Here is a 51,436-nt window from a genome sequence, read left to right as displayed (position 1 = left end):
GCCTGCTGACGTGGAAAACCTTAGCACCCGTCCGGCCACCGGCAAAAATCGCTTTCGGCGGCGGCTGCGGGCACCGCCGGACGGCTTGTTCTCGCCCCTCAGGCCACCGTGACCCCGTCCTCCTGCCCCCGGCCCGCGAGCCCTCCGGGGCGGGCGGTGCGGACGCAGGCCCACAGCAGGGCCTCCGGGCCCGGCAGCCACGGCGTCCGGACCTCGGGCGCGACCAGCCACCGCGAGGCGAGCGGCGTGGCCGGCCCCCGGTACTCCTCGTCGGCCGGCTCCGGGTACAGGGCCGGCAGGGTCACCGCGTCCCCCCGGCCGTGGCACAGCACCGGCGGCGGACCGGCGGCGGTGCGGGCCGAACCGGTGACCGGGGCCGTCAGCCACCGCAGCAGGGCGGGGAGGCGCGAGGCGGTGCCCGGGGCGGTGAACACCAGCACCCGGCCGCGGTGCACCGCGACCGGGCCCGAGCCGGGACCGTCCGACCAGAGCCGGTCCACCAGCGCGGACCCGAACACCAGGGGCGCGCTGACCACGTCGAACTCCCGTCCGCAGGGCAGGACGGCCGGCACGGTGGGCCGGTCCAGCCACGCCTGGCGGACCGCCCCCGGCCGGTCACTCGCGGACGCCAGCCACTCCGCCCCCGCCAGCGTCACGTACGCACACGCCTGGGATGCGGGCGCCACGGCGCGCGGCCGGTGAGGGTGGCCGTGCCCGGCGGCGCGCCCCGCGAGCTGGAGCCGGGAGCCGGGACGGGCGGAGGGGATATGCCGTTCGGTCATGCCCTCAGGTCTACCGAGACGACGGATGCGGTACCGGCGGATCACCGGAAACCAGGACAGGAGGTGTCAGGAGGCGCTATCTTCCCTCCTGCGCATATGCCAAGGGGATCACCCCGTGGCCTCACCGACGCACCGCGGAGGCCGCGCCGCCCGTACGGCGAGCGGGGAACCGGTGCCCGGAGCGCCGTAAAGCCCGGGCGGCGGTGGCCGGCCGGACGCCCGTCCCGTTGGACGGACGGCGGAGGGAAGGCGGGCGGCCCCGGTCAGGCGGGGGCGTCCGGCGACTGCCCGCCGTCGGCGCCCGACCGCATCAGGTCGCGCCCGAACTCCACCATCTTCCTGGCGTAGTCCTCCGTCCAGTCGGCCCGCTCGGCCAGCGCCCCCGGCGTCAGCCGGTCGAACCGCCGCGGATCGGCGAGCTGGGCCGCCGCCATCGCCTGGTACTCCATGGCCCGGTCGGCCGCCGCCCGGAACGCCAGGGTCAGCTCCGTCGCACGGGCCAGCAGCTCCCCGGGGTCCTCCATCGACTCCAGGTCGAAGAAGTGCTCCGGGTCGGAGGCGGCCTCCGGCGGCTCGAACATCAACGGCACCGGCCGCATGCGCCGCGGTGCGGACGAGGGGCCACGCGGGTCGGGAGCCGGATGCGGCTCGGACATGTACTACCTCCAGATCGGGTGCCGCGTCCCATTGTCCCGCGGGACGCAAGAGGGCACTCCCGCCGGTGCGCGCCGACCCGGCCGCCCGGCACGCCCCGGGCGGCCGGGCCCGGTGGTCCCGGCCGTCAGCCCCAGCCCACCCGGTGCTCCGCCAGACGGGCCAGCACCGCGTGGTGCGCCTCCCAGCCGTCCGGGAACCGCACCGCCACGCCCAGCTGCACCGGCTCCACGGAGGGGTGGGCGTCCAGCAGCTCGGCGATCCCGGCCCGCGCCACCACCACACAGGCGTGCCGGTGGCGGGAGACCAGCACGCACAGCCGCCCCGTCTCCAGGTGGAACGCGGTGGCGTCGGGCCGCCCGGAGAGGGGGTGCCACACCACCGTCAGATCGAACTCCCGGCCCTGCAGCCGGTTGGCGGTGTCCACCGTCACACCCTCGACCCCGGCCGCGGCCAACGCCGCCCGCACCGCCGCCGCCTGGTCGCGGTGGGCCGTCCCGACGGCGACCCGGTCGGCGGTCAGCGGCGAGCTGCGCGGCCCGCCCTCGCCGAAGGTGCGGCCCTCCCGCTCCAGCGTCCGCCGCACCAGCTCGGCCAGGACCGCCACCACCTCGGGGTCGGTCCGCGGGGTGCGGCGCGCCGGCAGCTCCAGCAGGCCCCAGCCCGAGCGGGCCGCCTCGTCCAGCGCGCCGTCCACCGGGGTGGCCCGGGCGGGCGCCGTGAAGGTGAGGGTGCGCTCGCCCGGGCCCGTGCCGCTGCGGAACGGGGTGAAGGGGTAGAAGGCGCGGGAGACCAGGGGCGCGGCGGACGCCGGCAGCCGCCAGGACACCGGCAACCGGTGCTGCGGCAGGTCCGGGTTGTGCGCCAGCAGCGTGGCGACCGCGCTGGCCGACGGGTCGTGCGAGAGCCCCGCCCACTGGTCGCCCTCCACCACGCTGAACGGGTCGAGCTGCCCCGGGTCGCCGACGAACAGAGCCCGCTCGAAGAGCCCCGCGACGGCCAGCAGCGCGTCCGAGCGCATCTGGTAGGCCTCGTCGACGATGGCGTGCCGCCAGCCCTCGTCCACCTTGGTCCAGGCCCACTTCGCCGCGGTGGAGACCACCACGTCCAGACCGGCGAGGTCGGCGACCCGGGCGGAGGTGCGCACCGAGGGCAGGGCGTCCAGCGCCTCGTCGTAGGCACCGGGGTCACTGCTGTGCAGCCGCCCCACCGGCAGGTCGGGGTCCTTGGCGGCCAGGCGCTGCACCAGGTCGTCGACCTGCGCGTTGGTCTGCGCCACGATCATCAGGGGACGCCCGGCCGCCGCCAGCTCCCGGGCGGCGCGCACCACGAGGGTGGACTTGCCGGCGCCCGGCGGGGAGTCGACCACCACGCCGCGCCGCTCGTCGTGCAGCGTGTCGTGGAGGATCGCCTCGGTCGCCGCGGTGGCCGCGGCCCCCGGGTCGGCGGCGGCGAGCCGGTCCGCTTCGGTGGCCGCGGTACCGGCCGCGGTGGGGACGGGGTGACTCACAGGAAGTCCTCCGCGGTGACGGGGTCGGGCTCCTCCAGGGGGAGGGTGACCGCGGGCGGGCGGGCCGGCCCCGCCTCCCCGGCGGCCCCTCCCGCCGCCGGCCCACCGTGCCCGGCGGGGCCGGCGGCTGCGGCCGGAGCGGCGGGTCCGGGCAGGTCGCCGGGTGGTCCGCCGTGCGTCCAGGGCGTGTCCTCGGGGGCGGGCAGCCCGGGGCCGCCGCGGGGCGCGTGCTCGAAGGCCGTCCAGCACACCCGGTCGCCCTCGCTCGGTACCGAGCCCTCCTCCGGGGTCTTCCCACGCCCCATGCCGCCCGTCAGCCGCACCACCAGCACGCCCTCGTCCCCCGGCGCCGCCGGCTCGTTCTCCCAGGCCACCACCTCGGCCGGCTGGCTGCGCCCGTCGGGCAGGGCGCGGTGCAGGCGGGTCCCCGCGGGCCAGCGCGCCTCGTCGCGGGAGCGGACCGAGACCAGTGGGCGCGGCATGGCGCGGCGCCCCTCGGAGAACGCCATCTCCACGGCCGTCACCTCACCCGCCAGCGCCTCGCCCGCCATCCGCCGCCCCGCCATCACCAGCGGGTCGTCCAGCGCCTCCTGGGCGTCGAGCTGGGCGTGCGCACTCTCCCGGGTGGCGAGCTTCTGCGCGGCGGTGACCGCGTCGTCCCGCCGCGGCTGGGGCGGCTCACCGGCGCGCACCCGGTCCCGGTGGGCGGTGTAGGACCAGCGGTCGCGCTGCCAGCGGTCCGCCACGTGGGCGCCCTCGGGCAGCTCGCCCAGCAGGTCCAGCGCGTGCCAGACGGCGTCCCAGGTCGGCCGGAGCTGCCCCTCCAGCAGGGCCCGCAGCGCCTCGCCGGCACCGGGCAGCCCCGCGTCCCAGCGGGCCACCGCCGGCGCCAGCACCACGCTGTCGAAGGTGGGGTCGGTGGCGGGGCCGGCCGGCGGGCAGCGCAGCAGGCCGCGCTCGTCCCGGCTGCGCTCGGCCTCCTCGGCGGCCCGCGCGCCGGACAGGCCGGCCGGCGGGTCGATCCAGGCCAGCAACGAGGCGAGGTGCTGGTCCTCCAGGACGCTCTGGCCGGTGGCCCAGTGCCGGGTGAGCAGGCCGGTGGCGGCCACCAGCAGGCAGGAGCCGGGCACCCGGGCCCGCTCGCCGAAGTGCGTCAGCCAGCGGCCCAGCAGCGGCACCCGCGGCGGTGCGGGGTAGGCGGCCTCCGGGTCGGTCTCGGCCGTCCGGCGGAAGCGCATCGAGCGACCGAGCAGCCGGACGAACTCCACGCCCGCGGCGCTCGGCACGACGAGCTGCGGTGCGTCCCGGCACAGCTCGGCCGCCACCGTCACGCGCTCGCCCGTCGCCGGGTCGGTCTCCCTGCGCTCCAGGTGCTCGACGTCCTCGGCGAAGGCGTCGACGTAGGGCAGGACCACGTCGGCGAGTTCGGCGAGGAAGGCGGAGCGCAGGTCCCGGTCGCGGGGCTGGTTCACGGTGAGCAGCGTCGGCTTGTCGCGGTCGGTGCCGACCAGGGCCCCGAGCGGCGCCCCGCTCTCACCGGCAGTGGTCAGCGGCACGAGGACGAGCGGGTTCGGCGAGAGGTGTCGGTGGCGGACCGTGGTCAGCGGCCGGGCCCGGCCCGCGGCGACCGCCTCCATCCGCGCCAGCGCGTCGATGAGCGCCATCACGCCTCCCCGGCGGTGTCGGTGGTCTCGGTCTCGGTGGGCTGCGTGGTGCCGGCGGCCTCGGCCAGCGCCTCGGCGCGCAGGGCGGCCGCCCGGCGCAGCGCCACCGCGGCCGGGTCCTGCTCCCCGCTGTCCGTCTGCGCACTCCCCGGGGAGGCGGAGCGGGCAGCGGCCAGGACCTGGTCGACGGTGTGCAGGCCGCCCAGCTCGCCGCGGACCGAGCGGCCCAGGGTCGCCACCGACCCGGCGGCGCGGGCCTGCGCCCGGCAGTGGAAGGCCAGTTCGCAGGTGGCCAGGCACTCGGGGGCGTAGGCCGCGGCCACCGCGTCGACCGCCGAGGTCAGCTCGGCCACCGGCCGGGTGGGGGTGCCCTCCTCGCCCTCCGGACGCAGGTCGAAGGTGGTGCCGGGGGGCAGCTGTGCGGCGAGGTCCTCGACGTGGGCCATGCGCGCCAACTGACGCCTGGTGGTGGCGATCTGCTTGCGGATGTCGACGGAGCGGGCGGTGGGGAGGTTGGAGAAGTCCTTGGGGCAGACGAGCAGGAAGTCCGTCTCCACCTCCGGGGTACGCCCGCCGGCCCCGGTCGTGTGCCGGGCCACGCCGGCCAGCCCCAGCGCGTACACGGCGGCCTGCCGGGCGGCGGCGCCCACCTTCTCGGCGTCCGCGGAACCGTCCAGTACCGGGAAGGACTTGATCTCCACGACCGTCCAGCGGCCGTCGGGGCTCACCACGACCGCGTCCGGCTCCAGGTAGGCCGGTGCCCCGGCGACGTGCAGCACCAGCATCGGGTGGTCGAGGAAGGACCAGCCGCCGCGTGCGGTCGCCTCCCGCAGCGCCAGCGCGGTCCGTGCCGCCCGGCCCTGCGGACCGGCCGCCGAGACGTCCGGGACGTGGATCTCGCCGGCCTCCGGCGGCTCCAGGGCGGCGGCCTCGCCGCGCAGGGAGCCGTGCAGGAGGCGCACCGTCTCGGCGCCGGAGTCGGCCTTCACCCGCGCCTCGAAGGTGTTGCCGCGGGCGAAGGCGAACGGTGACTGGCCGTAGTCCGCCGGCGAGCCCAACGCCCGGGCCAGCCGCGCCTTGTCGACGCCGGCGCCGTCGAGGAGGGCGCGGCGGTGGCAGCCCGGGTTGGCGGCGAGGGCCGCGATGGCACGCGCGTCGAGGGGACGCGGCGCGACGCCTGGCCCCCGCAGCTCGGCGAGGCGCCCGGTGCCGCGCTGGTCGGGGACGCCGCCCGCCGGTCCGCCGGCACCGGCTGCCCGGTCCGCCGGCACCGGTCCGTCGGACGGCCCCGGGGGCGGGCCGGCCGCGGCGGCGCTGTCGCGGGATACGTTCATCCGCCGAAGTCTTTCACCCCCCGCCGACAATCGGCGAAAGGGCCGGGCCCCGCCGTCCCCACCACCGCCTTCCCCACGCGGCGGGCGCGGCGGGGGGTGGGTGATGATGGAGAGGAGAGAGGCGTCCGCCCCGAGCGGCGCACAGCGTTCCGAGATGGCCGCCGAGAGCGGCGAGAGGTCTACCCCCATGGCACCGCGCATCCTGCTGGCCCGGCACGGGCAGACGGAATGGTCCCTGTCCGGCAAGCACACCGGACGGACGGACATCCCCCTCCTGGAGGAGGGCCGACGCGGCGCCAAGCTGCTGGGGGAGCGGCTCCACCGGGCGCCCTGGCACGGCCTGCCGGACGCCGAGATCCGCACCAGTCCGCTGGTGCGCGCCAGTGAGACCTGCGAGCTGGCCGGCTTCGGCGACCGGGCCCGGCACTGGGACGCCCTCATGGAGTTCGACTACGGCGCCTACGAGGGCATGACGCCGGCCGAGATCAAGGCCGGCCGCCCCGACTGGCTCATCTGGCGGGACGGCGTCCCGGAGGGGGAGACGCTGGCCGAGGTGACCGAACGCGTCGACGGTGTCATCGAGTGGGCCCGGTCCGCCGACCGGGACGTGCTCCTCTTCGCCCACGGCCACGTCCTGCGCGCCCTGGGCGCCCGCTGGCTCGGGCTGGACATCGCCTTCGGCGCCCGCATCCGGCTGGCCCCCACCTCCCTCTCCGTCCTGGGCTGGGCGTACGGGGAGCCGGCGCTGGAGCGCTGGAACGACACCGGCCACCTGGGGGACGCGGAGTAGGCGGGACCGCGCGACAACGCTAGGCCTCCTCCCGGCCGCCGCGTAGCCTCCGTCCGTGACGGAAACCACCGCAAGAGCAGACCTTCGCCCGCCCGGCCTGGCCGCCGACGAACGCACCACGCTGCTGACCTTCCTGGACTACCTGCGGGAGGCGGTCGCCGCCAAGGTGCGCGACGTCCCCGAAGCCGGGGCCCGCGCCGCCGGGGTGCCTTCCGGCACCAGCCTCCTCGGCCTGGTGCGGCACCTCACCGCCGTCGAGGACAACTGGTTCCAGTGGGCCTACGCGGGTGCCGACGTGCCGCTGCTGGACGACGAGGTGCCGCCCGGCGCGGAGACCGTGTCCGAGGCGCTGGCCGCCTACCGGGAGGCGGCAGCCCGCAGCAACCGGGTCGTCGAGGCCTGCCGGGACCTCGAGGAGCCCGGCGCCAGGTCGTTGCGGGAGACGGCGCCGCCCACGATGCGCTGGCTGCTGGTGCACATGATCGAGGAGACCGGCCGGCACGCGGGGCACGCCGACATCCTGCGGGAGCAGCTCGACGGTTCCGTCGGACGGTGACGCCGCGGCCGGCCTCCTCCCGGCGCCGCCTCCCGCCCCGGCCCCACCGCGTCCGCCGCCGCCCGCCGGGCGCAGGGGCCGGGAGGCAGGGGTGGTGCCGGGCGGCCCGGGAGCGGTCAGGCGGTCCGGGTCAGGGCCGCGTGCCGCTCCAGGAACCAGGCGACCTCGGGGGAGTCCCGGCGGTGGGGGCGGAGGGCCTGGGCGGTGCCCGCCACCATCGAGCGGATGCGGGCGGACTGGACGCGGTCCAGCAGCGACAGGACCCGGGAGCCGGCCACCGCGGCCTCCACGGGGGAGCCGCTGCCCGCGAGGTCGCCGGCGAGTTCGGCGGTGAACAGCGCGATATTGCGCGTGAAGTGGGGGTTCTGCAGCTCCACCGCGCGCCGCGCGTGCCGGGCCGCCCGCTCGTAGCGGCCCAGCGCGGCCCAGCACTGGGCCTGCAATCCCTCCAGCTCCGCCTCGCCGAAGAAGGACATCCACTCCGGGTCCGCCTCCGAGGGCCCCTGGGCGAAGAACCGGCAGGACCTGGCCAGGGACTGCTCACATCCGCCGCGGTCGGCCAGCCCGGCCCAGCCCCCCGCCTCGCGCAGGGACAACAGGGACATCAGCCGGGCCGAGCCCAGGCGCCGGGCCGCGCGCTGTGCCGCCTGCGAGGCTCGCACCGCCTCACGCGGGCGGCCCGCGTCGCGCGCCAGGAAGGCGGTGTTGCAGAAGGCGTGCGCCTCCAGGGCGTCGTCGCCGCTCATCCGGGCGGTGGCCAGGGCTTCGCCGTAGTGCGAGCGGGCGGCGTCGAAGCGGCCCGAGTCGTGCGCCAACCATCCCACGGAGATGGCGAGTTCACCGGCGCCGTTGTGCAGCCGGTCGTTGACCGCCTGCCGTTGCGCGCCGGCGTCCAGCAGTTCGTAGGCGGCGCGCAGTCTCCCGGTGGCCTGTTCGTAGAGTCTCTCCGCCCCGTGCCGGTCGTCCAGGAGCCGGATGTTGCGCACCGCCTCCTCCACGGCCGCGGCCTCGCGCCTGCCGGCCCGGTGGGGGCCGGACTCCCGGCGTGGTCCGGGCAGATGGGCCGGGCCGGGCAGGCCGCCGGCCCCCAGGGCGGCCGCCGGGCCGCCGGTGATGAACGCGCGACGCAGCACGTCGCTCTCCTCGTGGATGTGGTGACGGGTGACGCCGGGGTGGGGCGTGGGCCACCGGGGCGGGGCGGTGAGGGGCGGGGCCCCGTCACCGGTCCGCAGCCCGGAGGGCGGTCGACGGAGCGGGCTCTCCGGCACGGAGCCGGGGTCCCCGCCGGGCGGGACCGGGGCGGTGGCCGCCCCGGGGTGTGCCGCCCGACCGCGTACCCGCTCCCGGGGGAGGAAGCCCATGTCCTGGAGGGAGAGGCCCGGGAACATGTGCCGAAACACGCGTTCGTAGGCGTAGTTGGGGCATCTGATCTCCCCGGACTCCACTCGTCCCACGTAACGGGCGTCGCACGAGACCTGTTCGCCGATCTCGCGCGCGGCGCGGCGCACCGCCGCGGCGAACTCGCCCGGCGAGCGCGCCCCGCGCAGTTCCCGGAACGCGGTGTTGGGACGGGTGGGCGCCCGGTGGGCGCCGGACGGAGACGCTGACGGCGTGGATGGCGACGCCATGGCGGTTCCTCCCTGCCCTCTGTGCCGACGGTCGCCGTACCCGGGTGGCACGGCGGGACGACCGTACCCTCTGTGACGGTGCTGCAACTCAGAGTTTGGCTACAAACGGCATATCCCATCCGTGATCCGCCATGAAGTGCCATCCTTTGCGGCGGTGTCACGCCGTAGCCGTTGACGCCTCCCGGCGTTGAACCCCTTGTAACGCAGTGGTGCGTCAGAGGAGGGGTTTCCGTGTGGGAGACCGGCGTGAGCGAGGGTGCCGTCGGCGCCGCGACCGCAGTCACGGGGACGGGTGAGGGACCCGGCACGGACCTCACCGACCTGCCGGACGGAGCGGTGGCCGGCCCCCAGGGCCCGATTACTTTCGGTCACCGCGGGGCGGCCGACGCCCAGACCGCACCGGCTGACGGCCCAGCCGCCGTGCACCCGCCGGGCCAGGCCTACGGCCCGCTCGACGCCGGCCGCGACGAGGAGCCCTGCGACCTGGTGACCGTCCCCGCCCGCCAGGGGCTGGAGGCGGTGGACATCCTGCGGCTGCGCGACGTGGTCGGGGCGGTGCTGCACGACGGCTCCTGCGACACCCTCGGTTTCCTCGTCCCGGCCGGTACCGCCGAGGGCTGGGACCTGCCGGGCAGCGCCTGCACCCAGACCCACGGTCGCGGACTCTCCCTGGGCGAGGCGGTGGCGGCCGCCGCCGGCCCGCCCGAGCCGCCGGTGGCGGGCACCGGATGGCTCGTGCCGCCGGACGGCGCCCGCGACCAGGCGACGGACCCGGCGGTGCTGCGGGAGGCGCTGGGCAGGGCGGCCCGCACCATCGAGGCGCTCGACGCGATGTGAGCGCTGCGCCCCACCGCACGGGGCCGCCGGTGCCGGTGGGGTCGGCGGGGCGGTGGGGGAGACTGGGGGGATGGGCAGGAGCAGGCGGCGCACCGCCGACGAGGACGTGGTCGTCGCGACCGTGGACGGAGGGACGGCCGAACTGCGGCCGGACCCGGACCGGCGCCGGGGCTTCACGCTGCGGATCGACGGGGCGCCGCAGTCGTACGTGGACCTCGACGACCCGTCCCACCTCGACTTCGCCTACCAGCGCCGGCTCGGACACCTCGTCGACCTCCTCGCGCCGCCGGGGCAGCCGGTGCGCGTCGTGCACCTCGGCGGGGGCGCCCTCACCATGGCGCGGTACGTCGCAGCCACCCGGCCGCGCTCCACGCAGCAGGTCATGGAGATCGACGCGCCGCTGGTACGCCTGGTGCGCGAACACCTGCCCCTGGACCCCGGCTGGCGTGTCCGGGTACGGGGCGGGGACGCCCGCGAGGGTTTGGCGAAGGTCCCGGACGGATGGGCCGACCTCGTCATCGCCGACGTCTTCCGGGGAGCCCGCACCCCCGCGCACCTGACGAGCGCCGAGTTCGTCGCGGAGGCGGCGCGGGCGCTGCGACCGGGGGGCTGGTACGCGGCCAACCTCGCCGACGGGCCGCCGCTGTCGTTCCTGCGGGGCCAGATCGCGACCGTCCACACCGTCTTCGAGCGGTTGGCGCTGACCGCGGAGCCGGCGGTGCTGCGGGGCAAGCGGTTCGGCAACGCCGTACTGCTCGCCGCGGACGGGGCGCTGCCGGTCGCCGAGCTCACCCGGCGGGCGGCCACCGACCCGCAGTCCGCGCGGGTGGAGCAGGGGCAGGTGCTGCTGGACCTCACCGGCGGCGCCGCGCCGGTCACGGATGCAACGGCCGCCGACTCGCCGGCACCGCCCCCCGCGGTCTTCCGCGACCGCTGACGCCGCCGCCCGCCGCCCGCCGTGTCACGCGCCGTAGGGGCAGGCCGCCGCCTGGCGGGGGCAGGCGACCAACGCCCGGGAGACGAACCGGCCGTGGGACCAGTAGCCCCACACCACGTCGGTGCCGCGCCGCAGGCAGTCCTCGGCGTGGGCGAGCTGCACCTGGGCCGGCAGGTCGCCCGCGCCGCGCGGGTGTTCCTCCAACTCGGCGCGCAGCCACCGCCCGGCGGCGGCCCGCCCCTCCTCGCTGCTCCGGTAGGTGTGCACCACCCGGGAGGCGTCCTTCCGCAACCAGTCGGCGACCAGCCGGGGCGGGACGGGCTGCGAGGGGTCGAGGCGCTCCGGGTCCGCGGGAACCCCGGTGCCGATCCAGGCGTACGCGTGCCAGTGGGCCATGCCGAAGCCCTACCTCGGCATGCGCACCCACGCCCCCCACGCCGCCCGGTTCACGCGAACACCTCGCCGCCGCCACCCGGCCGCGTCAGCCATGGCCGCCCGTCCCCGGCGTCGCCGAACGTCGCTGTCATGCCGCCCCGACGCCGTGCAGCGGGGTGTCGACGACCGTGTCGGCGGCCTGGGCGGGGGAGAGGTCCGGCGAGCGGCCGCCCTGCCGACTGCCCCTCGGCCGGTGTCGGTTGGCTTTCGGCAGCGGCCGGAGCGGCTGCCTTCAGTGGCCTGAGGATTCGGCCCCCTCCAGCAGCACCGACCGGCAAGCCGTCTCGAAGCGTGAAAGCGCCTGCCCCATCCCGGTCTCCGCCTGCCCGAGTTCCGCGTCGTAGGAGGACGTCTCCTCTTCCATGCCCCTCGTGGCGCAGATCCTGTATGCCTTCCTGCACGCTTTTCTGAGGTCGGTTGCCGCACCGGACACCTGGTCAGGACCGATGAGGGCGATCTCCGCGATGCCGGCCGCCAGGTTGTGGTACTTCTCGAAAAGCGTTTCCCCCGCTTCCCGGCGCTCCCTTGCACGGTCCTCGCGTGAGAACGGGGCCACGGAGAGCACGAAGTCGGCGTATCCGCGGTAAACGGCCGAGTACGCCGCATGGCGCTGCTGCCGGATCCAGTGCGCCTGCTCGCTGAGCGCCTGTTCCTTGACCTGGTCGACGACGGCCTGCGCTGCTGCGGCAGCGCTGTGGCGACTCGTACGGTGCGTCACGATCGCCCCCAGTACGGCCGTGATGACGGCGCCGATGAGCGCTCCGATGCCGCTGTAGAAGGTGGCCAGTCCCTCGTCCACGTTCCCCCCTGTGCCCGGTGGCCGTGAGGGTACCGAGGCTGGTGGCGGGGACGCGAGGCGCGGAGGACGGCATGCCGGGAGTGGTGGGACGCCGGCCGGCGCCGCGGCTGGTCCTCGCGTGGCCCTTCCACGACCTGCGCCGTGTGCCGGAGGCCGGGCCGGCCCAGGACGCCCGGGCGGTGACGTGCACCCGCGGTGTGCCACCGGGTCGAGGCATGATTGAGGCCCCACCTGTTTCCACAGGTGGGGCCTCAATCATCAGGGTGAGTAACGGGACTCGAACCCGCGACATCCTGGACCACAACCAGGTGCTCTACCAGCTGAGCTATACCCACCACGACCGCTTCGGGATCTTTCCCTGTCGGCCGAGAAAAAGTGTACAGGGTCGGCGGGGGTGCTCGCTCCCGGCTTTCCGTGGGCCGGGAGCGAGCCGGGTCACACGGTGGTCGGCGGGGTGGAGCCGTCCGTGCCGTCCGAGGGCCGGTGGGCGGTCTCCTCGGCGGGCAGGACGTGGCGGGCCGCGATCGCCTTGGCCGTGTCGGAGTCCGGCCCCGGCTGGGGGACGAACACCGCCTCGCGGTAGTACCGCAGCTCGGCGATGGACTCGCGGATGTCCGCCAGCGCCCGGTGGTTGCCGTTCTTCGGCGGGCTGTTGAAGTAGGCCCGCGGGTACCAGCGCCGGGCCAGCTCCTTGACGGAGGAGACGTCGACGATGCGGTAGTGCAGGTACTTCTCCAGGTCCGGCATGTCGCGCAGCAGGAAGCCGCGGTCGGTGCCGACGGAGTTGCCGCACAGCGGCGCCTTGCCGGGCTCCGGCACGTGACTGCGCACGTACTCCAGGACCTGCTGTTGCGCGTCGGCCAGCGTCGTACCGCCGTCCAGCTCGGCCAGCAGCCCGGAGGTGGTGTGCATCTCCCGCACGACCTCGGGCATGGTGGTCAGCGCCTCGGCGGGGGGACGGATGACGATGTCCACCCCCTCGCCGAGGATGTTCAGCTCCGAGTCCGTGACCAGTGCGGCCACCTCGATGAGCGCGTCGGTCGACAGCGAGAGGCCGGTCATCTCGCAGTCGATCCACACCATGCGATCGTTCATGTGTCTCACCCTAAGGGGCGCTCCCTGCGTACGGGGAGGACCGGGGGCGCACCGGTGAGGCCGGCGGGGGCCTCCGCCAACCATGCGGCGTACGGCGCCTCCCCCGCCTCGGGCGGATGCGGCGGGACGGCGGCCGGGTAGGGACGCGGGTTTCCCGCGGCGCCCGAGGGCCCCGGGCCGGGTCGGTCCGCGGGCACACCGCCGGTCCCCGGTGCCCCCTGGGCCCCGACGAACGCCGAGGCGCCGGCGCGCCTGGTCCGTTCCCACTCCGGCCGCTCCACCCGCTCGGGGCGTTCCGGCCGCTCCCGCCTGCCCGCCCAGCCGGCCCCTTCGCGCTGGGCCCGTTCCAGGCGGTCCGCGCGCTCGGCCCGGCCTTCACCCGGGGGGCGGTCGGCGTGGTCGTGGCGGGTGGCCGCCTCGGCGCGCACCCGGCCGCCCTCGGCCCGGGGGGCCGCGAACGCCTCGCCGGCCCGGGCATGCGTCTCCCTGCCCAGGCCCTCGTGGCGGGCCGGGCCTTCCCCGCGCTGCTCCGGGAGGCCGGGACGGTCGCGGTCCGGCTGGCGGTCGGCAGCCGCGGCGTCCCCCCACTCCCCGTGGCCGGGGCCCTCCGGGCGCGCACCGCCGAGACCCCCCGGCTCGGCGGGTGCCTGCGGCCGACGGGCCCGGTAGGCGGCCCGGTAGGCGGCGGGCGAGGCGCCGAGCTGCCGGCGGAAGTGCCCGCGCAGCGCCACCGGCGAGCGGAACCCGCACCGCCCGGCGACCTCGTCCACCGAGTAGTCGGAGGTCTCCAGCAGGCGCTGCGCCTGGAGCACGCGCTGGGTGATCAGCCACTGCAGCGGCGCACTGCCGGTCAGCGTCCGGAAGCGGCGGTCGAAGGTGCGGCGGCTCATGTAGGCGCGCGCGGCGAGCGTCTCCACGTCGAACTGCTCGTGGAGGTGCTCCAGGGCCCAGGCCACGACCTCGGCCAGCGGGTCGGCGCCGATCTCCTCCGGTAAAGACCTGTCCAGGTACCGGGCCTGGTGCAGTTCCGGGGCGCTGCGGCGCGGCGGCACGACCAGGCGGCGGGCCAGGGCGTTGGCCGCCTCGGCGCCGTGGTCGGTGCGCACGATGTGCAGGCACAGGTCGATGCCGGCGGCGGTGCCCGCGGAGGTCAGGATGTCGCCGTCGTCGACGTACAGCTCACGCGGGTCGACGTGGACGGAGGGGTAGCGCTTGGCGAGGGTCGGGGCGTACATCCAGTGCGTGGTGGCGGGACGGCCGTCCAGCAGACCGGCCGCGGCCAGGACGAAGGCACCGGTGCACAGCCCGACCACCCGGGCGCCCTCCTCGTGCGCGCGCCGCAGGGCGTCCAGGGCCGCGGGCGGCGGGGCCTGGGTGATCGACCGCCAGGCGGGGACCACGACTGTGCCGGCGCGCGCAATGGCTTCCAGCCCGTAGGGGGCGGAAAGTTCGAGCCCCCCGGTGGTGCGCAAAGGCGCCTCTTCGCCCGCGCACACGAGCAGGCGGTAGCGCGGAACGCCGGCGTCCTGTCGGTCCACTCCGAACACGGACAGCGGAATGGAACTCTCGAATATGGGGCCGCCGCTGAAGAGGAGCACCGCGACGATTTCACGGCGCCGCCGGGCGGCGAGTTTTCGCGTGGCGTCTAGTACGGCAGCGGAGTCCTGGCTCATGGCACTAAGCCCCCCTCGGTCGGCTCGCCCTCTCGGTCCTGCACTGTTCCCCCGCCGTCACTACCAAGATCGAATCTACTGTGTCCCATGGACGTCGACCGCCAGTCCACCACCTACAGGTAAGTCGACATGGCTACGTGGCGCGAAGCAGTCGATCACGAAGGGTTCCACGCGTCGGGTCCGCTGGGAAGTGCACCTTCGCGCTCTGCCCGTTCACGGTGGGCGCCAACCGCCTTGCGCGATCCTTTCGTGACCGGGCGGACGAAGACCTCAGGTCGCGTTTGCCAAGGGGTATTCGGCGCCCTGAAGTTGGCTGAAAAGAGCCCATCGTGTCCAGAGGATGCCCCCAGCGAGCCGACGAGGGCGAGGAACGGCAGCGGATGCGCCGTCACCGCGGTGAGCGGAGCGGGCGCGGTGACGAGGTCGGTGACGCGGTCAGTGACGCGGTCCGCGACCTGCGGGGTGGCGTCCGCCGCGGTGCGCGCCGGTGCCGGTACGGCTGTGCCGGCCGCGGTGCGGGGCCAGGTGCTCGGCGAGCAGCCGGGCCGCCGCGCGTTCGGACTGGCGCAGCAGCGCCCGGCAGGCGAGGGTCAGCATCCCCAGCGCGACGGCGGTGAGGGCGGCGGCCTGCCATGGCGTACCGCAGATCAGGAGGGTCAGCGGAACCAGCAGGCAACTGAAGGCCGCCCACCGCACGACCTCGCCCACCGGGTCGCCCTGTCTCCTCGACACACCGGGCACGGCGTGCTCCCTCCAGCGCCCACGGGTTGACGGCGGCCCGCGCCGGCGGGGCGGCGTGCGGACACTCCTACAACGGCGGCGGGTGCGAGGTGGTCACCGTCCGTGGTGCGTATGGAGCAAGCCGGGGCATTGCCATACCGGCTTCCCTCCGGCATGCTCCACGGAACGTTCGAGGGCCGGCCGGCTCTGCGTCGGCGTTCGTCATACCTTGACGGAGTCTGGGCAGTGCGGGAGTGGCGCCGTACTCTTGGGGTAAGGGACCCGGTAAGGAGAATCCCGGCCGGATCGCCCTTCGAGAGCCGCCGCCGAGGCCCCTCCGAGCGGTTCAGCTCGTCAACTGTCGGAACAAGTCACACGCCGTTGTCCGTCGTTCCCTCACCCCGAGGGCCTCACCCGCCGAGACTCACATGGCCGGTCACGAGATTCCCGAACCCGCGGACCGCAGGCAGGTCGCCGACCCCCTGGCGGACCTCAAGGCGGCGGAGCGCCGACGTCACTCCTGCGATCCCGCTTTCCTGCACGGCGTGGTCGTCGGCTTCGACGGCTCGACGTCGAGCGAACGTGCGCTGTCGTACGCCATCGGCCTGGCCCGGCGAGGCGGCTCCGGCCTGGTCGTCGTGCACGTCGCCAACCGGCTGCCCACCACCGTGTGGGCGGGCTGCGAGCCCCCGGTCTTCGCGGACGTGCCGGACCACCGCACCGAGGTCCTCGGCCTGGAACTGGCCTGTGCCGACCACCTCTCCGACGTGCCCTGGGTGCTGGTGGAGCGGGGCGGCGACATCTGCCACGAGCTGGAGGAGGTGGGGGAGGAGTACGCCGCGGACGCCATCGTGGTCGGCTCCACCCACGGCCTCGTGGGGCGGATCTTCGGCTCGGTCGCCGGCCGGCTGGCCCGCCGGGCCCAACGCCCCGTCATCGTCATCCCCTGACGTCGTCGCCGTCACCTGGTGCCGGCGCTCTCGCCTGGTCTCGTCGCCGTGCCCTGACGGCTCGTCGCCCTGACGGCCCGTACCCCGGCGCGCCCGGGCCCTCCGGGTGCTCCGCGCCGGACCGTTGCCCAGCCCGGCGGTACATGGCGCTCCGTCAGATGCGGTCCTTGCGCGGACGGTTCTGCCGCGGACGGCTCTGCCGCGGCCGTCACGTCAACCGGCGTACGTCCTCTGACGTCCCCTCCGCGGGCGAAGCGCTCGCAGAGCCGGTGAGTGCCGTCCTCGGCGCGCCCTCGCGTCCCCCGCCTGTGTAAGGGGTCCTTGCCATATGCCCGCCCGGGCCGCGTGGTCTGGCACTGCACCTCGCGGCGTTGCCGAAAAGCCCTGGTAGCTCCGCTACGAGGACTCTCCGGCGCCTTGCGATGCACGGCACCGGACCACGCGACCTCATCGGACGCTCATCTTGCAAGGACCCCTAAGGCGCCCCGCTGCGGGCCTGTGCGCCCCTCGTCGCCGGGTGCTGCGCGGGCGCCCGCAGGCGGCGCGGAGCCCGGACCCCGGGGTGGGGCCGGGCTGCGCGCGGGCCGGTGATCTCCGTGGCACGAGCGGGGTGCTGAGAACGCCTGGACGCAGAACCGTTTCAGCCGTCCCGTTTCGTTCCCGTTCGCAAAACCGGGGCGGTGCCGGGAGGCCGTGGGGCGGGTGGCCGGCGCGGTCCCGCCGGCCCACGGCCGCGGGTGGCTGCTACTCCACCGTCACCGACTTGGCCAGGTTCCGCGGCTTGTCGATGTCACGGCCCAGGGCGGTGGCCGTGTGGTACGCGAGGAGCTGCAGCGGGATGCCCATGAGGATCGGGTCCAGCTCGACCTCGTTCTTCGGCACCACGATGGTGTGGTCGGCCTTCTCCTGCTCCTGGTGGGCGACCGCCAGGATCCGGCCGCTGCGGGCCTTGATCTCCTCCAGGGTCGCCCGGTTCTTCTCCAGCAGGTCGTCGTCGGGGATGATCGCCACCGAGGGGACGTCGGGCTCGATCAGCGCCAGCGGTCCGTGCTTGAGCTCGGAGGCCGGGTAGGCCTCGGCGTGGATGTAGGAGACCTCCTTGAGCTTGAGGGAGGCCTCCAGCGCCACCGGGTAGCCGCGGACCCGGCCGACGAACATCATCGAGCGGGCGGTGGCGTAGTGGGCGGCCAGCGCCCGGATGTCCTCCTCCTGCTTGAGCACCTCGGTGATCTGCTCGGGCAGCCGGCGCAGACCCGCGATGATGCGCTTGCCGTCGGAGACCGACAGGTCGCGGATGCGGCCGAGGTGGAGCGCCAGCAGGGCGAAGGCGACCGCGGTGTTGGTGAAGCACTTGGTCGACACCACGCAGACCTCGGGCCCGGCGTGCACGTACAGCCCGCCGTCGGTCTCCCGCGCGATGGCGCTGCCCACCACGTTGACCACGCCCAGCACCCGGGCGCCCTTGCGCTTGAGCTCCTGGACGGCGGCGAGGGTGTCGTAGGTCTCGCCGGACTGGCTGACGGCGATGTAGAGGGTGTCGGGGTCGACCACCGCGTTGCGGTAGCGGAACTCGCTGGCGGGCTCCGCGTCGGCCGGGATGCGGGCCAGCTCCTCGATGAGCTGCGCCCCGATGAGGCCGGTGTGGTACGCCGAGCCGCAGCCGAGGATCTTCACCCGGCGCACCCCGCGTGCCTCGCGGGCGTCGAGGTTGAGGCCGCCGAGGTGGACGGTGGAGAACCGGTCGTCGATCCGGCCGCGCAGCACCCGGTCCACCGCGTCGGCCTGCTCCGCGATCTCCTTGTGCATGTACGTCTCGTGGCCGCCCATGTCGTAGGACTCGGCCTCCCACTCCACGGTGGTGGGCGCGGCGGAGGTGGTGGAGCCCTCGGTGGTGTAGGTGCGGTAGTCGTCGGCCTTGAGGGTGGCCATCTCGCCGTCGTCGAGGGTGACGACCTGCCGGGTGTGGGAGACCAGCGCGGCGACGTCGGAGGAGACGAACATTTCCTTCTCGCCGATGCCCAGGACCACCGGCGAGCCGTTGCGGGCCACCACGATGCGGTCGGGGAAGTCGGCGTGGAGCACCGCGATGCCGTAGGTGCCCTCGATGTGGCGCAGCGCCTCGCGGACCTTCTCCTCCAGCGTGGGCGCGTCGGACCGGGCGATCAGGTGGGCCAGGACCTCGGTGTCGGTCTCGGAGACCAGCTCGATGCCCTCGCCGCCGAGGCGGGCGCGCAGGTCGGAGGCGTTGTCGATGATGCCGTTGTGGACGACGGCGACCCGGCCGGAGGCGTCGGTGTGCGGGTGGGCGTTGGTGTCGCCGGGCGCGCCGTGGGTGGCCCACCGGGTGTGGGCGATGCCGGTCGTACCGGGGAAGCGCTTGGGCAGTCGCGCCTCCAGGTCGCGCACCCGGCCCTTGGCCTTGGCCACCCGCAGCTCACCGGGACCGGCGGCTGCGGCCTTGGCGCCCCGGCCGCTCCTGGCGGAGCCGGACTGCACGGCGATGCCCGCGGAGTCGTAACCGCGGTACTCCAGCCGCTGGAGGCCCTCCAGCAGCAGGGGCGCGGCCTCGCGCCTGCCGATGTAACCGACGATTCCGCACATGGTGCCTCCTGGAGGTTTCGGGGTTGGACGTTCCCGTTCCGGCTCGGCGGCCCGCCCGCACGCGGGGCCACGGGAGCCGGACGGCGGTCGGGTCAGCCGTAGACCAGACGCCGGAGCTGCCGGTGGGACAGCTCCGGGGGCGCCACCGCGCGGTGCGGCAGCTCCTCGGCGATGCGCTCGAAGATCGCCTCGTTGCGCAGGCCGCGGGCCTGGAGCTCGCGGTGCCTGCGCCGTACGAAGTCGGCGGCGGTCTCGTCGAAGTAGGCGAGCACGTCCCACACCACCCGGGTGGCCTCGCCGCGGTCCAGCGGCGTGGTGCGGGTCAGATGGTCGACAAGGTCATCATGGGGCGAGCGGCGATCGAGCACTCGTTGATACTGCGTTTCTCCGACCAGGTTTGCAACATTTCTGCCCGATATCGGGCAGGAGTGGGGCTGGAAGAGGGGCGAGCGGCGCGCCAGGTGTCGCGCCGGGGTGCCGGGTGGCCCTGCGGTGAAGGGCCCGTGCAGGTCCCGTCCTCCCTCTCCCGTCGTGACGCTTGACCACCCCCGGGCCAGACGGTACGCATGGTGATCGCCCGATCACCGCGGCCTCCCGCCGCTCCCGCAGCCCGGCCCCGGCCTCACCGCCGCTCCCGCCGGGCCCGGCCCGACAGCGGGGACGCGGTGCGCGGCGCCGCTCCACCGCACGCCCTGGGAACGCAACGCACCACCGGGCGGCGCACAGCCCGTGCGCCGTCCGCACGCCTGCCGAAGGGACGTCCATGCACCGCAGCAGAGTGCTGGCCGCACTGCTCCTGACCGCGGCGGCCGGCCTGTCCGGAGCCACCGTCGAACCCGCCTCGGGTGCCACGGCGACGCACGGCCACCCCACCACCCCGTCGGCCGCCGAAGCCGCCCCCACCCCGCTGACCGGCATCATCCCCGCCCCCGCCCACGCGAGCCCCGGCGGGACGCCCTACACGCTGACCACCCGTACCCGGGTCCACGTTGCGGCCCCCGGCGGCCAGGCGCGGGCGGCCTCCGCCGTCGCCGACGACCTCGCCCGGCTGCTGCGTCCCGCCACCGGGTACCGGCTGCCGGTGTCGGCGAGGGGCGGCACGGTCCGCGGCGACCGGGGCATCGAGCTGCGCCTGGGCGGCCGGGCCACCGACGGCCTGGGCGCCGAGGGCTACCGCCTGACCTCGGGTGCCCACGGCGTGGAGATCGCCGCGGCGAAGCCCGCCGGCCTTTTCCACGGCGTGCAGACACTGCGCCAGCTGCTGCCCGCCGCCGTCGAGCGGCACAGCGCGCAGCGCGTGCGCTGGACCGTGGCCGGCGGGACCGTCACCGACACCCCGCGCTACGCGTACCGGTCCGCGATGCTCGACGTCTCGCGCCACTTCCTGACCGTGGCCCAGGTCGAGCGCTACCTCGACCACCTCGCCCTGTACAAGGTCAACACCCTGCACCTGCACCTCTCCGACGACCAGGGCTGGCGGATCGCCGTCGACTCCTGGCCGAAGCTGGCCACCTACGGCGGCTCGACCGAGGTGGGCGGCGGTGCGGGGGGCCACTACACCAAGGCCCAGTACCGGGAGATCGTGCGGTACGCGGCGGACCGCTTCGTCACCGTGGTGCCGGAGATCGACATGCCGAGCCACACCAACGCCGCCCTCGCCTCCTACCCCGAGCTCAACTGCGACGGCGTCGCCCCGCCGCTGTACACCGGCACCGAGGTCGGCTTCAGCTCGCTGTGCGTGCCCAAGGCCGTCACCTACGACTTCGTGGACGACGTGATCCGGGAGATCGCCGCGCTGACCCCCGGGCCCTACCTGCACATCGGCGGGGACGAGGCGCACTCCACCAGCCACGAGGACTACGTCACCTTCATGGACAAGGTGCAGCCGGTCGTCGCGAAGTACGGCAAGACGGTGGTCGGCTGGCACCAGCTCACCGAGGCCCACCCCGTTCAGGGGGCCGTCGCCCAGTACTGGGGATACGACGCGACGAGCGCCGCGGAGCGCAAGCAGGTCACCGACGCGGCGAAGAACGGCACGCGGCTGGTCATCTCGCCCGCCGACCGCTCCTACCTCGACATGAAGTACGACAAGGACACCCCGCTCGGCCTGAGCTGGGCGGGCCTGGTCAGCACCGAGCGCTCCTACGACTGGGACCCGGGCACCTACCTGCCGGACGCCCCCGCCTCGTCCGTGCTCGGCGTCGAGGCGCCGCTGTGGACGGAGACCCTCTCCACCGACGCCCAGCTCGACTACATGGCCTTCCCCCGGCTGCCGGGCATCGCCGAGCTGGGCTGGTCACCGGCCGCCACCCACGACTGGGACGCCTACCGGGTCCGCCTGGCCGCGCAGGCGCCGCGCTGGGACGCGCTGGGCATCGGCTATTACCGGGCCCCGGACGTGCCGTGGGGGCAGCGGTGAGGGGCTGACGCAGGGGCGGCGGGCCGGAGCGGAGGTGCCCGGCTGCGGCCTGCCGCCCCGCCACGTGGAAGGCGCCCGCCCCTGGTGCCGGGCCGGCGGGCGGGACCGCTCAACCTGACTGTCCCGCGGGCAGGTTGAGCGCGCCAGACCCGGATGGCCGCACAGGTGCTCACCGCGGCGGCGTCCGGGACCTGGCGTCCGGGCGACCTGGGCGTCCACCCGATCGGCTTCGGCGCGATGCGGCTGCCGCAGACCGGCGAGGCGCTCGTGGCCGAGGCCGTGCCCCGCGACCGGGACCAGGCGATCGGTGTGCTGCGCCGCACGGTCGGACTCGGCGTCCACCAGGGGACGGCTTCCAGCGCGGCGGGAGGTGACGGGCCGGGTCGGGCGGTCGGCGAGGAGCGGGAGACGGCGGTGGTCGACCGCGTGGCCGGGAGGCCGGCCGGTGCCCGGGTCCGCCCGCCCGGCCGTCCCACCCGGCCCCCTCACAGGCCTTCGCGGTCCAGCACGGCGGCCACCTCGCGTGCCAGCACGTCGTACCCCTCGTCGTTCGGGTGGAGGCCGTCGCCGCTGTCGTACCGGGGTGCGAGACGGTCGGGGTCCGAGGGGTCGGCGAAGGTGTGGTGCAGGTCGACGACCGCGTCGAAGGCGCCCGAGGTCCGGATCCAGTGGTTGACCTCGGCACTCACCCGCCGGGCGTGGGGCCCCCAGTGGTCCGAGGTGCCGAACGGCAGGAGGGTGGCGCCGACCACCTTGACGCCGGCCGCGTGCGCCCGCTCGATCAGGTGGCGGTAGCCGGCCTCCAGGGACGCGGCCGACACCGGGGTGTCGGGCTTGTACGTCGGCTGGTCCGCGGTCTCGCTGAAGCCGATGTCGTTGACGCCCTCCAGGACCACGGCGGTGCCCGTGCCGGGCTGTTGCAGCACGTCGCGGGCGAACCGGCCGGTGCCCCGGGGGCCGTACCAGGCCGAGTCGTTCAGGAGCAGGTTGCCGCCGATGCCCGCGTTGACCACCGGGCGGTGGGTGCGGGCGGCGAGCCGGTCGGAGTAGCGGTGGTCCGTGTTCGGTGTGGAGGCGAAACCGTCGGTGATCGAGTCGCCGAACACCGCCACGCCGCGCCGGTCCGTGCTGCCGCCGGTGACGTCGACCCCGCTGAGGTAGTACCAGGACTGCGTGGTCTGCCCGAAGGCCTCGCCCCGCATGTCGCCGCGGTGGTCGCCCTCGGCCCGGTAGGTGTCGGCGAGCGCCTGGGCGTGGAAGGTGGCGGGCCCGGTGGTCCCGGCCAGGTAGAGCGTCACCGTCACCGAGCGGGGTGCGGTGAGGTCGAGGGGGGCGGGGTCGCTGGCGGCGGTGCGGCCGGCGGGGAGGACGGTGCCGGCGGCGCCGTGGAAGGTGAGGTGGCGGACGGTGCCGGGGACGACGGCGGCCCCGCCGGCGGAGAGGGCAAGGGTGGCGCCGGTGAGGTGCAGGGCGCTGAGGCCGTAGACGTTGGAGAGTCTGATGCGCGCACGGTCGCCGGTGGCGGTGACGTGGACGACCTGGCGCAGCGTCTGGCGGGAGAACCCCTCCTGGGACCAGTTGGGGGTGAAGCCGGTACTGGGTGGCTGGGGCGAGGCCGCCCATCCGGCGACCCAGGTCCGTGGTCCCGTCTCGGCGGGTGCGGCCGAGGCGGGGGAGGCGCCGGTGGCGAGCAGGGCAGCTGCCGCCGTGCCCGCCGCGAGGCGCCGGAGCGGGGCGGTGGGGGCGGTGCGCTGGGAGGCGGGAGCGGAATCGGAGCGGGACATGGCAGACAACCCCTCGGTGTTAACGGGTTTGAGGTTCCGTTAGCTCGGACCATACGTCACCGAGAGGCGTAAAGGGAACTTGAATCCCTTTAGTGGGTGGGGCGAGGTGCCGGCGTCGGGTGCGGGTGCGTGCGGACGTGCGGTTCCGCGACGCCGGTCACGTCCGGAAAAGGGGTCGGTGCTCCGGCGCGGCGCCCGGGAGGGGGCCGGGTGCGGGTGGCCGTCAGCCGTCCTGCCGTGGCACCCGCCCGCAGGCCACCAGTGCCACGTGCGGCAGTACCAGACCGCCGTCGGCGTCGGCGAACTCCGCACTCAGCGCCTCGTAGTGGCGCCGGACCTCGGCGGCCTTCTGCGGCGGCTGGCGCACCAGGAGCTGCCCGGTCGAGGCCACCCCGGCCGCGGTGCCGCTCCACCACTCCTCCAGGGTCGTGCGGTGGGCGATGGCGACCGGTTCGCAGTGGACGTCCGCGAGGCCGGCCGCGGTCAGCAGGTGGGCGAAGCCCTCGGCGGTGCGGGGGAAGTCCTCCGCCGGCTCGACGCGCACCGGGCCGCCCGGGGGCCGGACGCCGGCCTCCCGCAGCGCGCGGGGCAGCAGGTCCCGCCCGGTGCCGCCCGGACTCTCCCAGATGCTCAGGGCGACGCGGCCGCCGGGGCGGACCACTCTGGCCAGTTCGGCGAGGCCGGCCCGGGGCCGCCCCACGTGGTTGAGGACGAAGTTGCCCGTCACCGCGTCGAAGGCGGCGTCGGTGAAGGGCAGGTCGGGCACGCAGGCCAGCCGGACGTCCGCCTGCGGTGCCCGGCGGGAGGCCGCGGCCACCATGCTGGGTTCCGCGTCGACGGCGCTGACCACGGCACCCCGGGCGCAGGCCGTCGCCGCCACCGTGCCCGTGCCGGTCCCCACGTCCAGGAGCCTGACGCCCGGCCCCACGCCGGCGGCGTCCAGGAGGTGGTGCACGGTGTGGGCGCAGAGTTTCGCGAAACTCCCGGCGTACGCGTCGGCCTTGCCGGCCCACTGTCGCCGCTCGATGGTGTCGAAATCCGTCATCCTCGTGATCCTGCCAGGGGGCCCGGCCCGCACCGGAAGGTTTCGGACCGCCTGTCGCGGTGCGAACGGGTGGTGGTCGGTGAGGAGTCGGCCACGCCGTGGGCGCCCCGGCCGGGCCGCGGGGGCCGGCCGGGGCGCGGGGAGGGTCAGGCGGAGAGCCCCAACTCCCGTGCGATGAGCATGCGCTGCACCTCGCTGGTGCCCTCGCCGATCTCCAGGATCTTCGCGTCCCGCCACATCCGGGCCACCGGGTACTCGTTCATGAACCCGTAGCCGCCGTGCACCTGGGTGGCCTCGCGGGCGTTGGTGACGGCCACCTCCGAGGAGTACAGCTTCGCCACCGCCGCCTGCCGCTTGAAGGGTTCGCCGTGCACCAGCCGGGACGCCGCGTCCCGCCAGGCCAGCCGGGCCGTGTGGGCGCGCATCTCCATGTCCGCGATCTTGAACTGGATCGCCTGGTGGGATCCGATCGGCCGGCCGAACGCCTGCCGGGTGCGGGCGTAGGACACCGACTCGTCCACGCAGCCCTGCGCGAGACCGGTGGCGAGCGCGGCGATGGCGATCCGCCCCTCGTCCAGGATGCGCAGGAACTGGGCGTAGCCGCGCCCCTCCTCGCCCAGCAGGTTGGCGGCCGGTACCCGCACGTCGGAGAAGGAGAGTTCACGCGTGTCGGAGGCGTTCCAGCCGACCTTGGAGTACGGGGCGGCGACCGTGAAGCCGGGGGTGCCGGAGGGCACGATGATCGAGGAGATCAGCGGCCGGCCCCCGTCGGTGTGCCCGGTGACGGCGGTGACCGTGACCAGGCCGGTGATGTCGGTACCGGAATTGGTGATGAAGCACTTGGTGCCGTTGATGACCCACTGGTCGCCGTCGCGGACGGCGGTGGTGCGGGTGGCGGAGGCGTCCGAGCCGCCGTCCGGCTCGGTCAGCCCGAAGGCGCCCAGCACCTCGCCGGCGCACAGCTTCGGGAGCCACTCCCGCTTCTGCTCCTCGGTGCCGAAGTGGTACAGCGGCATCGCGCCCAGCGAGACGCCGGCCTCCAGGGTGATGGCCACGGAGGAGTCGACGCGGGCCAGTTCCTCCAGCGCCACGCCGAGTGCCAGGTAGTCACCGCCCATGCCGCCGTACTCCTCGGCGAACGGCAGCCCGAACAGGCCCATACGGCCCATCTCGCGGACGATGTCGTAAGGGAAGGCGTGGTTCTCGTAGTACTCGCCGATGCGGGGCGCGACCACGTCGTGGGCGAACGCCTCGACGGTGCGCCGCAGTTCCTCGAGTTCCTCGGGGAGGCGGTGGTCCAGGGACATGGTTCTCACTCCTCGTCTCGCACCTTCCGGCGCCGTGGGTCACAGCACCCGGGGTGTGGCGTTCGCCCGCGGGCCCCGCCGGTGGGTCTCACTCGGCGGGGGTCAGGGCGCGTACGGTCCGCGACGGGCTCGGCCGGCCCAGCCGGGCCGCCATCCAGACGCTGGTGGCGACCAGCGCGTCGAGGTCGACGCCGCTCTCGATGCCGAGGCCGTCGAGCATCCACACCAGGTCCTCGGTGGCGAGGTTGCCGGTGGCGCTCTTGGCGTAGGGGCAGCCGCCGAGACCGCCGGCGGAGGCGTCGACGGTGGTGACGCCGCTCTGCAGGGCGGCCAGCGTGTTGGCGAGCGCCTGCCCGTAGGTGTCGTGGAAGTGGACGGCGAGGCGCTCGGTGGGCACGCCCGCCTCGTTCAGCGCGGCCAGCACCGCGGTGACCTGGCCGGGAGTGGCCACCCCGATGGTGTCGCCGAGGCTCAGCTCGTGGCACCCGAGGTCGAGCAGGGCGCGGCAGACCCGGACGACCTGGGCGGCGGGCACGCGGCCCTCCCACGGGTCGCCGAAGCACATCGAGAGGTAACCGCGCACCCGCAGGCCGGCCTCCCGGGCGCGCTGCACCACGGGCGCGAACATGGCGAGCGCGGTGTCCACGGTGCGGTTGAGGTTGGCGCGGGCGAAGGACTCGGTGGCGCTGGCGAACACCGCGACGTGCCGGGCACCCAGCTCCAGGGCCCGGTCCAGGCCCCGCTCGTTGGGGACGAGGACCGGCAGGTCCACGGGTGCGGCGGGGGAGAGGGGGTGGGCCAGGTCGGCGACGGCGGTGAAGAGGTCCGCGGCGTCGGCGAGCTGCGGCACCCACTTGGGGTGGACGAAGCTGGTCGCCTCCACGGTGCTCAGCCCGGCCCCGGCGAGACGGCGGACGAACTCGGCCTTCACCTCGGTGGGTACCACCGTCGACTCGTTCTGCAGGCCGTCGCGCGGCCCGACCTCGTGGATGCGCACCCGCGGGGGCAGGCCGGCGGCGGGCACCGGCTCGGGCAGTCCGGGAGCGGTCATGAGGGTTGTCCCTCCGGTGAGGCGGCGGAGACGGGCGGTGCGGGCAGCCGCACCGGGTCGGGGGTGCCGGCGGCGTCCGGCTGCCCGGCGCTGTCGTCGGGGGTGACCTCGGCGAGCACCTGGTCCATGGCGACCGCAGTGCCGGGGGAGACCTCCAGCGCGGTGACGGTCCCGTCGTGCGGCGCGGTGACGAGGTGCTCCATCTTCATCGCCTCCACCACCAGCAGCCCCTCGCCGGCGGTGACGCGGTCGCCGACGGCCGCCTTGACGACGGTCACGGTGCCCGGCATCGGGGCGGTGAGGGCGTCCACGCCCTCCGGCCGGGCCGCGGCGCGCAGCGTCTCGGCCACCGGGTCGTGGTCGGCGACGTGCCAGGTGTCGCCGTCCCGGCCGAGCCAGTCCCCGGCGTGGCGGAAGGTGTGGGTGACGCCGTCGAGGGTGACGGTGACCCGGTCGCCGTCGACGAGGCCCTCGCCGCTGGCCTGCACCGGCTCGTGGCCGGGCACCCGCACCCAGAACGCCGGGGGAAGCGACGGCCCGCCCAGCCGCCAGCCGTCGGCGGAGTCGAAGGGGTCGCGCCAGCCCCCGGCGACCGGCTCCGGCGCCAGACGGGCCCGGCGCACGGCCGCCGCCGCGGCGTAGACCTCCGGAGGAACCTCGGCGTCCACCAGCGTCGCGGCGTCCCGCTCCACCAGCCCGGTGTCGAGGTCGCCGGCGGCCACCGCGGGGTGGGCCAGCAGGCGGCGCAGGAAACCGGCGTTGGTGGCCACGCCCAGGGTGAGGGTCGCGCCGAGTGCCGAGCGCAGCGCCGCCAGGGCGCTCGCCCGGTCCGGGCCGTGCGCGATGACCTTGGCGAGCATCGGGTCGTAGAGGCTGCCGACCTCCGTGCCCACCGCCAGGCCGGAGTCGGTGCGTACCCCCGGGCCGTCCGGCTCGTGCAGCGCCAGGACGGTGCCGCCGGACGGCAGGAAGGCGGGGCGGCCGTCGCCCGCGGGGGGCGGGGTGCCCGGGGCGACGGTCTCCGCGCAGATCCGCGCCTCGATCGCGTGGCCGGTCAGGGTGACGTCGTCCTGGGCGAAGGGCAGCCGGCCGCCGGCGGCGACGCGCAGCTGCCACTCGACCAGGTCGAGGCCGGTGACCAGCTCGGTGACGGGGTGCTCGACCTGGAGGCGGGTGTTCATCTCCATGAAGAAGTGCGTGCCGGGGTCGTCGCCGGGGACGATGAACTCCACGGTGCCGGCGCCCCGGTAGCCGCAGGAGCGGGCGGCCGCGACCGCCGCCTCGCCCATCGCCGCGCGCGTCGCCTCGTCCAGCAGGACCGAGGGGGCCTCCTCGATGAGCTTCTGGTGGCGGCGCTGCAGGGAGCACTCGCGCTCGCCCAGGTGCAGGACGGTGCCGTGGCCGTCGGCGAGCACCTGGATCTCGATGTGGCGCGGCCGGTCCACCCAGCGCTCCACCAGCAGCGTGTCGTCGCCGAAGGAGCCGCGCGCCTCGCGGCGGGCCGCGGCGATCTCCTCACCGAGCCGGGCCTCCTCCCGCACCAGACGCATGCCCTTGCCGCCGCCGCCCGCCGACGGCTTCAGCAGCACCGGCATGCCGATCTCCCGCGCGGCCTCGGCGAGTTGCGCGTCGCTCAGGCCGCTGCCGGAGGAGCCGGGAACGACCGGGACACCGGCGGCGGCGACCGTCTCCTTGGCGCGGATCTTGTCGCCCATCAGCGCGATCGCCTCGGCGGACGGCCCGACGAAGACCAGTCCGGCCGCCTCGCAGGCGCGGGCGAACGCGGCGTTCTCGGCGAGGAAGCCGTAGCCGGGGTGGACGGCCTGGGCGCCGGTGCGGCGCGCCGCGTCCAGGACGCGGTCGATGTCGAGGTAGCTCTGCGCCGCCGGGGCCGGGCCCAGCCGCACGGCGGTGTCGGCCTCGCGGACGTGGCGGGCCTGCGCGTCGGCGTCGCTGAAGACGGCGACGGACCGGATGCCCAGGGCGCGCAGCGTGCGGATGACGCGGACCGCGATCTCCCCGCGGTTGGCGACCAGCACGGTCTCGAAGAGGGGTACGTCCAGGGGGTGTCGGGTGGTGCCGGGCATGGTGGACATCCCTCTCACATCCGGAAGACGCCGAAGCCCTGCGCGGCCGAGTCCCGGGCCGGCAGGGGCGCGTTGGCGCAGGCGGTCAGGGCGAGGCCGAGGACCCGGCGGGTCTCCAGCGGGTCGATGACGCCGTCGTCCCACAGGCGGGCGGTGGCGTAGTAGGCGCTGCCCTGCTCCTCGTACTGGGCGCGCACGGGGGCCTTGAAGGCCTCCTCGTCCTGGGTGGACCACTCCTCGCCGCGGGCCTCGAACTGGTCGCGGCGGACGGTGGCCAGGACGGAGGCGGCCTGTTCGCCGCCCATCACGGAGATCTTGGCGTTCGGCCACATCCACAGGAAGCGCGGCCCGTACGCCCGGCCGCACATCGAGTAGTTGCCGGCGCCGTAGGAACCACCGATCACCACGGTGAGCTTGGGGACGCGGGTGCAGGCCACCGCCGTCACCATCTTCGCGCCGTGCTTGGCGATGCCGCCGGCCTCGTAGGCGCGGCCCACCATGAAGCCCGAGATGTTCTGGAGGAAGAGCAGCGGGATGCCGCGCTGGTCGCACAGCTCGACGAAGTGCGCGCCCTTCTGCGCCGACTCGCCGAAGAGGATGCCGTTGTTGGCGACGATCCCCACCGGGTGGCCGTGGACGTGGGCGAAGCCGGTGACCAGCGTCGTGCCGTACTCGGCCTTGAACTCGGCGAACCGGGAGCCGTCCACCACCCGCGCGATGACCTCGCGCACGTCGTAGGGGGTGCGGGAGTCGACCGGCACCACGCCGTACAGGCCCGCCGGGTCCACCTTCGGCTCCACGGGCGTCGCCACCCGCCAGGGCAGCGGGGGCCGCTCGCCGAGGGTCGCCACGATGTTCCGGACGATAGCCAGGGCGTGGGCGTCGTCCTCGGCGAGGTGGTCGGTGACGCCGGAGGTGCGGGAGTGGACCTCGCCGCCGCCCAGGTCCTCGGCCGAGACGACCTCGCCGGTGGCGGCCTTCACCAGCGGCGGGCCGCCCAGGAAGATGGTCCCCTGGTTCCGTACGATCACGGCCTCGTCGCTCATCGCCGGCACGTAGGCGCCGCCGGCGGTGCAGGAGCCCATGACGGCCGCGATCTGCGGGATGCCGGCGCCCGACATGCGGGCCTGGTTGTAGAAGATGCGGCCGAAGTGCTCGCGGTCGGGGAAGACCTCGTCCTGCATCGGCAGGAAGGCGCCGCCGGAGTCGACCAGGTACACGCACGGCAGGCGGTTGTCCAGGGCGATCTCCTGGGCCCGCAGGTGCTTCTTGACGGTCATCGGGTAGTACGTGCCGCCTTTGACGGTGGCGTCGTTGGCGACGACCATCACCTCGCGCCCCGAGACCCTGCCCACGCCCGCGACCACGCCGGCCGCCGGCGCCGCCCCGTCGTACAGGCCCTCCGCGGCGAGCGGGGCCACCTCCAGGAAGGGCGAGCCCGGGTCCAGCAGGGTGTCCACCCGGTCGCGCGGCAGCAGCTTGCCGCGCGCGAGGTGGCGCTGCCGGGCCCGCTCGCCGCCACCGAGCCGGGCGGCGGCCAGCCGCTCGTGCAGCTCGGCGACGAGGGCGGTGTGCGCGGCCTCGTTGGTCCGCCAGGAGTCCGACGTCGGATCGGCGGTGCTGGTCAGCACCGGTGCGCCGTTCCTGGAGTCCGTCACCACACGCGCCCCCTTGGTCGCCGTCTTGCCAGGACCGTGCCGCAGGGGCGGGATCGCCGCCCCCGGACCGGTCGCCGTTAGTCATCGTTAACCTCCGGCCCGCTCCCCAGGTTAACGACCGCTAACGCGGCTGTCTACAATGAGATGCCATGAGTGGTACCCGAGCCTCGTCACCTGCGGCGGCCGGCCCGTCCGGCCCCGAAGCGCCCTCCTCCCGGCCCGCCGCGCCCCCCGCGGGTGGCCGGCGCGGCCAGATACTGCGCGAGGCCGCGCGCCTGTTCGCCGAGCGCGGGTTCCACGGCGTGGGGGTGGACGAGATCGGCGCGGCGGTCGGCATCTCCGGCCCCGGGCTCTACCGCCACTTCGCGGGCAAGGACGCCATGCTCGCCGAACTCCTCGTCGGCATCAGCGAGCGGCTGCTGGCCGGCGGCCGGGAGTGCGTGGACTGCGGCGGCGCGGGCCCGGAGGAGGTGCTGGACGCGCTGCTGGCCGGCCACATCGACTTCGCGCTGGAGGACCGGGCGCTCATCACCGTCCACGACCGCGAACTGGACCGCCTCCCCGAGGCCGGCCGCCGCCGGGTGCGCCGGCTCCAGCGCGAGTACGTCGAACTCTGGGTCGGCGTCGTCGGCCGCGCCCACCCCGGCGCCCCCGAGCCCGAGGTGCGGGCCTGCGTGCACGCCGTCTTCGGGCTGCTGAACTCCACACCCCACCTCTCACGGCCGGACGCGCTGCCGGGGCGCGAGGCGATGGCGGGACTGCTGCACGGGATGGCACGGGGGGCGTTCGCGGTGCTGGGGTAGGGGGCGGAAGTTGAGCCCGGGAACCACCTGTACGCGACGGTGCTGCCGGGGCTGGCGCAGCAGTGCCGGATCTCCGGCGACAAGTCGCAGGTGCTGGTGACCACGCACTCCCACGACTTCTTCACCTCCTGCAAGCCGCAGGAGGTGAAGGAGCAACTCGACGCGTTGGCGCGCGGCGCCGGCCTCACTCCTCGCGCCGACAGCCCGGCAGCCGGCTCGTTCACGGTCCTCAACCGCATCGCCATGCGTGAGTGGGAGAGCTGGTACTTCGGCGACTGGCCCGCGGTCCGGGCGGGCTTCCCGAAGGTCGCCCGGGAGGCGCCGCGCTCCTACCGGGGCAACCTGGACGTGGTCGCCGGCAAGTGCTCGGACGCCTTCGAGAAGGTGCTGTTCGCGGGCGGTGTGCGGCTGCCGTCGAAGCCCGGGTGGGGCCGGCGCGTGGGCCCGCACCTGAAGCTGGAGGGCAACAGGTCGCCGAGCTTCCGGGCGTTCGTCGCGGGCGTGAGGGAGATCGCCGGCATCCGGACGTGACGGGGACGCGGGCCGCAGAGGGCCCGCCCGCCGGGTGGGAGTGAGGGTGGGGGCGGAACCGGCGCTGCGGGCCCGACCCGGCCGGCGGGACCGGAAGGCTCCCGCCCTACCTCAGGTCGATCATGTGGACCGGCTGACCCGTGGTCCGGGCCACCGTGTCGAAGTCGTGGTCGTAGTGCAGCAGCACCAGGCCCGCGGCCTCCGCGGTCGCGGCCAGGAGGAGGTCCACGGGGCCTGCGCTGCGGTGCTCGCCCCGTCCGGTGAGCTGCCCCTGCACCTCCAGAGCTCGCCGGTAGGCTCCGTCGGGCATCGGGCACCACGTGAAGAGCCGCAGGCGCTCGCTCAGCAGAAGCCTTTCCTTCGCCGAGCGTGCGGAGTAGAGGACTTCGAGCTCCGTGAGGTCGCAGAGGGAGACCAGCCCGGCAGCGGCGTGCTGCTCCCACTCCTCCGTCGTCTGCCGCAGCAGCATGCGAGCCAGCGCCGAGGTGTCGATCAGGTAGTTCGCCGGCGTCATACCGCGGCGTTCCCCCCGGAGCCGCGACCGTCTGCTGCGGCACCGCTCCGGTAGTTCTGCTTGTCCAGCAGGAAGTCGGCGTCGAGGAGGCCGTCCGCCGCGAATTCCTGCAGTTCGCGCAGTGCGCGGAGTCGCTGGTTGCGTTCCACGACCTCGCGCAGTGCGGTGTTGACGGTGTCGCGCTTGGTGGAGGTGCCCAGCTCCTTGGCGGCTGCTTCCAGCGCCTCGTCGTCGAGGTCGATGACCGTGCGGCTCATGGCACCCCTTCGGGAGGTGTCGGGAGGTGTATATCAAAGTCAACGGTACCGTATATATCGAGTAGCTGGGGATCGATGTCCGGGCCTGAGGCGTCCTGGTCGCCCACGGCCCGGCCGCGTGCCGAGTGCCACCTGCGCACCCCCTGGACAGGGCCGCTACCGGCAGGTAGCTTGCGTGACTGAGCAAGCGCTTAGGTGGCGGCGGTTCCGAGGTCGCCACGGCAACCGTCATCAGGTGAGCAACCCCGGCCGGGACATCCGCGTGGACGGCGGCGGGGCAGTCGTGGAGGAGGTCGGCCGCTATGCGCCGCACGGTGTACAACGAGGACCACGAGGCGTTCCGCAGCACCCTTCGGGCCTTCGTCGAGAAGGAGGTCGTCCCGGTCTACGACGAGTGGTACCAGGCCGGCCAGGCACCCCGGGACTTCTACTACAAGCTGGGCGAGCTGGGCGTCTTCGGCATCGAGGTGCCCGAGGAGTACGGCGGCGCCGGCGAGGAGACCTTCAAGTACCAGGCCATCGTCAGCGAGGAGTGCGCCCGCGCCGGCGTCTCCTTCGGCGGCAGCGGCGTCCACGTCGCGCTCTGCCTGCCCTACCTCAAGGCCTACGCCACCGAGGACCAGAAGAAGCGCTGGCTGCCCGACTTCGTCACCGGGCGCACCATGTTCGCCATCGCCATGACCGAGCCCGGCACCGGCTCCGACCTCGCGGGCATGAAGACCACCGCCAAGCTGTCCGAGGACGGCACCCACTACGTCCTCAACGGCGCCAAGACCTTCATCACCGGCGGCGTCCACGCCGACCGCGTCATCGTCTGCGCCCGCACCTCCGCGCCGAAGGAGGACGACCGCAGGTTCGGCATCTCCCTGCTGGTGGTCGACACCAAGGCCGAGGGGTACGCCGTCGGCCGCAAGCTGGACAAGCTCGGCCTGAAGACCTCCGACACCGCCGAACTCTCCTTCACCGACGTCAAGGTGCCCGTGGAGGACCTCCTCGGCGAGGAGAACAAGGGCTTCTCCTACCTCGGCCAGAACCTGCCGCAGGAGCGCCTGGGCATCGCGGTCGGCGCCTACGCCCAGGCCGCCGCGGCCGTCCGGTTCGCGCAGGGCTACGTCCAGGACCGGACCGTCTTCGGCAAGACGGTGGCCTCCTTCCAGAACACCAAGTTCGAACTGGCAGCCTGCAAGGCCGAGGTGGACGCGGCCGAGGCCGTCGTCGACCGCGCGCTGGAGGCCCACGACGCCGGTGAGCTGACCGCCGCCGAGGCCGCGTCGGCCAAGCTGTTCTGCACCGAGGTCGCCCACCGCGTGATCGACCGGTGTCTGCAACTGCACGGCGGTTACGGCTACATGAACGAGTACCCGATCGCCCGTCTGTACGCCGACAACCGCGTCAACCGCATCTACGGCGGCACCAGCGAGGTCATGAAGATGATCATCGCGAAGTCGATGGGGCTGTAGGACCGCAGCCGGACCAGGGCGGTGCCGCGTGTCCGGCGGCACCGCCCTTAACGTTGACGGGCACACACAGGAGACGGCGCGGGCCGGCGGACGTACCGGACCGCGCCGCACGGCACGAGGGTGAGGACGCGTGGACGAGGGACTGAGGACGCTGCTGGACCTGCTCGACCTGGAGCGGATCGAGCAGGACATCTACCGCGGGCAGAGCACCGCCGCGGTGGTGCCCCGCGTCTTCGGCGGCCAGGTCGCCGCGCAGTCGCTGGTGGCGGCGGGCCGCACCGTCCCGGCCGACCGCGTGCCGCACTCCCTGCACTCCTACTTCCTCCGCCCGGGCGACCCCGGCGCACCGATCGTCTACACCGTCGACCGGCTCCGCGACGGGCGCTCCTTCACCACCCGGCGGGTCTCCGCGGTCCAGCACGGCCGGCCGATCTTCCACCTCACGGCCTCCTTCCAGGTGCACGAGGAGGGGCTCACGCACCAGGAGCCGATGCCGGCCGCGCCCGACCCCGAGACGCTGCCCACGGCCACCGAGCAAATGGCCAAGTACGCCGACCGGTTCGCCACCCCCGAGCACCTGCCGCGCCTGACCGAGGCCCGCGCCGCGATCGACCTGCGGTACGTCGACGCCCCGCCCATCGCCAGCGTCGGCGAACCCCGCGACCCCCGCTCCCAGGTCTGGTTCCGCACCCAGGGCGCGCTGACGGGCGAGATCGACCAGCCGCTGCTCCACCTGTGCCTGGTCACCTACGTCTCCGACATGACGCTGCTGGACTCCATCCTGCTGGCGCACGGCCGCGGCGGCTGGGCGGCCGGTGACGTCGTCGGCGCGAGCCTGGACCACGCCATGTGGTTCCACCGGCCGCTCCGGGCCGACCAGTGGCTGCTCTACGACCAGGAGTCGCCGACCGCGCAGGGCGGTCGCGGTCTCGCCCGGGGGCGCATCTTCACCCAGGACGGCCACCTCGCGGTCTCCGTCATCCAGGAGGGCCTGATCCGGGTCCCCTGGGACGAGCAGCGCAACAGCTGAGGTCCCCTGCCCGGTCCGCGGGCTGAGGTTCCCCGGCCCGGCCGGGGCCGGGGTCCGCGCTCGTCGAGGGCGGGACACCTGCCGGGAGGGGCCGGTGGGGCCGACTGGGGAAGACCGTCGTGGCCGGCGCGAGCAGGGGCTGTTTCCAGTCCGTGGAAAGTTCTGCACGGACGGTCACGGTTGTGGTGTCATCGCCCATGCCGCGCAGGGTTGACCGTTCACGCCGGTGTGCGGTCGAGCGGCTGCGAAGGGGGCGGTCACATGCGGATCGGAGAGCTGGCCGAGCGGACGGGAACCCCGCGCCGGCTGCTGCGCTACTACGAGGAGCAGGGGCTCGTCGTCGCGGACCGGGGTACGAACGGCTACCGGTCCTACGACGAGGCGACGGTGGACCGGGTCCGGCAGATCCGCGGACTGCTCGACGCGGGCCTGCCGACCAGGATCATCCGGCAGATACTGCCCTGCCTGGACCGGCCGCGCGCCGTCCACCTCCCCGACGCCACCCCCGAGGTGCTGGCCGCGCTGGAGCGCGAACGCGACCGGATGACCGAGCGGATCGGCTGCCTGACCCGCAACCGGGACGCCATAGCCGACTACCTGGACGTCGTGCGCCGCGGCGCTCCCGCCGCCGCCGTCCCCGGTCCGCGGGAGGGCGCTGGGGCGTCCTGAGGTACCTGCCCGTCCGCCGCGGCTTCCCGCCGTCCTCGCGGGTGTCCGTCGCCGCACCCGGAGCCGGGGAGCCGGCCTGCGCTCCGGGCGGGGCGGTCACCGCAGCCCGGCGGCGTCCAGCAGGTAGGCGGTGAGCGGGTCGTAGTGGCGGGGGCTGAGCACGTGGTCGTCGAGGGGGACGGTCACCTGCAGGGTGCCCTCGGCCTCGGCGAGGAAGAGCGCCGGGTCGTTGCAGTCGGCGAAACCGATGGCGTCCAGACCGCGCTGGGCCGCGCAACCCGCCCAGCCGTGGTCGGCCATGACCAGGTCGGGCAGCGGCCGGCCCTCCCGCGCCAGCCCGTCCAGGATCGCGGCCATGGGGTCGGGGGAGTGGGTGTGCCACAGGGTCGCGCCCCGCTCCAGCATCGCCACGTCCGCGAACTGGAAGACCATGCCCTCGGAGGTGGACAGGCCCTCCGGCACGGCCATCACCTCCACGCCGCGGGCCCGCAGCGCCTCGGCCGTCGCGCGGTGGACGTCCAGCAGGCCCCCGGGGTGGCCGGTGGCGAACAGCACCCGCTCGCCGCCCGCCACCGCCTTGCGCAGCCGTGCCGCGGCCCGCTCCACCGCGTCCACCGTCAGCTCGGGGTCGATGGTGTCCTGCCCCTGCCGGTGGTCCGGGTCGTCGACGACGCCGCACCGCTCGGCCATGACCGCCAGCACGTCCTGCTCGTCCGTCCAGCGGTCGCCCAGCTCCAGGCCGAGCCAGTAGTGGCGGTCGCCGTTGGCGAGCTTGCGGTAGTGGGAGAGGTTGTTCTCGCGGGGGGTGGCCACGTCGCCGGCGATGCGGGTGCGCACCAGATGGGCGACGAGGTCCGCGCGACTGGGGGCGGAGGGCAGTATCGGCATGGTGCCATTGTCGCGCGGACCTCCGACCGGGGAGCGGCCGGTCCGGAACTCGGGTGAACGGGGGCGCCTCCCGACCGGGGGACGGCCGTCGGGCCCCGGCGGCTGCCGCGGGGCGGAACCGGCCGGTACCGGCGGGCGGTGGCGGGTGCGGCCACCGCCCGCCGGCGCCCGGTCACTCCCCGAGCATCTTCTCCATCTGCCTGATCTCGGCGGTCTGGGAGGTGGCGACGGACCGCGCCAGCGCCCTGGCCGGGCCGTAGGCGCCCTTGGCGCGCTCGTCCCGGGCCATGTCGACCGCGCCCTGGTGGTGGCCCACCATCATCTTCAGGAAGGCCGTGTCGAAGGCGGCACCCGAGAGCTTCGCGAGCTTCGCCATGTCCGCGTCCGACATCATGCCGTCCGTGGCGTGGCCGGAGTGGCCCGCACTGTCGCCCGTGGCGCCCGTGGCGCCCGTGTCACCCGTGCCGTCCGTGCCGGGCGTCGTGGGAGCGCCGGAGGGGCCGGCGGACGGGGTGTCGGAGGGGACGTGCTCCCCCCAGGCCCTCAGCCAGCCGGACATGGTGGTGATCTCCGGGCCCTGGGCCTTCCGGATCCGGGCGGCCAGGTCCTTGAGCTGCTGCGACTTCGCCCGTGACGGGACGAGACCGGCCATGGCGAGAGCCTGGCGGTGGTGGGGGATCATGTGCTGCGCGAAGGCCACGTCGCGGGCGTTGTGGGCGTCGGCCGTCGCGCTCGCCGCGGCGGAGGGAGCGGCGTCGTGCCCGGCGTGGTCGGGCGAGTCGGTGCCGGCGCCGCAACCGGCGAGCACCACCGCGGCGGTGACGGCGGCAGCGGCGGCTGTGGCCCGGCGGGCCAGGGGGTGGGAGGGGGTCATGGTGGGACAACTCCTTGGACGGCGCCCGCCGGGGGCGCCGCGCATCGGCTGGTGGGGGAACGCCTGGCGCACGGCGCGCGCGTACCGGCCCGGGGCACCGGGCGGTGCCGGCCGGGCGGTGGGGCCGTGCGGGCGCTCCTACACCCGTAGGAGCTGCAGTTCGGCCAGGTCGGGCGGGGCCCGCCCGCCGGAACCTGCGAGGAGGACAGTCCCCCCGGCGCCTGCGGGCGCGCCGGTCGCCGCGAAGGCGTCGGCGGCCGGCGCGGGCGGGGCGTAGGCGCTGCTGGTCCCGTCTGCCGCGCAGGTGCTGCTGCCGTGGCAGGCCTCGCCCCCGACGGCCGCCGCGTCCGGACCGCCGGCGTGCACGTGGTGACGGGCGGCGGGGGCCCGGTCCGCAAAGGAGCCGTGAGCGGGGGAGGAGGCCGAGGGGGCCAAGTGGCCCCGGGCGGGGTGCGGGGCTGCGGTGAAGGTGTGCTCCCCCGCGGACGGCATGCCGTCCGGGGCCAGGGCGTGCATCCCCAGCAGTCCCACCAGTACCGCCAGGACCAGCGCAGCCCACCCGGGCGCCGCACGGCGCACCTGGGGAAGACGACTGGTCCCGGACACGGACGCCATGCTACGGGCCGCCCGCACGGGCGGCGTTGACGGGGCGTTCCGAGCGCCGGGTGGGATCGGCGGGGTCCGAGGAGCCCTCACCGGTCCGGTCCGGTCGCGGTCGACGCCGGCCGCAGACCGGATGACGTCCGAGGCGGACCGGCGGGAGACGAAGCGGTACCGGCCGGGCGCGTCGAGCTGTCGGACGGGTGGGCGGACGGACGGAACGGCAGGCCGCGTCCACGTCGCGGGCCTCGCGTCACCCGGACGCGGCTGGTCGGCGCCCCGGGCCCCACCGGCAGGGCGACCGGCTGGACACCGTGTCCACCGCCGCGTGCCGGGCTGGCGCCCGCGTCCATGGTGGTGGGCGCCCGGGCCTCCTAGCCTCGCCGCCATGACGACCTCCGCCGCCTCCGGCCCCACCGCTGCCGCCTCGCCCGCCCCGACCGCCCCGGTCGGCCCCGTCGACTCCTCCCGCGTGCCCCGCTACGCCGGGCCGGCCACCTTCGCACGGCTGCCCCGCATCGACGAGGTGGGCGGCCGGGCGGACGTCGCGGTCGTCGGCGTCCCCTTCGACACCGGCGTCTCCTACCGGCCCGGCGCCCGCTTCGGCGGCAACGCCGTCCGGGAGGCGTCCCGGCTGCTGCGCCCCTACAACCCGGCGCAGGACGCCTCGCCGTTCGACCTCGCCCAGGTCGCCGACGCCGGGGACATCGCGGTCAACCCGTTCTCCATAGACGAGGCGGTGGAGACGGTCGAGGGCGCCGCCGACGAACTGCTGGCGAGCGGCGCGCGCCTGATGACACTGGGCGGCGACCACACCATCGCCCTGCCGCTGCTGCGCTCCGTCGCCCGGCGGCACGGACCGGTGGCGCTCGTCCACTTCGACGCGCACCTGGACACCTGGGACACCTACTTCGGCGCGGCCTACACCCACGGCACGCCCTTCCGCCGCGCCTTCGAGGAGGGGCTGCTCGACACCGCCGCCCTCTCCCACGTCGGCACCCGCGGTCCCCTCTACGGCAAGGCCGACCTGGACGAGGACGCGCGGATGGGCTTCGGCATCGTCACCTCCGCCGACGTGATGCGCCGCGGCGTCGACGAGGTCGTCCAGCAGCTGCGCGAGCGCGTCGGCGACCGGCCGCTGTACGTCTCCGTCGACATCGACGTCCTCGACCCGGCGCACGCCCCGGGCACCGGCACCCCCGAGGCGGGCGGGCTCACCTCCCGCGAACTGCTGGAGATCCTGCGCGGCCTGGCCGACTGCCACCTGGTCTCCGCCGACCTGGTGGAGGTGGCCCCGGCCTACGACCACGCGGAGATCACCTCGGTGGCCGCCTCCCACACCGCGTACGAGCTGACGACCGCCATGGCCCGGCAGATCGCCGCCGGGCGGACCGCAGGGGCGGACGGCGAGACGGGCTGACCCCGCGGCCCCCTTCAGTGTTCCGGCCACCGGGAGAGCGATTTCCGGTCATCACCGCGCACACCTGTCACTTCGTGCCACTTCCGTTATGTCAGGGCCACGCCGGACAACCACCGTTCGCGTAATGTCCCGGGCGTGCGGCAGGGGGCCGGACAGGGGAGGGGACCGATGCGCAGGGTCGGCAGAGTCGTGCTGGGGACGGCGGCCACCGCGGTGGTGGCCGCGCTCGGCGTCGGCGGCTACAACATCTACTCGGCGCTGGACGACGACGGGACGGACTCCGGCCCCGTCGCCGCCACCCACCACGCCGGCCCGGCCACCAAGGCCGAGATCCGCACCACGGCGCACGACTTCCTCGCCGCCTGGCAGGCGGGCCGGTGGGAGACGGCCAGCCGGCTCACCGACAACCGGCCGGGCTCCCTGTCGGAGCTGCGCGCCCTGGCCAAGACCGCCCACCTGACCAGGTTCACGCTGAAGCCGGGCGCGGTCACCGGGGACCACGTCGCCTTCCACGTCACGGCCACCGTCTCCGCGGCCGGCCACCACGGCACCTGGGCCTACGACTCCTCCCTCCACGTGGTGCGGGGAGCCACCACCGGCCTCCCCCTCGTCGACTGGCAGTCCGCCGTCATCAACCCCGCCCTCGCCCGGGGCGACACCCTGGAGACGGGCGAGGGCGCACCGTCGGTACGGATCGCCGACCGCGCGGGCCGCTCCCTCGACCCCGCCGAGCTGCCCTCGCTGAGCGCGCTCCTCCCGGCGCTGCGCGATCGCTACGGCGACAAGGCAAAGGGCACCGGCGACATCGGGGTGGCGGTGCACAAGGCGGACGGGACCTACGGCAAGAACCTGTTCACCCTCGTGAAGGGGAAGACGGGCACGCTGCGCACCACCCTGGACGCCCGGGTGCAGCGGGCCGCGGAGGACGCGGTCGGCCGCTACCGGCAGGCCTCGGTCGTGGTGGTGCAACCCTCCACCGGCGACGTCCTGGCCGTCGCCAACCACCGCGACGACGCCTTCGACGCCGCGCTCCAGGGCCGGGTCGCCCCGGGCTCCACCATGAAGGTCATCACCGCGGCGATGCTGCTCGACAAGGGCCTGGCCACCGCCGGTGGCCCCCTGCCCTGCCCGAACACCGTCATGGCGGGCGGCCGGAGCTTCCACAACGAGGAGGACGGCATGCGCAGCGGGACCATGGCGGACGCCTTCGCCGAGTCCTGCAACACCGCCTTCCTCGGCACCGCCGGCAAGGTGGCCCCCGGCGACCTGGCCAAGGAGGCCCGTGAGGTCTTCGGGCTGGGCACCGACGCCGACTGGACGGCCGGCGTCGTCACCTTCGACGGCTCGGTGCCCGCCGACGACGGCGCGGACGGCGCGGCCGAGCTGATCGGCCAGGGCCGCGTCCAGATGAACCCGCTCACCATGGCCTCGGTCGCCGCCACCGTCGCCGCCGGCCGGTTCCACCAGCCGGTCCTCGTCCCGCCCACCCTCGACGGCCGCGAGCCGGCCACCGCCTCGCGGAGCCTGTCACCCGGCGTCCAGGCACAGCTCAAGAGCATGCTGCGGCGCACCGCCGTCTCCGGCACCGCCGCGCCCGCCATGGGCTCCCTGCGCACCGGGGACTTCGGGGCGAAGACCGGCTCGGCCGAGGTAGACGGCCACGCCACCTCCGACAGCTGGTTCCTCGCCTACCACGGCGACGCCGCCGCGTCCGCCATGGTGCAGGGCGGCGGCCACGGGTACGCCGCGGCGGGTTCGGTCGTCGCCCGGGTGCTGGGCGCCTCCTGAGACGGGGCGGGCGGCGCCCGCCCCGACCGACCTCCGCCTCTTCCGCCCGCCGCCCGTCCGGCCCCGCCCGCACCTGCGGGCCGCCGTACCGGAGCAGTGCCGCCCGGCCGCGCACGGTGCCGCCGTCCACCCGGCTCCAGGCCCCCCGGACCGCTGCGTTGCGCACCCGCCGGGGCCGTGGCGTCCCACCGTGTGAGGCTTCGCGCCCCGTCCGCGCCGGTGCCGGGGCGGCCGGAGGATGAAACTCTGGCCCCAGGCGGTTCACCACGGGTGGACGCGTGCGCGCCCCGGCGCGGGGCGCGCCCGGATCAGGGACGACGACGGAGGTACGGGTGGCGGAGCGGGAGACGGACACGGCCGGGCGGGGCTGGGCCCGGCGGCTGCTGCGGACCTGCTGGCAGTACCGGCGGGACGTGGTGCTGGCCGTCGGGGCCTCGCTGGTGAGCATGGCCGTGACCGCGCTGGTCCCGCTGATCCCCAGGCTGATCATCGACGACGTCATCGGCAGCCACAGCCGGCCCCTGGCGCCCTGGGCGACGCTGCTGGTACTGGCCGCCCTCGTGGTCTACGCCCTGACCTACGTGCGGCGCTTCTACGGCGGCAGGCTCGCCCTCGACGTCCAGCACGACCTGCGGACGCGGATGTACGACTCGATCACCGCGCTCGACGGCCGGCGGCAGGACGAGCTGTCCACCGGCCAGGTCGTCGGCCGCGGCACCAGCGACCTCCAGCTCATCCAGAGCCTGCTGTTCATGGTCCCGATGATGCTGGGCAACGTCGTGCTCTTCGTCGTCTCGCTGGTCGTCATGGCGGCGCTCTCCCCCCTCCTCACCCTCATCGCGCTGGCCGTCGCCCCCGCCCTGTGGTGGATCGGCACCCGCAGCCGCAACCGCCTCTTCCCCTCGACGTGGTGGGCGCAGGCACAGGCCGCCGCCGTCGCCGGGGTGGTGGACGGGGCCGTCTCCGGCGTCCGGGTCGTCAAGGGCTTCGGGCAGGAGGAGCAGGAGAGCGGCAAGCTGCGCCGGGCCGGCCGCAGGCTCTTCGCCGGACGGCTGCGCACCGTGCGGCTCAACGCCCGCTACACCTCGGCGCTGCAGTCCATACCCGCCCTCGGCCAGGTCGCCATGCTGGCGCTCGGCGGCTGGATGGCCACCCGCGGGCAGATCACGCTGGGCACCTTCGTCGCCTTCTCCACCTACCTGGCGCAGCTCGTCGCCCCGGTGCGGATGCTCGCCGTGATGCTGACCGTCGGGCAGCAGGCCCGCGCGGGGGTGGAGCGCGTCTTCGAGCTGATCGACACCGCGCCCGCCCTCACCGAGCACCCCGACGCCCACGACCTGCCCGCGGACACCCCCGGCGGCATCGAGTTCGAGGACGTCACCTTCTACTACGGGGACGCACCCGCCCCGCACCCGGCCATCGAACAGGACGAGACCGACGGCCGGGAGGCCCCCGCGCCGCGGCCGGTGCTGAGCGACTTCCGCCTCCGGGTCGCGCCGGGCGAGACGGTGGCCGTGGTCGGCGCATCGGGCAGCGGGAAGTCGACCGTCTCGCTGCTGCTGCCCCGGTTCTACGACGCCACCTCCGGCGCCGTCCGCATCGACGGCCACGACGTCCGCGACCTGACCCTGGACTCGCTGCGGAACGCCATCGGGCTGGTGCCGGAGACCAGCTTCCTGTTCTCCACCACCGTGCGCGAGAACATCGCCTACGGCGTGCCGGAGGCCACCGACGAGCAGGTCAGGGCCGCCGCCCGGGTCGCGATGGCCGACGGCTTCATCACCGCCCTGCCCCAGGGCTACGACACGGCCGTCGGCGAGCAGGGCCTGACCCTCTCCGGCGGCCAGCGGCAGCGCATCGCCCTGGCCCGCGCCGTGCTGACCGACCCCCGCCTGCTCGTCCTGGACGACGCGACCTCCGCGGTGGACGCCCGGGTGGAACACGAGATCCACCAGGCACTCCAAGCCGTGATGGCGGGCCGCACCACCCTGCTGATCGCCCACCGCGCCTCCACGCTCGCCCTCGCCGACCGGGTCGCCGTGCTGGACGGCGGCACCCTCGTCGACGTCGGCACCCAGGAGGAGCTGACGGCCCGATGTCCCCTCTACCGCAGCCTCCTGACCGACCCGGACGCCCTGGGCGGCGTGGTCCGGGACCCGGTGGGCCGCCGCGCCGCCGCCCACGCCGACACCCCCGAGGCGCCGCCCGGCACGCCGGACCGCACCACCCACCGCACCCTCACCCCGGGCACCGTCACCCCGACGGCCGGGGACCGGCTCGCCGCCACCGCGCCGCTCGACGCCGCGCCGGCCGGCCGGCCCACCCGCGCCGTGGTCGACGGCGTGACGCCCGAGCTGTGGCCGCGTCGCGCCGCGGACCCGGCGGACGGGGAGGAGACGGGTGCCGGCACGGGGCCCCGCTCGGCCGCCGGCGCGGTGGTCGCCGGCCGCGGCGCGGGGATGGCCGCCGCTGCCTCGATGCCGGCCACTCCGGAGCTGCTGGCGAAGGTCAGGGCGCTGCCGCCGGCCCAGGACGAGCCGGAGATCGACGAGGCGAGCGCGGCACGCCCCGAGGAGTCCTACGGGCTGCGGCGGCTGCTGCACGGCTTCGGCCGGCCGCTGCTGCTCGCCCTGCTGCTGGTGGCCGTGGACGCGGTCTGCGGCCTGCTGCTGCCCGTCCTGATCCGCAACGGCATCGACGACGGTGTCCAGCGCATGGCCCTGGCGGGCGTGTGGACGGCCTCGGCCGTGGGCCTGGGCGTGGTCCTCCTCCAGTGGGTCGCCCAGTTCGGCTCGTACCGCATGACCGGCCGCACCGGCGAACGCATCCTCTACGCACTGCGCGTGAAGATCTTCGCGCAGCTCCAGCGGCTGGGCCTGGACTACTACGAGCGCGAGCTCACTGGCCGGATCATGACGCGGATGACCACCGACGTCGACGCGCTCTCCAGCTTCCTGCAGACCGGCCTGGTCACCGCGCTGGTCGCCGTGCTGACCTTCGGCGGCATCCTCGTCGCGCTGCTGGTCATCGACGTCCAGCTCGCGCTCGTCGTCTTCACCACGCTGCCGCCCCTGATCGTGGCCACCGTCGTCTTCCGCCGCATGAGCAGGAAGGCGTACGAACTGGCCCGGGAACGCGTCAGCACCGTCAACGGAGACCTCCAGGAGAGCGTCTCGGGGCTGCGGATCATGCAGGCCTACCGCCGCGAGGGCACCAGCCGGGCCCGGTTCGCCCAGCGCTCCACCGCCTACCGCGAGGCCCGGGTCACAGGGCAGCGCTACATATCGGTCTACTTCCCGTTCGTCCAGTTCCTCTCCCAGGTCGCGGCGGCACTGGTGCTCGCCGTCGGCGCCGCCCGGATCGACGCGCAGACGCTCACCACCGGCGCCCTCGTCGCCTACCTCCTCTACATCGACCTGTTCTTCTCACCCGTCCAGCAGCTCTCGCAGGTCTTCGACGGCTACCAGCAGGCGACCGTCTCCCTCGGCCGCATCCAGGAGCTGTTGCGCGAACCCACCTCCACGCCGTCCGCCGAGGAGCCCCGCGAGGTGCGCTCCCTGCACGGTGAGATCACCTTCGAGAAGGTCTCCTTCCACTACGCCGGCGATGAGGAGGCCGGGGCCCCGCAGGCCCTGGACGGCGTCGACCTGGTGATACCGGCCGGGCAGACCGTGGCGTTCGTCGGGGAGACCGGCGCGGGCAAGTCGACGCTCGTCAAACTCGTGGCGCGGTTCTACGACCCCACCTCGGGCGCGGTCCGGGTCGACGGCGTGGACCTGCGCGCACTCGACCTCGCCGGCTACCGGCACCGGCTGGGCGTCGTCCCGCAGGAGTCCTACCTCTTCCCCGGCACGGTCCGCGAGGCCATCGCCTACGGCCGGCCCGAGGCCACCGACGCGGAGGTCGAGGCGGCGGCGCGGGCCGTCGGCGCCCACGACATGATCGCCGGCCTGACCGACGGGTACCTCCACGAGGTCGCCGAACGGGGCCGCAACCTCTCCGCCGGCCAGCGCCAGCTCCTCGCCCTGGCCCGCGCCGAACTCGCCGGCCCGGACATCCTCCTGCTGGACGAGGCCACCGCGGCACTGGATCTGGCCTCCGAGGGCGTCGTCAACCGGGCCACCGAGCGCCTGGCGGGCAGCCGCACCACCCTGGTCGTCGCCCACCGGCTGACCACCGCGGCGCGCGCCGACCGCGTGGTGGTCATGCACCACGGCCGCGTCGTGGAGGACGGCAGCCACAGCGAACTCCTGGCCCGCGGCGGCCGGTACGCACAGCTGTGGCGGACCTTCACCGGCGAGGGGGAAACGGTCGCGGCCTGAGCGGGCGGCCCCGCTCGGGGGCCGCGGCGGGGCGGCCGGCGCCCGCGGGCCCGGCCGCCCCGGCGGTCAGTACCGCAGGCCGTGCCCGACGGGGAACAGCGTCGCCGCCGGGTCGTCCGCCCGGTTGACGGCGACCGGCAGCCTGCCCTGCGGCCGGCGTACCCCGGCGATGACCCGGGCGGCGGCCCGCACCTCCACGTCCGTCCAGCCGTAGGAGGCCAGGGAGGCCTTCACGCCCGGGAGCTGTGCGATGTCGTAGGGGTTGCGCACGGCGAGGTGGACCACCGGCCGTCCGGTGCCCAGCAGGGCCTGCACCAGGTCGCGCTGGCTGCCGGCGGCGTCCACGTTGTAGGTGGCGACGAGCACCGCGTCGTGGGAGCCGGCGGCGGCGACTGCCTCGGTCCGCTGGGCCTCGGTGGGAGCGGTACCGGTGGCCAGGCGGGTGGTGCGGAAGCCCAGTTCGGCCAGGGCGCCGGCGAGGACGGCGGTGGTCGGGCCGCCGCTCAGCGAGGGCTGCGCGACGTCCGGGCCGACCACCAGCACGCGGCGGTGGCTGCGCCGGGACAGCGGCAGCAGCCTGTCCTCGTTGACCAGCAGCGTCGTGGTGCGGTCCGCGATGCGGTCGGCGGCGGCCAGGTGGGGGCGGGTGCCGACGACGCGGTCGACGGCGGAACCCGTGGTCCAGGGGTCGGTGAGCAGGCCGCGGCGTTCCTTCATCGCCAGGATGCGCAGCAGCTTCTCGTCGATCTGCGCCTCGGTCAGTTCGCCGCCGCGCACCGCCGCGAGCACCGCCTGGTAGGCGACGTCCAGGTTCGGCGGGTTCAGCAGCTGGTCCACGCCGGCCTTGAGGGCGAGGACGGGGACGCGGTCGTCGCCGTACTTCTCGCGGACGCCCTGCATGCCCAGGGAGTCGGTGACGATGACACCCCGGTAGCCGAACCGCTCCCGCAGGATGCCGGTGACGATCGGGTGGGAGAGGGTCGCCGGGTCGCCGCTGGGGTCGAGCGCCGGGACGACGATGTGCGCCGTCATGATCGAGTCGATGTCCGCGGCGACGGCCGCCCGGAACGGCGGTGCGTCCAGCTTCTCCCACTCCTCGGCCGAGTGGGTGATCACCGGGAGTCCGACGTGGCTGTCGGTCGCGGTGTCGCCGTGGCCGGGGAAGTGCTTGGCAGTCGCCACCACGCCCGTCCGCTGGTATCCGCTGACCTCGGCGGCCACCAGCCGGGCCACGGCCTGCGGGTCGGCGCCGAAGGAGCGCACCCCGATGACGGGGTTGGCCGGGTTGACGTTGACGTCCGCGTCGGTGGAGTAGTCCTGGTTGATCCCCATGGCCGCCAGTTCCGCGCCGGAGATCCGGCCGACCTCGGTGACGTCGGCGCGGGAACCGCCGGCACCCAGTGCCATGGCGCCGGGGAACAGCGTGGCGGGCGCGCCGACCCGGGCCACCGCGCCGTGCTCCTGGTCGGTGGCGACCAGCATCCCGATCGGCACGCGCTGCGCGGCGGCGGCCTTCTGGATGCCGTTGGACAGTTCGGCGATCTGGTGCGGGTTCTGGGTGTTGTGGGCCCACGCGAAGTAGATGATGCCGCCGACGTGGTACTTGGCGATGAGTTCGGCGGCGTTGTCGACCCCGATCTCGGAACGGTTCGCGGCCACGTCCGCGGCGTCGGGTGCGGTCGCCGAGGCGCCGTAGACCCGCATGGTGAAGAGCTGACCGACCTTCTCCTCCAGGTTCATCCGGGAGATCAGGCGGTGCAGGTCCACGCGGCCGGGGCGGCCGTGCCCCGCCGCGGTGGGCGTACCGGTACCGGTGGCCGCCTGCGCCAGGCCGGCGCCGGGTCCGGAGACGGCGGCCGCCGCGACGGCGGTGGCGGTGGCGGCCAGCAGACTGCGTCTGGAGGGCATGACAGGGCGCTCCTTACGGGCTCTCCCGGCACCTGGCCGGGCGGGTCGTGGCGCACCGGGACCGCCGGGCAGCCGGGGGCCGGACGGACCGGTGCGGGGTGGGGGACATGCGTGAAACGCGCGTCGGCCCGGAACGCGAGCGCACCGGGGAGGCTGAAGGAAACCGTCAACGGGACAGGCATAGCCAGAAAGTTATTGTCAGTCAATGGCGGGAGCCCGTCCGCCGCCCGCCCGGCGGGGCGAACGGGCGGGCGGAGCGGGGCCGTGACGGGGGAGGAGGGGGCGGAGGGGCGGGCTGCCGGCGGCGGGAACCGGCGGGGAAGGGGACCGGCCCGCGGCCGTGCCCCGGTGTCCGTCCGCTCGACGAGCGGGGGCGAGGGGCCGGGTCCGTCCGCTGACGGTGAACCGGTGAACACCAACGCTCATGCCGACGGACACCTGAGAAGACGGCGGCAGTGCCCCGCCGCCCCGCCCCCGCTGCCTCAGGAGGACTCCGTCAGCAGCCGCATCACATGCTCCCGTCCGGCCGGGAGCAGTTCGGGCAGTTCGGCGGCGTGCGGGTACCAGCGCTTCTCGTACTCCCAGCACAGCCAGCCGTCCCACTCGGCGCGGGTGAGCTCCTCGACGCACTCGGCCAGCGGCAGCACGCCCGCCCCCAGGGGCAGCGGGGTGGTGTCCTTCTCCGAGGCGATGTCCTTGACCTGGACGTACCCCAGGTGGGGAAGGAGCGTCGCACAGCTGGTCGCCGGGTCCTCGCCGCCCAGCCAGGTGTGCATGACGTCCCAGAGCACCCCGGCGTTCGGGTGCCCGACCGGGCCCAGGACCCGGGCCGCGTCGTAGCCGGTGCGGTGCGAGTCGTGCGTCTCCAGGAGAACGGTCACGCCGTGCTCGGCGGCGAAGGGGGCGAGCGCCCCGAGCCGGCGGGCGGCGTCCGCGTCCGCCTCGGCGGCCGGCCGGTCGCCGCCGCCGGGGAAGACCCGGACGTAGGGGGCGCCGAGGTCGGCGGCGAGGACGACCAGTTCGGTCAGGTCCGCCGCCAGTTCCTCCTCCGAGGCCGGGCCCGTGGCTCCGGGGCCGGCGTCCCGCGGCGCGGCCTCCGGGAGGGCGGCGGCCACCTTGGCGTAACCGGCCACCGCCAGCACCTCCACCCCGGCGGCGGCGAACCGGCGGCGGACCGAGGCGCGTTCGTCCCCCGTGATGCCGGGGTGCACCGGCTCCTCCGGGTGGGCGCGGAGCTCCACCCCGTGGAAGCCGCTGTCCCCGGCGAGCCGCAGCACGTCGTCGACGGGAAGACCGGGAACGCCGAGAGTCGAGAAGGCAAGTCGCATACGTGCCAGAGGAACAGAGATGGCCGCCGCGGACAAGTACCGACGGCCACCGGGGACGGGCCGGGCCGCTCGCCGCGGTGGACGCACGTCACCGCCCCGGCCGCCCGGTGCGCACGCGAGGCCGGCCGGCGCCGCCGGAGGGCGGGGACGTGACAGTCGGGGCAGCGCAGCCGGGACGCGGCAGCCCGGACGGCCGGGGCCCGGCCGCCTGCCGCCCGGCCGTCAGCCCGGCACGCCCCGCCCGGGGGCAGCCGTCGACTGGCGCACCATCAGGTCGGCGCGGAGCGTGGTGACGTTGCCGTGCGGTGGCCGCTCACGTCCCAGAGCCAGCCGGCCGGCCCGCGCCCCCGCCTCCTGGAGGGGGAGGCGCACGGTGGTGAGGGCCGGCACGGTGTCGGCGCAGAACGGCAGGTCGTCGAAGCCCGCCACCGACACGTCCTGCGGTATGCGCAGCCCCGCGTCGCGGAGAGCGGCGGACACACCCAGCGCGGCGGCGTCGTTGGCCGCCACGATGGCCGTGAGGCCCGGCGCACGGCGCATCAGCTCGCAGGCCGCGTCGTAGCCGCCGGCCCGGTCGTAGGCGCCGTGGGCCACCGCCGACGGGTCGTGGGGGACCCCGTGCGCGGCCAGGGCGTCCAGGTGGCCCATCAGCCGGTGCCGGGTCGTGCTGCGGCCGGGCGGTCCGGTGACATAGCCGATGCGGCGGTGGCCGATGCTCAGCAGGTGCTCGGTGAGCCGGCGCGCCCCGCCGTGGTTGTCGAAGGCCAAAGTGGCCGGGGTGGTGGCGGGGTCCGGCGCGGCGGCGCCGTCCGCCCCGCCCGTCACGGGCAGCGGGGGCCGGCCGCAGAGCACGACCCGGGTGCCGGTGGCGGCCAGCCGCGACAGCCGTGCCACCACGGCCGCCGCCGGCGAACCGGGGGCGGGCGGGCGCGCGGCGCGGCTGTCGTCACCGCCGCCGGGCCCCACGGCTGCCCGGCGCCCACCGGACCCGTCCGCCGCCGCCGGGCCGGACCCGGAGGCCCCGGCTCCGGACGCTCCGGTTCCGACCGCCGCGGGCCCGTACGTCTCGGACCCGGGGGCCCCGGTTCCGTACGTCTCGGTCTCCTCCGCCGAACCGCCCACCAGCACCACGGCCCCCGCGCGCTGCCGCTGGAGCAGCGTCAGGTACGTCAGCTCCCGCTCGGAGGAGCCCCCGGTGTTGCAGACCACCGCCAGCTTCTGGCCGTGCCCGGGCGTGCCCTGTGTGCGGTCCTCCCCGGCACCGTCCACCATCTCGGCCTGGACGGCGCCGGCGATGATGCCGAAGAACGGGTCGGCGATGTCGTTGACGAGGATGCCGACGAGGTCGGAACTGGCGGCGGCCAGGGCGCTGGCCGGGCCGTTGACGACGTACTCCAGCTCCTCCACGGCGCGCAGCACCCGGCTGCGCGTCGACTGCGCCACCGGGTAGTTGCCGTTCAGCACGCGCGAGACGGTCGCGGCCGAGACCCGGGCCCGCGCCGCCACGTCCGCAAGGGTCACCGCCACCGCGACTCACCCGCCACCGCCACGTCGAGGCCCGCCCGGGCCGGCGCGCCGCCGGCCGCCGTGGACCGCCCTGCCGCATGCCGCCGTCCCGCTGCCGGGCCCGTGCCCCGCCGCTCGCGACCGGCCGCCCGCCGGGTGTCCGCTCCCCGCCGTCCTCCTCGCACCGTGCCGGCCTCCCGTATCCCTCGCGTCACGTCTCTGCACCCCGTACCTGTCGGTCCCCTTGTCGGGTGTCCTGCGAAGAGGCTAGCTTCTCCCAGGACAGAAAGCGCTTTCTCCGTCATGGACGGCCCAGGGCCCCGGCGGACGGCGCGGCCCGGTGGCCACGGGGAGCGCCGGGGAGGCACCGCAACCCGGGAGGGTCGGCAGTGACACGTAGGACCGTGAAGATCGCCATGAACGGCGTGACCGGACGCATGGGATACCGCCAGCACCTGGTCCGCTCCATCCTCGCGTTGCGCGAGCAAGGGGGGCTCGATCTCGGGGACGGCACCGTCCTGTGGCCCGAACCGGTGCTCGTCGGCCGCAGTGAGCACCGGCTGCGCGCCCTGGCCGAACGCCACGGCCTGACCGCCTGGTCGACCGACCTCGACGCGGTGCTCGCCGACGAGGACGTGGAGATCTACTTCGACGCGCAGGTGACCGCGGCGCGCGAGGACTCCGTCAAGAAAGCGATTGCCGCAGGCAAGCACCTGTACTGCGAGAAGCCGACCGCCACCGCCCTCGCCGGGGCGCTGGAACTGGCCCGGCTGGCCGACGCGGCGGGCGTCAAGCACGGCGTGGTCCAGGACAAGCTGTTCCTCCCCGGCCTGCTGAAGCTGCGCCGCCTGGTGGAGGGCGGCTTCTTCGGCCGCATCCTCTCGGTGCGCGGCGAGTTCGGCTACTGGGTCTTCGAGGGTGACTGGCAGGAGGCGCAGCGCCCCTCCTGGAACTACCGCGCCGAGGACGGCGGCGGCATCGCCGTGGACATGTTCCCGCACTGGGAGTACGTGCTGCACGAGCTGTTCGGGCCGGTCCGCAGCGTCCAGGCGCACGTGACCACCCACCTCCCGCGCCGCTGGGACGAGGCGGGCAAGCCCTACGAGGCCACCGCCGACGACGCCGCCTACGGCATCTTCGAGCTGGCCGGCGGCATCGTCGCCCAGATCAACTCCTCCTGGGCGGTGCGGGTCAACCGCGACGAGCTGGTGGAGTTCCAGGT

At 75.0% G+C, this 51,436-nt stretch carries 41 protein-coding genes, 1 tRNA gene and 1 pseudogene (1 of these 43 cut by a window edge); 15 read left to right on the top strand and 28 right to left on the bottom strand.

Going from position 1 to position 51,436, the window contains the following annotated elements:
• Positions 1 to 98: 98 nt before the first annotated feature.
• The 5 genes from ACFV3R_RS03975 to ACFV3R_RS03955 all read right to left on the bottom strand — a co-directional run bounded on the left by ACFV3R_RS03975 (position 99) and on the right by ACFV3R_RS03955 (position 5,944).
• On the bottom strand, positions 99 to 782 hold the full coding sequence (locus ACFV3R_RS03975) for a hypothetical protein (protein ID WP_385575020.1): 684 nt from the start codon (positions 780 to 782) through the stop codon (positions 99 to 101).
• A 263-nt stretch (positions 783 to 1,045) separates the two neighbouring features.
• Positions 1,046 to 1,438 (bottom strand): hypothetical protein, encoded by a 393-nt coding sequence (locus ACFV3R_RS03970; protein WP_385575016.1) that lies wholly within the window; start codon positions 1,436 to 1,438, stop codon positions 1,046 to 1,048.
• Between the two features lie 125 nt (positions 1,439 to 1,563).
• The gene (locus tag ACFV3R_RS03965) at positions 1,564 to 2,844 is read right to left on the bottom strand and encodes an AAA family ATPase (RefSeq protein WP_385575492.1); all 1,281 of its coding nucleotides are present in this window, start codon (positions 2,842 to 2,844) and stop codon (positions 1,564 to 1,566) included.
• A 98-nt stretch (positions 2,845 to 2,942) separates the two neighbouring features.
• On the bottom strand, positions 2,943 to 4,610 hold the full coding sequence (locus ACFV3R_RS03960) for a hypothetical protein (protein WP_385575011.1): 1,668 nt from the start codon (positions 4,608 to 4,610) through the stop codon (positions 2,943 to 2,945).
• Positions 4,610 to 5,944, bottom strand: a complete 1,335-nt coding sequence (locus tag ACFV3R_RS03955; RefSeq protein WP_385575007.1) for a hypothetical protein — start codon at positions 5,942 to 5,944, stop codon at positions 4,610 to 4,612. The genes ACFV3R_RS03960 and ACFV3R_RS03955 overlap by 1 nt, the downstream gene beginning before the upstream one ends.
• A 187-nt stretch (positions 5,945 to 6,131) precedes the next feature.
• On the opposite strand from ACFV3R_RS03955, the gene ACFV3R_RS03950 reads away from it, so the two are divergent.
• Together ACFV3R_RS03950 and ACFV3R_RS03945 are read left to right on the top strand one after the other, a co-directional pair.
• Positions 6,132 to 6,734, top strand: coding sequence for a histidine phosphatase family protein (locus ACFV3R_RS03950; protein WP_385575004.1), 603 nt, complete (start codon positions 6,132 to 6,134; stop codon positions 6,732 to 6,734).
• 55 nt (positions 6,735 to 6,789) lie between these two features.
• Positions 6,790 to 7,290 (top strand): DinB family protein, encoded by a 501-nt coding sequence (locus ACFV3R_RS03945; RefSeq protein WP_385575001.1) that lies wholly within the window; start codon positions 6,790 to 6,792, stop codon positions 7,288 to 7,290.
• 116 nt (positions 7,291 to 7,406) lie between these two features.
• Here the strand turns inward: ACFV3R_RS03945 and ACFV3R_RS03940 are convergent, their stop codons facing one another.
• Positions 7,407 to 8,918 (bottom strand): tetratricopeptide repeat protein, encoded by a 1,512-nt coding sequence (locus ACFV3R_RS03940; protein WP_385574998.1) that lies wholly within the window; start codon positions 8,916 to 8,918, stop codon positions 7,407 to 7,409.
• Positions 8,919 to 9,164: 246 nt separating this feature from the next.
• Here ACFV3R_RS03940 and ACFV3R_RS03935 point away from each other — a divergent pair, with 246 nt between their 5' ends.
• Complete coding sequence (locus ACFV3R_RS03935) at positions 9,165 to 9,755, top strand: hypothetical protein (RefSeq protein WP_385574995.1); 591 nt, start codon at positions 9,165 to 9,167, stop codon at positions 9,753 to 9,755.
• Between the two features lie 70 nt (positions 9,756 to 9,825).
• Positions 9,826 to 10,692 carry a spermidine synthase gene (locus ACFV3R_RS03930; protein WP_385574991.1) on the top strand — a complete coding sequence of 289 codons (867 nt, stop codon included), beginning with the start codon at positions 9,826 to 9,828 and terminating at the stop codon, positions 10,690 to 10,692.
• Between the two features lie 24 nt (positions 10,693 to 10,716).
• Here ACFV3R_RS03930 and ACFV3R_RS03925 read toward each other — a convergent pair whose 3' ends face one another.
• The 6 genes and pseudogenes from ACFV3R_RS03925 to ACFV3R_RS03900 form a co-directional block, all read right to left on the bottom strand.
• On the bottom strand, positions 10,717 to 11,088 hold the full coding sequence (locus tag ACFV3R_RS03925; RefSeq protein ID WP_385574986.1) for a hypothetical protein: 372 nt from the start codon (positions 11,086 to 11,088) through the stop codon (positions 10,717 to 10,719).
• A 271-nt stretch (positions 11,089 to 11,359) separates the two neighbouring features.
• Positions 11,360 to 11,926: a hypothetical protein gene (locus tag ACFV3R_RS03920; RefSeq protein WP_385574981.1), complete on the bottom strand. Its 567-nt coding sequence runs from the start codon at positions 11,924 to 11,926 to the stop codon at positions 11,360 to 11,362.
• Positions 11,927 to 12,188: 262 nt separating this feature from the next.
• Positions 12,189 to 12,261: transfer RNA gene (locus ACFV3R_RS03915), tRNA-His, on the bottom strand.
• A 100-nt stretch (positions 12,262 to 12,361) separates the two neighbouring features.
• Positions 12,362 to 13,021, bottom strand: coding sequence for an oligoribonuclease (orn, locus tag ACFV3R_RS03910; RefSeq protein ID WP_385574977.1), 660 nt, complete (start codon positions 13,019 to 13,021; stop codon positions 12,362 to 12,364).
• A gap of 634 nt (positions 13,022 to 13,655) precedes the next feature.
• Positions 13,656 to 14,694 (bottom strand): annotated as a pseudogene (locus ACFV3R_RS03905) (helix-turn-helix domain-containing protein); the annotation flags it as partial.
• A 435-nt stretch (positions 14,695 to 15,129) separates the two neighbouring features.
• Positions 15,130 to 15,435: a hypothetical protein gene (locus tag ACFV3R_RS03900; RefSeq protein WP_385574974.1), complete on the bottom strand. Its 306-nt coding sequence runs from the start codon at positions 15,433 to 15,435 to the stop codon at positions 15,130 to 15,132.
• Between the two features lie 407 nt (positions 15,436 to 15,842).
• Here ACFV3R_RS03900 and ACFV3R_RS03895 point away from each other — a divergent pair, with 407 nt between their 5' ends.
• Entirely contained in the window at positions 15,843 to 16,364 is a 522-nt protein-coding gene (locus ACFV3R_RS03895; RefSeq protein WP_385574971.1) for a universal stress protein, read from the top strand.
• A gap of 744 nt (positions 16,365 to 17,108) precedes the next feature.
• Here ACFV3R_RS03895 and glmS read toward each other — a convergent pair.
• Together glmS and ACFV3R_RS03885 are read right to left on the bottom strand one after the other, a co-directional pair.
• Positions 17,109 to 18,965 (bottom strand): glutamine--fructose-6-phosphate transaminase (isomerizing), encoded by a 1,857-nt coding sequence (gene glmS, locus ACFV3R_RS03890; RefSeq protein WP_385574966.1) that lies wholly within the window; start codon positions 18,963 to 18,965, stop codon positions 17,109 to 17,111.
• Between the two features lie 92 nt (positions 18,966 to 19,057).
• Positions 19,058 to 19,333, bottom strand: coding sequence for a hypothetical protein (locus tag ACFV3R_RS03885; protein ID WP_385574963.1), 276 nt, complete (start codon positions 19,331 to 19,333; stop codon positions 19,058 to 19,060).
• A gap of 395 nt (positions 19,334 to 19,728) precedes the next feature.
• On the opposite strand from ACFV3R_RS03885, the gene ACFV3R_RS03880 reads away from it, so the two are divergent.
• Positions 19,729 to 21,384 carry a beta-N-acetylhexosaminidase gene (locus ACFV3R_RS03880; protein WP_385574959.1) on the top strand — a complete coding sequence of 552 codons (1,656 nt, stop codon included), beginning with the start codon at positions 19,729 to 19,731 and terminating at the stop codon, positions 21,382 to 21,384.
• A gap of 485 nt (positions 21,385 to 21,869) precedes the next feature.
• Here ACFV3R_RS03880 and ACFV3R_RS03875 read toward each other — a convergent pair whose 3' ends face one another.
• The 6 genes from ACFV3R_RS03875 to ACFV3R_RS03850 form a co-directional block, all read right to left on the bottom strand.
• A complete protein-coding gene (locus ACFV3R_RS03875) occupies positions 21,870 to 23,168 on the bottom strand; it encodes an SGNH/GDSL hydrolase family protein (protein WP_385574953.1) in 1,299 nt (432 codons plus the stop codon).
• 223 nt (positions 23,169 to 23,391) lie between these two features.
• A complete protein-coding gene (locus tag ACFV3R_RS03870) occupies positions 23,392 to 24,213 on the bottom strand; it encodes a class I SAM-dependent methyltransferase (protein WP_385574949.1) in 822 nt (273 codons plus the stop codon).
• Between the two features lie 146 nt (positions 24,214 to 24,359).
• On the bottom strand, positions 24,360 to 25,520 hold the full coding sequence (locus ACFV3R_RS03865; RefSeq protein WP_385574945.1) for an acyl-CoA dehydrogenase family protein: 1,161 nt from the start codon (positions 25,518 to 25,520) through the stop codon (positions 24,360 to 24,362).
• 88 nt (positions 25,521 to 25,608) lie between these two features.
• Entirely contained in the window at positions 25,609 to 26,571 is a 963-nt protein-coding gene (locus ACFV3R_RS03860) for a hydroxymethylglutaryl-CoA lyase (RefSeq protein WP_385574942.1), read from the bottom strand.
• On the bottom strand, positions 26,568 to 28,658 hold the full coding sequence (locus tag ACFV3R_RS03855) for a biotin carboxylase N-terminal domain-containing protein (RefSeq protein ID WP_385574937.1): 2,091 nt from the start codon (positions 28,656 to 28,658) through the stop codon (positions 26,568 to 26,570). The genes ACFV3R_RS03860 and ACFV3R_RS03855 overlap by 4 nt, the downstream gene beginning before the upstream one ends.
• 14 nt (positions 28,659 to 28,672) lie before the next feature.
• The gene (locus tag ACFV3R_RS03850; protein WP_385574934.1) at positions 28,673 to 30,316 is read right to left on the bottom strand and encodes a carboxyl transferase domain-containing protein; all 1,644 of its coding nucleotides are present in this window, start codon (positions 30,314 to 30,316) and stop codon (positions 28,673 to 28,675) included.
• A gap of 149 nt (positions 30,317 to 30,465) precedes the next feature.
• Between ACFV3R_RS03850 and ACFV3R_RS03845 the strand changes: the two genes are divergently transcribed.
• Positions 30,466 to 31,119, top strand: a complete 654-nt coding sequence (locus ACFV3R_RS03845; RefSeq protein WP_385574930.1) for a TetR/AcrR family transcriptional regulator — start codon at positions 30,466 to 30,468, stop codon at positions 31,117 to 31,119.
• Between the two features lie 39 nt (positions 31,120 to 31,158).
• Entirely contained in the window at positions 31,159 to 31,650 is a 492-nt protein-coding gene (locus tag ACFV3R_RS03840) for a DUF4276 family protein (protein WP_385574925.1), read from the top strand.
• 106 nt (positions 31,651 to 31,756) lie between these two features.
• Here the strand turns inward: ACFV3R_RS03840 and ACFV3R_RS03835 are convergent, their stop codons facing one another.
• Together ACFV3R_RS03835 and ACFV3R_RS03830 are read right to left on the bottom strand one after the other, a co-directional pair.
• A complete protein-coding gene (locus ACFV3R_RS03835) occupies positions 31,757 to 32,164 on the bottom strand; it encodes a PIN domain nuclease (RefSeq protein WP_385574920.1) in 408 nt (135 codons plus the stop codon).
• Positions 32,161 to 32,421, bottom strand: a complete 261-nt coding sequence (locus ACFV3R_RS03830) for a type II toxin-antitoxin system VapB family antitoxin (protein WP_385574917.1) — start codon at positions 32,419 to 32,421, stop codon at positions 32,161 to 32,163. Before ACFV3R_RS03830 ends, ACFV3R_RS03835 begins: the two co-directional genes overlap by 4 nt.
• Positions 32,422 to 32,723: 302 nt before the next feature.
• On the opposite strand from ACFV3R_RS03830, the gene ACFV3R_RS03825 reads away from it, so the two are divergent.
• The 3 genes from ACFV3R_RS03825 to ACFV3R_RS03815 all read left to right on the top strand — a co-directional run bounded on the left by ACFV3R_RS03825 (position 32,724) and on the right by ACFV3R_RS03815 (position 35,580).
• Positions 32,724 to 33,881 carry an acyl-CoA dehydrogenase family protein gene (locus tag ACFV3R_RS03825; protein WP_385574913.1) on the top strand — a complete coding sequence of 386 codons (1,158 nt, stop codon included), beginning with the start codon at positions 32,724 to 32,726 and terminating at the stop codon, positions 33,879 to 33,881.
• Positions 33,882 to 34,011: 130 nt separating this feature from the next.
• Positions 34,012 to 34,911, top strand: a complete 900-nt coding sequence (tesB, locus tag ACFV3R_RS03820) for an acyl-CoA thioesterase II (protein WP_385574909.1) — start codon at positions 34,012 to 34,014, stop codon at positions 34,909 to 34,911.
• A 261-nt stretch (positions 34,912 to 35,172) separates the two neighbouring features.
• The gene (locus ACFV3R_RS03815) at positions 35,173 to 35,580 is read left to right on the top strand and encodes a MerR family transcriptional regulator (RefSeq protein WP_385574904.1); all 408 of its coding nucleotides are present in this window, start codon (positions 35,173 to 35,175) and stop codon (positions 35,578 to 35,580) included.
• Positions 35,581 to 35,676: 96 nt separating this feature from the next.
• Here the strand turns inward: ACFV3R_RS03815 and ACFV3R_RS03810 are convergent, their stop codons facing one another.
• From ACFV3R_RS03810 to ACFV3R_RS03800, 3 genes are all read right to left on the bottom strand, one after another.
• Positions 35,677 to 36,468, bottom strand: a complete 792-nt coding sequence (locus tag ACFV3R_RS03810; RefSeq protein ID WP_385574898.1) for a phosphatase — start codon at positions 36,466 to 36,468, stop codon at positions 35,677 to 35,679.
• Positions 36,469 to 36,640: 172 nt separating this feature from the next.
• Positions 36,641 to 37,342 carry a DUF305 domain-containing protein gene (locus tag ACFV3R_RS03805; RefSeq protein WP_385574893.1) on the bottom strand — a complete coding sequence of 234 codons (702 nt, stop codon included), beginning with the start codon at positions 37,340 to 37,342 and terminating at the stop codon, positions 36,641 to 36,643.
• A gap of 138 nt (positions 37,343 to 37,480) precedes the next feature.
• Positions 37,481 to 37,957, bottom strand: coding sequence for a DUF6153 family protein (locus ACFV3R_RS03800; protein ID WP_385574890.1), 477 nt, complete (start codon positions 37,955 to 37,957; stop codon positions 37,481 to 37,483).
• A 373-nt stretch (positions 37,958 to 38,330) separates the two neighbouring features.
• Between ACFV3R_RS03800 and speB the strand changes: the two genes are divergently transcribed.
• The 3 genes from speB (at position 38,331) to ACFV3R_RS03785 (ending at position 45,472) form a co-directional block, all read left to right on the top strand.
• On the top strand, positions 38,331 to 39,362 hold the full coding sequence (speB, locus tag ACFV3R_RS03795; protein ID WP_385574886.1) for an agmatinase: 1,032 nt from the start codon (positions 38,331 to 38,333) through the stop codon (positions 39,360 to 39,362).
• A 168-nt stretch (positions 39,363 to 39,530) separates the two neighbouring features.
• A complete protein-coding gene (locus tag ACFV3R_RS03790) occupies positions 39,531 to 41,150 on the top strand; it encodes a penicillin-binding transpeptidase domain-containing protein (protein WP_385574883.1) in 1,620 nt (539 codons plus the stop codon).
• A 332-nt stretch (positions 41,151 to 41,482) separates the two neighbouring features.
• Complete coding sequence (locus tag ACFV3R_RS03785; protein ID WP_385574879.1) at positions 41,483 to 45,472, top strand: ABC transporter transmembrane domain-containing protein; 3,990 nt, start codon at positions 41,483 to 41,485, stop codon at positions 45,470 to 45,472.
• A gap of 66 nt (positions 45,473 to 45,538) precedes the next feature.
• Here ACFV3R_RS03785 and ACFV3R_RS03780 read toward each other — a convergent pair whose 3' ends face one another.
• The 3 genes from ACFV3R_RS03780 to ACFV3R_RS03770 form a co-directional block, all read right to left on the bottom strand.
• Positions 45,539 to 47,380 (bottom strand): glycoside hydrolase family 3 protein, encoded by a 1,842-nt coding sequence (locus tag ACFV3R_RS03780; protein ID WP_385574873.1) that lies wholly within the window; start codon positions 47,378 to 47,380, stop codon positions 45,539 to 45,541.
• A gap of 482 nt (positions 47,381 to 47,862) precedes the next feature.
• Positions 47,863 to 48,708: a sugar phosphate isomerase/epimerase family protein gene (locus tag ACFV3R_RS03775; protein WP_385574870.1), complete on the bottom strand. Its 846-nt coding sequence runs from the start codon at positions 48,706 to 48,708 to the stop codon at positions 47,863 to 47,865.
• A gap of 222 nt (positions 48,709 to 48,930) precedes the next feature.
• Entirely contained in the window at positions 48,931 to 50,235 is a 1,305-nt protein-coding gene (locus tag ACFV3R_RS03770; RefSeq protein ID WP_385574866.1) for a LacI family DNA-binding transcriptional regulator, read from the bottom strand.
• Between the two features lie 368 nt (positions 50,236 to 50,603).
• Here ACFV3R_RS03770 and ACFV3R_RS03765 point away from each other — a divergent pair, with 368 nt between their 5' ends.
• A protein-coding gene (locus ACFV3R_RS03765; RefSeq protein ID WP_385574861.1) for a Gfo/Idh/MocA family protein crosses the window boundary here: on the top strand, positions 50,604 to 51,436 show its 5' portion. Its footprint extends 319 nt past the window's final position; the window shows 833 of its 1,152 coding nt (coding positions 1-833); it begins with the start codon at positions 50,604 to 50,606; its stop codon lies off the right edge, out of view.

Origin of the sequence: Streptomyces sp. NPDC059740 (genome assembly GCF_042733155.1) — a bacterium.
Taxonomy (GTDB): Bacteria; Actinomycetota; Actinomycetes; order Streptomycetales; family Streptomycetaceae; genus Streptomyces.
This window is presented reverse-complemented; position numbering and strand designations above follow the sequence as displayed.

Coding starts and splice junctions, on each gene's coding strand:
- ACFV3R_RS03975 (WP_385575020.1), bottom strand. CDS start 782: ATGACCGAACGGCATATCCCCTCCGCCCGTCCCGGCTCCCGGCTCCAG.
- ACFV3R_RS03970 (WP_385575016.1), bottom strand. CDS start 1,438: ATGTCCGAGCCGCATCCGGCTCCCGACCCGCGTGGCCCCTCGTCCGCA.
- ACFV3R_RS03960 (WP_385575011.1), bottom strand. CDS start 4,610: ATGGCGCTCATCGACGCGCTGGCGCGGATGGAGGCGGTCGCCGCGGGC.
- ACFV3R_RS03955 (WP_385575007.1), bottom strand. CDS start 5,944: ATGAACGTATCCCGCGACAGCGCCGCCGCGGCCGGCCCGCCCCCGGGG.
- ACFV3R_RS03950 (WP_385575004.1), top strand. CDS start 6,132: ATGGCACCGCGCATCCTGCTGGCCCGGCACGGGCAGACGGAATGGTCC.
- ACFV3R_RS03940 (WP_385574998.1), bottom strand. CDS start 8,918: ATGGCGTCGCCATCCACGCCGTCAGCGTCTCCGTCCGGCGCCCACCGG.
- ACFV3R_RS03930 (WP_385574991.1), top strand. CDS start 9,826: ATGGGCAGGAGCAGGCGGCGCACCGCCGACGAGGACGTGGTCGTCGCG.
- ACFV3R_RS03925 (WP_385574986.1), bottom strand. CDS start 11,088: ATGGCCCACTGGCACGCGTACGCCTGGATCGGCACCGGGGTTCCCGCG.
- orn (WP_385574977.1), bottom strand. CDS start 13,021: ATGAACGATCGCATGGTGTGGATCGACTGCGAGATGACCGGCCTCTCG.
- ACFV3R_RS03895 (WP_385574971.1), top strand. CDS start 15,843: ATGGCCGGTCACGAGATTCCCGAACCCGCGGACCGCAGGCAGGTCGCC.
- glmS (WP_385574966.1), bottom strand. CDS start 18,965: ATGTGCGGAATCGTCGGTTACATCGGCAGGCGCGAGGCCGCGCCCCTG.
- ACFV3R_RS03880 (WP_385574959.1), top strand. CDS start 19,729: ATGCACCGCAGCAGAGTGCTGGCCGCACTGCTCCTGACCGCGGCGGCC.
- ACFV3R_RS03875 (WP_385574953.1), bottom strand. CDS start 23,168: ATGTCCCGCTCCGATTCCGCTCCCGCCTCCCAGCGCACCGCCCCCACC.
- ACFV3R_RS03870 (WP_385574949.1), bottom strand. CDS start 24,213: ATGACGGATTTCGACACCATCGAGCGGCGACAGTGGGCCGGCAAGGCC.
- ACFV3R_RS03865 (WP_385574945.1), bottom strand. CDS start 25,520: ATGTCCCTGGACCACCGCCTCCCCGAGGAACTCGAGGAACTGCGGCGC.
- ACFV3R_RS03860 (WP_385574942.1), bottom strand. CDS start 26,571: ATGACCGCTCCCGGACTGCCCGAGCCGGTGCCCGCCGCCGGCCTGCCC.
- ACFV3R_RS03855 (WP_385574937.1), bottom strand. CDS start 28,658: ATGCCCGGCACCACCCGACACCCCCTGGACGTACCCCTCTTCGAGACC.
- ACFV3R_RS03845 (WP_385574930.1), top strand. CDS start 30,466: ATGAGTGGTACCCGAGCCTCGTCACCTGCGGCGGCCGGCCCGTCCGGC.
- ACFV3R_RS03835 (WP_385574920.1), bottom strand. CDS start 32,164: ATGACGCCGGCGAACTACCTGATCGACACCTCGGCGCTGGCTCGCATG.
- ACFV3R_RS03830 (WP_385574917.1), bottom strand. CDS start 32,421: ATGAGCCGCACGGTCATCGACCTCGACGACGAGGCGCTGGAAGCAGCC.
- ACFV3R_RS03825 (WP_385574913.1), top strand. CDS start 32,724: ATGCGCCGCACGGTGTACAACGAGGACCACGAGGCGTTCCGCAGCACC.
- ACFV3R_RS03815 (WP_385574904.1), top strand. CDS start 35,173: ATGCGGATCGGAGAGCTGGCCGAGCGGACGGGAACCCCGCGCCGGCTG.
- ACFV3R_RS03810 (WP_385574898.1), bottom strand. CDS start 36,468: ATGCCGATACTGCCCTCCGCCCCCAGTCGCGCGGACCTCGTCGCCCAT.
- ACFV3R_RS03805 (WP_385574893.1), bottom strand. CDS start 37,342: ATGACCCCCTCCCACCCCCTGGCCCGCCGGGCCACAGCCGCCGCTGCC.
- ACFV3R_RS03800 (WP_385574890.1), bottom strand. CDS start 37,957: ATGGCGTCCGTGTCCGGGACCAGTCGTCTTCCCCAGGTGCGCCGTGCG.
- speB (WP_385574886.1), top strand. CDS start 38,331: ATGACGACCTCCGCCGCCTCCGGCCCCACCGCTGCCGCCTCGCCCGCC.
- ACFV3R_RS03790 (WP_385574883.1), top strand. CDS start 39,531: ATGCGCAGGGTCGGCAGAGTCGTGCTGGGGACGGCGGCCACCGCGGTG.
- ACFV3R_RS03780 (WP_385574873.1), bottom strand. CDS start 47,380: ATGCCCTCCAGACGCAGTCTGCTGGCCGCCACCGCCACCGCCGTCGCG.
- ACFV3R_RS03775 (WP_385574870.1), bottom strand. CDS start 48,708: ATGCGACTTGCCTTCTCGACTCTCGGCGTTCCCGGTCTTCCCGTCGAC.